The sequence below is a fragment of the Aureimonas sp. N4 genome (assembly GCF_001463925.1).
Taxonomy (GTDB): domain Bacteria; phylum Pseudomonadota; class Alphaproteobacteria; order Rhizobiales; family Rhizobiaceae; genus Aureimonas; species Aureimonas ureilytica_A.
Genome location: NZ_BBWS01000022.1, coordinates 1 through 54,279, shown reverse-complemented (window position 1 = coordinate 54,279; position 54,279 = coordinate 1). Strand labels below are relative to the sequence as shown.

General features: G+C 64.1%; 60 protein-coding genes (1 of these 60 only partly in view). 28 read left to right on the top strand and 32 right to left on the bottom strand.

Annotation, left to right across the window (positions count from 1 at the left end):
- Positions 1–673 carry the 5' portion of a DUF1176 domain-containing protein gene (locus tag AUL28_RS07175; protein WP_244493439.1) on the bottom strand. It extends 341 nt beyond the left edge of the window, so the window shows 673 of its 1,014 coding nt (coding positions 1–673); its start codon is at positions 671–673; its stop codon lies beyond the left edge, outside the window.
- A gap of 302 nt (positions 674–975) precedes the next feature.
- Here AUL28_RS07175 and AUL28_RS07170 point away from each other — a divergent pair, with 302 nt between their 5' ends.
- Together AUL28_RS07170 and AUL28_RS22580 are read left to right on the top strand one after the other, a co-directional pair.
- Positions 976–1,371, top strand: a complete 396-nt coding sequence (locus tag AUL28_RS07170; RefSeq protein ID WP_062219247.1) for an acyl-CoA thioesterase — start codon at positions 976–978, stop codon at positions 1,369–1,371.
- A 186-nt stretch (positions 1,372–1,557) separates the two neighbouring features.
- Positions 1,558–1,818 (top strand): hypothetical protein, encoded by a 261-nt coding sequence (locus tag AUL28_RS22580; RefSeq protein ID WP_156419919.1) that lies wholly within the window; start codon positions 1,558–1,560, stop codon positions 1,816–1,818.
- Positions 1,819–2,038: 220 nt separating this feature from the next.
- On the opposite strand, the gene AUL28_RS07165 is transcribed toward AUL28_RS22580, so the two are convergent.
- The 3 genes from AUL28_RS07165 to AUL28_RS07155 form a co-directional block, all read right to left on the bottom strand.
- On the bottom strand, positions 2,039–2,692 hold the full coding sequence (locus AUL28_RS07165; RefSeq protein ID WP_058602285.1) for a hypothetical protein: 654 nt from the start codon (positions 2,690–2,692) through the stop codon (positions 2,039–2,041).
- Positions 2,693–2,807: 115 nt separating this feature from the next.
- Positions 2,808–3,059, bottom strand: a complete 252-nt coding sequence (locus AUL28_RS07160) for a DUF2164 domain-containing protein (RefSeq protein WP_062231245.1) — start codon at positions 3,057–3,059, stop codon at positions 2,808–2,810.
- Between the two features lie 140 nt (positions 3,060–3,199).
- A complete protein-coding gene (locus tag AUL28_RS07155) occupies positions 3,200–4,465 on the bottom strand; it encodes an extensin-like domain-containing protein (RefSeq protein ID WP_244493436.1) in 1,266 nt (421 codons plus the stop codon).
- Between the two features lie 209 nt (positions 4,466–4,674).
- Between AUL28_RS07155 and uvrB the strand changes: the two genes are divergently transcribed.
- On the top strand, positions 4,675–7,665 hold the full coding sequence (uvrB, locus tag AUL28_RS07150; protein ID WP_082640314.1) for an excinuclease ABC subunit UvrB: 2,991 nt from the start codon (positions 4,675–4,677) through the stop codon (positions 7,663–7,665).
- Between the two features lie 7 nt (positions 7,666–7,672).
- Here uvrB and AUL28_RS22575 read toward each other — a convergent pair whose 3' ends face one another.
- From AUL28_RS22575 to AUL28_RS22565, 6 genes are all read right to left on the bottom strand, one after another.
- On the bottom strand, positions 7,673–8,347 hold the full coding sequence (locus AUL28_RS22575; protein WP_156419918.1) for a uracil-DNA glycosylase: 675 nt from the start codon (positions 8,345–8,347) through the stop codon (positions 7,673–7,675).
- Positions 8,337–8,939 carry a hypothetical protein gene (locus AUL28_RS22570; RefSeq protein WP_156419917.1) on the bottom strand — a complete coding sequence of 201 codons (603 nt, stop codon included), beginning with the start codon at positions 8,937–8,939 and terminating at the stop codon, positions 8,337–8,339. Before AUL28_RS22570 ends, AUL28_RS22575 begins: the two co-directional genes overlap by 11 nt.
- Positions 8,940–9,349: 410 nt before the next feature.
- Entirely contained in the window at positions 9,350–10,183 is an 834-nt protein-coding gene (locus tag AUL28_RS22030; RefSeq protein WP_082640313.1) for a nucleoside triphosphate pyrophosphohydrolase family protein, read from the bottom strand.
- A gap of 83 nt (positions 10,184–10,266) precedes the next feature.
- Positions 10,267–10,596: a hypothetical protein gene (locus AUL28_RS07145; RefSeq protein WP_156419916.1), complete on the bottom strand. Its 330-nt coding sequence runs from the start codon at positions 10,594–10,596 to the stop codon at positions 10,267–10,269.
- 149 nt (positions 10,597–10,745) lie between these two features.
- Entirely contained in the window at positions 10,746–11,066 is a 321-nt protein-coding gene (locus tag AUL28_RS07140) for a hypothetical protein (protein WP_058636838.1), read from the bottom strand.
- Positions 11,067–11,239: 173 nt separating this feature from the next.
- A complete protein-coding gene (locus AUL28_RS22565) occupies positions 11,240–11,377 on the bottom strand; it encodes a hypothetical protein (protein ID WP_156419915.1) in 138 nt (45 codons plus the stop codon).
- 566 nt (positions 11,378–11,943) lie between these two features.
- Here AUL28_RS22565 and AUL28_RS07135 point away from each other — a divergent pair.
- The 4 genes from AUL28_RS07135 to AUL28_RS07120 all read left to right on the top strand — a co-directional run bounded on the left by AUL28_RS07135 (position 11,944) and on the right by AUL28_RS07120 (position 14,713).
- The gene (locus tag AUL28_RS07135) at positions 11,944–12,573 is read left to right on the top strand and encodes a hypothetical protein (RefSeq protein WP_062231242.1); all 630 of its coding nucleotides are present in this window, start codon (positions 11,944–11,946) and stop codon (positions 12,571–12,573) included.
- A 57-nt stretch (positions 12,574–12,630) separates the two neighbouring features.
- Positions 12,631–13,173: a sigma-70 family RNA polymerase sigma factor gene (locus tag AUL28_RS07130; RefSeq protein WP_062231240.1), complete on the top strand. Its 543-nt coding sequence runs from the start codon at positions 12,631–12,633 to the stop codon at positions 13,171–13,173.
- Complete coding sequence (locus AUL28_RS07125) at positions 13,163–13,933, top strand: anti-sigma factor family protein (RefSeq protein WP_062231238.1); 771 nt, start codon at positions 13,163–13,165, stop codon at positions 13,931–13,933. The genes AUL28_RS07130 and AUL28_RS07125 overlap by 11 nt, the downstream gene beginning before the upstream one ends.
- Before the next feature lie 63 nt (positions 13,934–13,996).
- A complete protein-coding gene (locus AUL28_RS07120; protein WP_062231236.1) occupies positions 13,997–14,713 on the top strand; it encodes a Bax inhibitor-1/YccA family protein in 717 nt (238 codons plus the stop codon).
- A 63-nt stretch (positions 14,714–14,776) separates the two neighbouring features.
- Here the strand turns inward: AUL28_RS07120 and AUL28_RS07115 are convergent, their stop codons facing one another.
- From AUL28_RS07115 to AUL28_RS07090, 6 genes are all read right to left on the bottom strand, one after another.
- Positions 14,777–15,433, bottom strand: a complete 657-nt coding sequence (locus AUL28_RS07115; protein ID WP_062231234.1) for a methionine ABC transporter permease — start codon at positions 15,431–15,433, stop codon at positions 14,777–14,779.
- Positions 15,414–16,490, bottom strand: a complete 1,077-nt coding sequence (locus AUL28_RS07110) for a methionine ABC transporter ATP-binding protein (protein ID WP_062231232.1) — start codon at positions 16,488–16,490, stop codon at positions 15,414–15,416. The genes AUL28_RS07115 and AUL28_RS07110 overlap by 20 nt, the downstream gene beginning before the upstream one ends.
- 108 nt (positions 16,491–16,598) lie before the next feature.
- Positions 16,599–17,441 (bottom strand): MetQ/NlpA family ABC transporter substrate-binding protein, encoded by an 843-nt coding sequence (locus tag AUL28_RS07105; protein ID WP_062219370.1) that lies wholly within the window; start codon positions 17,439–17,441, stop codon positions 16,599–16,601.
- A gap of 183 nt (positions 17,442–17,624) precedes the next feature.
- Positions 17,625–17,933 (bottom strand): hypothetical protein, encoded by a 309-nt coding sequence (locus tag AUL28_RS07100; protein WP_062219268.1) that lies wholly within the window; start codon positions 17,931–17,933, stop codon positions 17,625–17,627.
- A 76-nt stretch (positions 17,934–18,009) separates the two neighbouring features.
- Positions 18,010–18,372, bottom strand: coding sequence for a hypothetical protein (locus tag AUL28_RS07095; RefSeq protein ID WP_058602274.1), 363 nt, complete (start codon positions 18,370–18,372; stop codon positions 18,010–18,012).
- A 130-nt stretch (positions 18,373–18,502) separates the two neighbouring features.
- Entirely contained in the window at positions 18,503–18,862 is a 360-nt protein-coding gene (locus AUL28_RS07090) for a hypothetical protein (RefSeq protein ID WP_062231230.1), read from the bottom strand.
- Between the two features lie 511 nt (positions 18,863–19,373).
- Between AUL28_RS07090 and AUL28_RS07085 the strand changes: the two genes are divergently transcribed.
- Positions 19,374–19,589 carry a cold-shock protein gene (locus AUL28_RS07085; protein WP_058602272.1) on the top strand — a complete coding sequence of 72 codons (216 nt, stop codon included), beginning with the start codon at positions 19,374–19,376 and terminating at the stop codon, positions 19,587–19,589.
- A gap of 381 nt (positions 19,590–19,970) precedes the next feature.
- On the top strand, positions 19,971–20,828 hold the full coding sequence (locus AUL28_RS07080) for a hypothetical protein (protein ID WP_062231228.1): 858 nt from the start codon (positions 19,971–19,973) through the stop codon (positions 20,826–20,828).
- Between the two features lie 33 nt (positions 20,829–20,861).
- On the opposite strand, the gene AUL28_RS07075 is transcribed toward AUL28_RS07080, so the two are convergent.
- Positions 20,862–21,503, bottom strand: coding sequence for an MBL fold metallo-hydrolase (locus AUL28_RS07075; protein ID WP_062231227.1), 642 nt, complete (start codon positions 21,501–21,503; stop codon positions 20,862–20,864).
- 212 nt (positions 21,504–21,715) lie between these two features.
- On the opposite strand from AUL28_RS07075, the gene AUL28_RS07070 reads away from it, so the two are divergent.
- The 3 genes from AUL28_RS07070 to AUL28_RS07060 are packed head-to-tail and all read left to right on the top strand — an operon-like array spanning position 21,716 to position 24,420.
- Positions 21,716–22,252 carry a MarR family winged helix-turn-helix transcriptional regulator gene (locus AUL28_RS07070; protein WP_062231226.1) on the top strand — a complete coding sequence of 179 codons (537 nt, stop codon included), beginning with the start codon at positions 21,716–21,718 and terminating at the stop codon, positions 22,250–22,252.
- A 10-nt stretch (positions 22,253–22,262) separates the two neighbouring features.
- Positions 22,263–22,976 (top strand): response regulator, encoded by a 714-nt coding sequence (locus tag AUL28_RS07065; protein ID WP_082640311.1) that lies wholly within the window; start codon positions 22,263–22,265, stop codon positions 22,974–22,976.
- 25 nt (positions 22,977–23,001) lie between these two features.
- Positions 23,002–24,420 (top strand): ATP-binding protein, encoded by a 1,419-nt coding sequence (locus tag AUL28_RS07060; RefSeq protein WP_244493435.1) that lies wholly within the window; start codon positions 23,002–23,004, stop codon positions 24,418–24,420.
- A gap of 18 nt (positions 24,421–24,438) precedes the next feature.
- Here the strand turns inward: AUL28_RS07060 and AUL28_RS07055 are convergent, their stop codons facing one another.
- The 4 genes from AUL28_RS07055 to AUL28_RS07040 all read right to left on the bottom strand — a co-directional run bounded on the left by AUL28_RS07055 (position 24,439) and on the right by AUL28_RS07040 (position 26,874).
- Entirely contained in the window at positions 24,439–24,798 is a 360-nt protein-coding gene (locus AUL28_RS07055) for a tRNA-binding protein (protein WP_062231224.1), read from the bottom strand.
- The gene (gene proC / locus AUL28_RS07050; protein ID WP_062231222.1) at positions 24,795–25,619 is read right to left on the bottom strand and encodes a pyrroline-5-carboxylate reductase; all 825 of its coding nucleotides are present in this window, start codon (positions 25,617–25,619) and stop codon (positions 24,795–24,797) included. The genes AUL28_RS07055 and proC overlap by 4 nt, the downstream gene beginning before the upstream one ends.
- The gene (locus tag AUL28_RS07045) at positions 25,620–26,120 is read right to left on the bottom strand and encodes a YbjN domain-containing protein (RefSeq protein WP_062231304.1); all 501 of its coding nucleotides are present in this window, start codon (positions 26,118–26,120) and stop codon (positions 25,620–25,622) included.
- Positions 26,121–26,586: 466 nt separating this feature from the next.
- Entirely contained in the window at positions 26,587–26,874 is a 288-nt protein-coding gene (locus AUL28_RS07040) for an accessory factor UbiK family protein (protein ID WP_058602265.1), read from the bottom strand.
- A 146-nt stretch (positions 26,875–27,020) separates the two neighbouring features.
- Here AUL28_RS07040 and lgt point away from each other — a divergent pair, with 146 nt between their 5' ends.
- From lgt to AUL28_RS07015, 5 genes are all read left to right on the top strand, one after another.
- Positions 27,021–27,890 carry a prolipoprotein diacylglyceryl transferase gene (gene lgt, locus AUL28_RS07035; protein WP_062231220.1) on the top strand — a complete coding sequence of 290 codons (870 nt, stop codon included), beginning with the start codon at positions 27,021–27,023 and terminating at the stop codon, positions 27,888–27,890.
- Positions 27,887–28,975 carry a class I SAM-dependent methyltransferase gene (locus AUL28_RS07030; RefSeq protein ID WP_062231219.1) on the top strand — a complete coding sequence of 363 codons (1,089 nt, stop codon included), beginning with the start codon at positions 27,887–27,889 and terminating at the stop codon, positions 28,973–28,975. Before lgt ends, AUL28_RS07030 begins: the two co-directional genes overlap by 4 nt.
- 47 nt (positions 28,976–29,022) lie before the next feature.
- Positions 29,023–29,823, top strand: a complete 801-nt coding sequence (gene pgeF / locus AUL28_RS07025) for a peptidoglycan editing factor PgeF (protein ID WP_062231302.1) — start codon at positions 29,023–29,025, stop codon at positions 29,821–29,823.
- 29 nt (positions 29,824–29,852) lie between these two features.
- A complete protein-coding gene (locus AUL28_RS07020; protein ID WP_062231217.1) occupies positions 29,853–31,004 on the top strand; it encodes a M24 family metallopeptidase in 1,152 nt (383 codons plus the stop codon).
- 172 nt (positions 31,005–31,176) lie between these two features.
- The gene (locus AUL28_RS07015; RefSeq protein WP_058602261.1) at positions 31,177–32,109 is read left to right on the top strand and encodes a ribose-phosphate pyrophosphokinase; all 933 of its coding nucleotides are present in this window, start codon (positions 31,177–31,179) and stop codon (positions 32,107–32,109) included.
- A 65-nt stretch (positions 32,110–32,174) separates the two neighbouring features.
- On the opposite strand, the gene AUL28_RS07010 is transcribed toward AUL28_RS07015, so the two are convergent.
- Positions 32,175–32,876 (bottom strand): HAD family hydrolase, encoded by a 702-nt coding sequence (locus AUL28_RS07010; RefSeq protein WP_062231215.1) that lies wholly within the window; start codon positions 32,874–32,876, stop codon positions 32,175–32,177.
- 233 nt (positions 32,877–33,109) lie between these two features.
- Between AUL28_RS07010 and AUL28_RS07005 the strand changes: the two genes are divergently transcribed.
- The 5 genes from AUL28_RS07005 (at position 33,110) to AUL28_RS06985 (ending at position 36,886) form a co-directional block, all read left to right on the top strand.
- Positions 33,110–33,730 carry a 50S ribosomal protein L25/general stress protein Ctc gene (locus AUL28_RS07005; protein ID WP_058602259.1) on the top strand — a complete coding sequence of 207 codons (621 nt, stop codon included), beginning with the start codon at positions 33,110–33,112 and terminating at the stop codon, positions 33,728–33,730.
- A 94-nt stretch (positions 33,731–33,824) separates the two neighbouring features.
- The gene (gene pth / locus AUL28_RS07000) at positions 33,825–34,553 is read left to right on the top strand and encodes an aminoacyl-tRNA hydrolase (RefSeq protein WP_062231213.1); all 729 of its coding nucleotides are present in this window, start codon (positions 33,825–33,827) and stop codon (positions 34,551–34,553) included.
- A 74-nt stretch (positions 34,554–34,627) separates the two neighbouring features.
- Positions 34,628–35,731, top strand: coding sequence for a redox-regulated ATPase YchF (ychF, locus tag AUL28_RS06995; RefSeq protein ID WP_058602257.1), 1,104 nt, complete (start codon positions 34,628–34,630; stop codon positions 35,729–35,731).
- 262 nt (positions 35,732–35,993) lie between these two features.
- Positions 35,994–36,473, top strand: coding sequence for a MaoC family dehydratase (locus AUL28_RS06990; RefSeq protein WP_062231211.1), 480 nt, complete (start codon positions 35,994–35,996; stop codon positions 36,471–36,473).
- The gene (locus tag AUL28_RS06985) at positions 36,470–36,886 is read left to right on the top strand and encodes a hypothetical protein (protein ID WP_062231209.1); all 417 of its coding nucleotides are present in this window, start codon (positions 36,470–36,472) and stop codon (positions 36,884–36,886) included. The genes AUL28_RS06990 and AUL28_RS06985 overlap by 4 nt, the downstream gene beginning before the upstream one ends.
- Positions 36,887–36,889: 3 nt before the next feature.
- Here AUL28_RS06985 and AUL28_RS06980 read toward each other — a convergent pair whose 3' ends face one another.
- The 6 genes from AUL28_RS06980 to AUL28_RS06955 all read right to left on the bottom strand — a co-directional run bounded on the left by AUL28_RS06980 (position 36,890) and on the right by AUL28_RS06955 (position 45,665).
- The gene (locus tag AUL28_RS06980) at positions 36,890–38,704 is read right to left on the bottom strand and encodes a GGDEF domain-containing protein (protein WP_062231208.1); all 1,815 of its coding nucleotides are present in this window, start codon (positions 38,702–38,704) and stop codon (positions 36,890–36,892) included.
- A 138-nt stretch (positions 38,705–38,842) separates the two neighbouring features.
- Complete coding sequence (locus AUL28_RS06975; RefSeq protein WP_062231300.1) at positions 38,843–39,790, bottom strand: cytochrome c1; 948 nt, start codon at positions 39,788–39,790, stop codon at positions 38,843–38,845.
- A gap of 20 nt (positions 39,791–39,810) precedes the next feature.
- Positions 39,811–41,109, bottom strand: a complete 1,299-nt coding sequence (locus tag AUL28_RS06970) for a cytochrome b (protein WP_062219299.1) — start codon at positions 41,107–41,109, stop codon at positions 39,811–39,813.
- 17 nt (positions 41,110–41,126) lie between these two features.
- Entirely contained in the window at positions 41,127–41,690 is a 564-nt protein-coding gene (gene petA, locus AUL28_RS06965; protein WP_062231206.1) for a ubiquinol-cytochrome c reductase iron-sulfur subunit, read from the bottom strand.
- 196 nt (positions 41,691–41,886) lie between these two features.
- Positions 41,887–43,770, bottom strand: coding sequence for an ABC transporter ATP-binding protein (locus AUL28_RS06960; RefSeq protein ID WP_062231204.1), 1,884 nt, complete (start codon positions 43,768–43,770; stop codon positions 41,887–41,889).
- Positions 43,767–45,665, bottom strand: coding sequence for an ABC transporter ATP-binding protein (locus tag AUL28_RS06955; protein WP_062231298.1), 1,899 nt, complete (start codon positions 45,663–45,665; stop codon positions 43,767–43,769). The genes AUL28_RS06960 and AUL28_RS06955 overlap by 4 nt, the downstream gene beginning before the upstream one ends.
- Before the next feature lie 155 nt (positions 45,666–45,820).
- Between AUL28_RS06955 and AUL28_RS06950 the strand changes: the two genes are divergently transcribed.
- Complete coding sequence (locus tag AUL28_RS06950) at positions 45,821–46,279, top strand: tRNA (cytidine(34)-2'-O)-methyltransferase (RefSeq protein WP_062231202.1); 459 nt, start codon at positions 45,821–45,823, stop codon at positions 46,277–46,279.
- A gap of 3 nt (positions 46,280–46,282) precedes the next feature.
- Here AUL28_RS06950 and AUL28_RS06945 read toward each other — a convergent pair whose 3' ends face one another.
- Entirely contained in the window at positions 46,283–46,540 is a 258-nt protein-coding gene (locus AUL28_RS06945) for a hypothetical protein (RefSeq protein ID WP_058602302.1), read from the bottom strand.
- Positions 46,541–46,761: 221 nt separating this feature from the next.
- Between AUL28_RS06945 and hemF the strand changes: the two genes are divergently transcribed.
- Positions 46,762–47,670: an oxygen-dependent coproporphyrinogen oxidase gene (hemF, locus tag AUL28_RS06940; protein WP_062219304.1), complete on the top strand. Its 909-nt coding sequence runs from the start codon at positions 46,762–46,764 to the stop codon at positions 47,668–47,670.
- A 314-nt stretch (positions 47,671–47,984) separates the two neighbouring features.
- The gene (locus AUL28_RS22025) at positions 47,985–48,161 is read left to right on the top strand and encodes a DUF1059 domain-containing protein (RefSeq protein ID WP_082640309.1); all 177 of its coding nucleotides are present in this window, start codon (positions 47,985–47,987) and stop codon (positions 48,159–48,161) included.
- A 53-nt stretch (positions 48,162–48,214) separates the two neighbouring features.
- Here AUL28_RS22025 and AUL28_RS06935 read toward each other — a convergent pair whose 3' ends face one another.
- The 3 genes from AUL28_RS06935 to AUL28_RS06925 are packed head-to-tail and all read right to left on the bottom strand — an operon-like array spanning position 48,215 to position 50,650.
- Positions 48,215–49,465, bottom strand: coding sequence for a CCA tRNA nucleotidyltransferase (locus tag AUL28_RS06935; protein WP_062231200.1), 1,251 nt, complete (start codon positions 49,463–49,465; stop codon positions 48,215–48,217).
- Entirely contained in the window at positions 49,462–50,094 is a 633-nt protein-coding gene (locus tag AUL28_RS06930; protein ID WP_062231198.1) for a CoA pyrophosphatase, read from the bottom strand. The genes AUL28_RS06935 and AUL28_RS06930 overlap by 4 nt, the downstream gene beginning before the upstream one ends.
- Complete coding sequence (locus tag AUL28_RS06925) at positions 50,087–50,650, bottom strand: DUF1285 domain-containing protein (protein ID WP_062231297.1); 564 nt, start codon at positions 50,648–50,650, stop codon at positions 50,087–50,089. Before AUL28_RS06925 ends, AUL28_RS06930 begins: the two co-directional genes overlap by 8 nt.
- A gap of 200 nt (positions 50,651–50,850) precedes the next feature.
- Between AUL28_RS06925 and AUL28_RS06920 the strand changes: the two genes are divergently transcribed.
- The 3 genes from AUL28_RS06920 to AUL28_RS06910 form a co-directional block, all read left to right on the top strand.
- Positions 50,851–51,861 carry an AAA family ATPase gene (locus AUL28_RS06920; protein WP_058601829.1) on the top strand — a complete coding sequence of 337 codons (1,011 nt, stop codon included), beginning with the start codon at positions 50,851–50,853 and terminating at the stop codon, positions 51,859–51,861.
- A gap of 4 nt (positions 51,862–51,865) precedes the next feature.
- Positions 51,866–52,780, top strand: coding sequence for a DUF58 domain-containing protein (locus tag AUL28_RS06915; protein ID WP_062231196.1), 915 nt, complete (start codon positions 51,866–51,868; stop codon positions 52,778–52,780).
- A partial coding sequence (locus AUL28_RS06910; RefSeq protein WP_192843414.1) for a BatA domain-containing protein occupies positions 52,780–54,279 on the top strand: 1,500 nt, incomplete at its 3' end. The genes AUL28_RS06915 and AUL28_RS06910, both read left to right, overlap by 1 nt.

Below are 54,279 nucleotides of genomic sequence, written 5' to 3'. Positions count from 1 at the left end.
GACGCGCCTGATCGCCCATCGGCACGGAGAAACCCAGAATCGATGGCGGAAAGCCGTTGAAGTCCGAGCACTGCCCCGGGCCTTCGCTCCAAAGCCTGCGCACGCTGGCCGGCAGCGCGGCCGCATCGGTGATATCGCTCGCCAACAGGCTGGGCTTGGTCGGCGCCTTATCGCCCTTGTCGATCAGAGCATTGGGGGTGCCGGTCCGTTGCTGATCCTCGTCCATCTTGCGCAGGGCCGCCACCAGCCCGGACAGCGAGAATGTCGTGCTCTGCGTCTTGCCTGCCGGCGTCAGGCTGATCTCGACAGTCGAGGCGCGCTTGAGATCGGCCAGAAGATCACCGAGATCGGCGCTGACGGCTTGGCCTTCCTTGTCGGCATGAAAGGCGCTCGCCGGCAGCTCCCGGCTCGCGCCATCGTCGAAGCGCAGCGTTACCGGGCCGGACAACGGAGCGGCCTCGCGCAACCCGATCGCAAGCTTCGGCACGTCCGCCGCGCCGGGTCCCCGCCGAATCCCCAGGGCGATGAGCGGGGCGTTCCCTTTCGAAAAGGTGGAAGCGTCGCAGTCGAGTCCTGACGTGCAGGTCAACGACCAGTCGCGATAGATGCCGCCCGTGGCGGCCAGCGCTCCGGTCACAGCAAGCCCAGTCAAGGCGATGGCCATTCGTGTCACACGCAATTTCCGTCCTCCCATTCGCCCGCCCACAAGGCCCTGTCTGTCCCGCAAGCCTTTGGCGATCTCGCGACCATTCTCGCCGACGGGCGAAGACTGCTTCGACGGGGTTCACCGGCTAGGGCCGGTGCGGAAGATAGTCGATCCCGCCCGGACATCTCAACGTATGCGCGCTATTTCCCCAGCCGATCGTACCGTATTTTGGCATGGACCACCCGGCAGGCGTTCACATCGCGGGATCGCGCTTGCGCCGCCGGGTCGTCTCGCGCACACCTGCGGCAGGTTCAATTCGAGGCGCCAGCATGATCGAAGACGAAGAGCATCCGAGCGGCGAACTCACGGTGCGCATTCTGGCCATGCCGGCCGACCGCAATGCCGCCGGCGATATTTTCGGCGGCTGGGTGATGTCGCAGATGGATCTGGCCGCCGGCATTCGAGGGGCCGAGCGCGCGCAGGGGCGGGTCGCCACGGTTGCCGTCGAAACGCTGGCATTCCGCCGCCCTGTGAAGGTGGGGGACACGCTCTGCGTTTATTCTTCCATCGAGAAGGTCGGGCGCACATCGATCCGCTTGAAGATCGAGGCTTGGGCGCGCCGCTACCTCACCTCCGAACGCGTGAAGGTGACGGAGGGCGTCTTCGTCATGGTGGCGCTGGATGAAGAGGGCAGGCCGACGCCCGTTCCGGTTTCGGACGACTGAAGGCCTTCTACCCGCCGCAAAACGCGCCACGGTCGCGCTTCACTTCGGCAACGGATCCGGCATCGAACCGGAGACGGCGGCATCGTCACGCTGCCCTATCGAAGGTGCCAGCGCGGCGCCGTCGGTCGCTCAATGAGGGAATCAAGATCGATGCTCAGCAATCGCATCTTCGGAAGGCTACTCCTGATGATCGCCATTTCGTCTGTCGGCGCGTTGGCAATCGAAGCCAGGGCGCAGGAAGCTGGCGAAAAGATTCCGGTGCCAGCCGAAACACAGACCAGCAAGAGTGATGACCCAAAGGGTTCACTGAAAACGAGCAAGGCCCCTACGAAACAATGCGGCAAATCCGGGACTGACGGGCGTGATGGTCAGGACGGAAAAGGGGTTAGCGGAGGAAAAGGTGGCAAGGGCGGCAAGGGCGGCTCTGGCTCCTGCGATGATCTATAAGGAAGCGGGGGATCGTGCCCCTCACCTCCGATGAGCGTGAGATAGGCAGACGCGCCACTCGAACCTGTCGCGGCCGTGTTTCAGAGGCCTCGCTCGTTGTGAGGTTTCCGCCTTCTATCGAAACGCTGCCTCCGCCGGCCTCACCGTCCTTCCGGTGTCAGACCCGGATCAATCCATGGAGCCGGGCGATCATCTCGCCCGGCCCCTATCCTACGATGTCTCAGTTCGCCGGCGGCGGCGGTGTCGCGCCGGCCGGAGCCGGACGATCGCCAGCTGGCGGCGGCGGAGGCGGTGCGTCGCCGTTCACGAGGCTGGGCGGCGGAGGCGGAACGCGGGTGCCGGCATCCTCGACCTTCTTGGTGAAGGCGTCGAGGATGGGCTTTGCGGCCGCCATGCAGTCCGCCAGATCCTCGTCGCCACAGGTCACGCGAAGCGTCTGGCCTGGGCCCATATTGATTTCGAAGCCGGCGCGGGCGGGCATGGGCGGGCCATGACGGCCGTCCGGGCCACCGCGTTCGCCGCGCGGACCCTTTTCACGATCGCGGTCCCGGTCGCGCTTCTCCCGATCCTTGTCCTTGCCCTTGTGGTCGCGATCCTTGTCGTCCCGATCCCGGTAGAGATCGCGCATGTCGCGATCGCGGTCGCCCGCCTCGTCATCACCGTCATTGGTCCGCGCCCAACGATCGCCATGGCGCATGTCGCGTGAGCGGTCGATGTCGCTCCGGTCGCGATAGGGGGGCAGGTCGTCGTCCGGGCGCACGTCCCGTTCGTATCGTCCGCCGCGATCCTCGCGGTCGGGGCCGTCTTCCTGCGCGTGCGCCAGAGGCGACGCGGCCGCAAGAAGCACGGCGGCCAATGTCAAGGGTTTCAGCATGGCTGGTTCCTTATCTCCGTGCGGATCGGGTTCCGCGCGCCCTCAACGCGTGATGGGCCAAAGCGTTGCTGCGCTCCGACATCAGCTGACTCCGATTGTCGTGAAGACCGCCCATTCAGCGCCGCCCGGTCGGCTGCTCCAGGCCGAAAATTTCGTCGCTCACGTCGTCGATTTTCCTACGCACCAGCGCCTGTGCATCGTGCAGCCCGGCATTGTAGAAGTACCCGCCCATCTTCTCGGCGAAAAACCGCATCAGCATCTCCGCCGGAATGGCACCGATCGATTGGTCCAGTTCCTCGCGAAAATAGTTCTGAATGTCGGCGACGATCGCCCTGGTCTCGTCGCGATTGAACTGGATTGGCTTCATACTGGGTCCTCCCAAGAGTTCAGCGACAGCTCATACGCCGAGCCGCCCAATCCTGGACCGGGGCGCTGAAGCCATTTTGCCCAGCCTCGACGGACAGTCGCATATCAACCCGCATGGGCCGCCGTGCTTGCGGCTCGCACTCACTTGCAGATGGGCCGCAGCCGCGCCTTCACGTCGAGATGAAGGTGGTCGGCATGGGCGCGGTTATATCCCGGCCCCAGAACCGTGCCGAAATAGCGGCAGCTGCCCTGGCGGATCGCGGCTTGAAACGCCTTCTCGCGGAACGAGAACATGCCCTTGCGGCTGACGCGCATGGTGGAGCCGTCGCTGAAGCGGAAGCCGCCGACATCCAGCGCATTGCCGCTGGCATGTTCCGAGATCGTGCGCGAACCCGCAATGCGCGAGCAGCGGTAGGACGACATGTTGATCAGTGCCGTGGGCTTTTTCCAGAGCTTCCAGCGCGCGGCGGACTTCACATCCTTGTCGAGCCAGCGGGCCACGCGCAGCGCCGCCTCGCAATTCATCGTCGCGGCCGGCGTCATGGCGATGCCTTTGACCGCCTCGGTGACGCGCACCGGATTGGGAATGCCGCAGGACCGGCTCGTCTCGATCGGCGAAACGTCGGTGAAGCGCACGCCGAGCTTGCGCAGCTCGCGCCGGCACATGGCCTCGTCGCCGGCGAGTGGTCGGTATCCGGGGGGCGTTTCGCGCTCCAACGCACCGCGTGGCGGGCGTACGATCGAGGGTGGCGGGACACGCGCCGAAAGTGAGGCATAGGAGGGCAGCGGCGTTCGCGCCATTGGCGGCTTGCGGGCGGGTGAAGGGCTCGCCTCCGGCTCGTCCTCGATCTCGGGCGGCTCGGCCTCGGTCAGCCCTTCCCACGGGTCGAACTCCGCCTCGGGCCGGGCGCCGTAGGAGCCGCCAATGCCCGGCATCGCATCGGGAAGCGACGCTTCTTCGATCATGCGGCGGATCAGATCCTCGCGGGTGCTCGCGGGGCTGACGAGGCTGGTGGAGGCATCGCGCACGGGATAGGTGCGGCCGTAATCGCCGGGGCCGCGCTCATGCTCCGGCACGGGCTCGGCGGCCGGCTCGGCGGGCTCGGGCGCGGCGGCCACCGGCGGCGGAGCAGGATCGGCCGAGCGGGCCGGCCGTTTGCGCGGCGGCGGATCGCCGAAGGCGGGACTGGGAACATATCCGCCCTCGGCCGGCGCGGCACCGCCCCAGACGAGGCGGCCGCCCGTGCGCGCATCGCGCGCCGTCGGCATGTCTGTAGGCTCTGGCGCGGAAACCGGCGGCATAGGAAAACCGGAGTCGAGCGCCTCGGCCAGATCATCGGCGCTCGCCGTCGCATACACGGCAACGGCGAGCGTGACGATGCGCCAACCCGTCTTACGCAGAACCATCGGGGCGGCCTTTACATCCTCCGCGAAACTCGAGCGGACAGGAGCAGGATGGGTTAATTTGGTAAGCGAATGATGAACGCGGAATCGCGAATGCGTGAGATTCCGAACCACCCTTTTGTCGCACCCCGTCTCAAACGCCCGCCGGAGCGTTCCGCGGCGATGGTTCGTTCCCCCTTTATTCTGCCGCAGCGCGAGGCCATATTCGCCCCATGCCCGATCCCAAGAAGCCCCGCCGCTCCCCCATTCTCGACTATGCCGACGCGTCGGAGCGCCTGCATCCGGGCTTCGGCGAAAGCCCGCAGCCCGAGCTGACCGGCACGCCCCTCTCCGGCCCCCTGTCCGGCTGGGCGGACGAGATCGCGCAGAACTTGGAGGAAGAGGCGCAGCGCAAGGCTGCGCAGAAGCCGGCCAAGGCGAAGAAGCCCTCCGCCCCCGTTGATGCCCCGAAGACCAAGCCGTCCAAGGTGGGCGCGTCCAAGACCGCGCGCGGCACCTCCATGGGCGTCGCGGCGACGCCCGCCGAGCGCGCGCGCGCGGGGCTCAACCCCGTGGCCGGCCTCGACGTCAGCCTGGAGGACGCCGCCGCCCTGCCCGAAAGCGGCGTGACGGCCACCGTTCAGGCGCTGCAGGACCTCATCACCTCGGGCAACCCGCTGCACAAGAATGGCGAGCTGTGGATTCCCCACCGCCCCGCCCGCCCGCAGAAGTCGGAGGGCGGCCACGCCTTCCGCATCGCCTCCGACTACACGCCAGCCGGCGACCAGCCGACCGCGATCGCCGACCTCGTGTCGGGCGTGTCGGACGGCGACATGACGCAGGTGCTCCTTGGCGTCACCGGCTCGGGCAAGACCTTCACGGTGGCCAACGTCATCGAAAAGACGCAGCGCCCCGCCCTGATCCTCGCGCCCAACAAGACGCTGGCGGCCCAGCTCTATGGCGAGTTCAAGAACTTCTTCCCGGACAACGCGGTCGAGTATTTCGTTTCCTACTACGACTATTATCAGCCGGAAGCCTACGTCCCGCGCTCCGACACGTTCATCGAGAAGGAATCCTCGATCAACGAGCAGATCGACCGGATGCGCCACGCCGCCACCCGCGCGCTTTTGGAGCGCGACGACGTGATCATCGTCGCCTCGGTCTCCTGCATCTACGGTATCGGCTCGGTCGAAACCTACACGGCGATGACCTTCCAGATGTCGATCGGGGACCGGCTGGACCAGCGCCAGCTTCTCGCCGATCTCGTCGCCCAGCAATACAAGCGCCGCGACATGGATTTCACGCGCGGCTCCTTCCGCGTGCGGGGCGACACGATCGAGATCTTCCCGGCCCACCTGGAGGATCGCGCCTGGCGCATCTCGCTCTTCGGGGACGAGATCGAGGCGATCCACGAGTTCGATCCGCTGACGGGCTCCAAGACCGACGATCTCAAGTCGGTGAAGATCTACGCCAATTCGCACTATGTGACGCCGCGCCCGACGCTGCAGCAGGCCGTGAAGTCGATCAAGGAGGAGTTGCGCCTTCGCCTGATCGAGCTGAACAAGGCCGGCCGCCTTCTGGAGGCGCAGCGGCTGGAGCAGCGCGTCACCTTCGACATCGAGATGATCGAGGCCACCGGCGCCTGCAACGGCATCGAGAACTATTCGCGCTATCTCACCGGCCGCCAGCCCGGCCACCCGCCGCCGACCCTGTTCGAATACCTGCCCGACAACGCGCTCGTCTTCATCGACGAAAGCCATGTCACCATTCCGCAGATCGGCGCGATGTACCGGGGCGACTTTCGCCGCAAGGCGACGCTGGCCGAATACGGCTTCCGCCTGCCCTCCTGCATGGACAATCGCCCGCTCCGCTTCGAGGAGTGGAACGCCATGCGCCCGCCCACCGTCGCCGTGTCGGCCACGCCCGGCTCGTGGGAGCTGGAGCAGTCCGGCGGCGTCTTCGCCGAGCAGGTCATCCGCCCGACCGGCCTCACCGATCCCCCGATCGACATTCGCCCCGCCCGCTCGCAGGTGGACGATCTCCTGGGCGAAATCCGCGAGGTCACCGCCAACGGCTACCGCGTGCTCTGCACCGTGCTCACCAAGCGCATGGCCGAGGACCTCACCGAATATCTGCACGAGCAGGGCATCCGCGTGCGCTACATGCACTCGGACATCGACACGCTGGAGCGCATCGAGATCATCCGCGATCTGCGCCTCGGCGCGTTCGACGTTCTGGTCGGCATCAACCTCCTGCGCGAGGGTCTCGACATTCCCGAATGCGGTCTCGTGGCCATTCTGGATGCGGACAAGGAAGGCTTCCTGCGCTCGGAAACCTCGCTGATCCAGACGATCGGCCGCGCCGCGCGCAACGTGGACGGCCGCGTCATCCTCTATGCCGACCGCACCACCGGCTCGATGGAGCGCGCCATCGCCGAGACCAACCGCCGCCGCGACAAGCAGGAGGCCTATAACCGCGAGCACGGCATCACGCCGGAATCGGTCAAGGCCAAGATCGCGGACATTCTGGACAGCTATTACGAGAAGGATTCCGTGCGCGTCGGCGCCGGGCCCACCACCAAGGAGGGCGCGCTGGTCGGCAACAATCTCAAGAGCCATCTGGAGCATCTGGAAAAGGAGATGCGCGTTGCTGCCGCCGATCTCGACTTCGAGAAGGCCGCGCGCCTGCGCGACGAGATCAAGCGCCTTCAGGCCACCGAGCTGGCCGTGGCGGACGATCCCATGGCCCGCGAGGTGGACACGGCGCTCTATGGCGGCGGCGAGCCCTCACGCGGCAAGCGCCCCGCGCGCGGCAAGGGCGGCAACCACCAGAACCCGCGCTTCGGCCCGAACGGCGAGCCCCTCGCCGCGCGCATCAAGGGGGACCATGAGAGCGTGAAGGCCCTCCGGCCGAAGGAAGCCGACGACACCCGTGCGGACGAGAGCCATTCCTATTTCCAGCGCCCGACGCTGGACGACATGGGACCGGGCACCGACACGCCGACGCCCAACCGCTCGCTCTTCCGCAAGAACTCGCTGGACGAGATGACGGTCGGCCGCACGGAAAAGCCCAAGCACGACGGCCCCCTCCCCGCGCGCCCGAGCGCCGGCGAGGACGCCAAACCGATCCGCCGGGAGAAGATCGGCGTGGGGAGTTATGAGGATGCGGGGGATGACAAGCGGCGCAAGCGCCGGCCGGGGAAAACGGGAAGGCCGGGGCGGTAGCTACTAATTAGTCCAAATGAAAAGATAATTGTTTTACAGGCTTGGCTGGAGCAGGATAGATATTTTTCATTTGCTCAAGAAAACTATTCTTCCCTCCAAAACTGGGATGCCGCACCGCTTTAATATCCTGGCCTATTGCTGCCATCGATCTCTTCGCGTCAGCTCCGATTGCCACCACATATCTTATACTTACAAGTCTAGTTAGGCGAAGGAGGAGTTCGCAGCCAATCTGCGCCTCCCGAAGAGTATGGGATCTATTAGAAAAAGGACAACCTGAATTATGAGGATGAAAAGGAAAAACATTCCAAGTTAATATTGGTACGCTACAATTTTCCATGGCCTGTGCAACGGATGTTGCCGTTTGTTCTTTTACCGGCTTGCCTGTTGTAGCGCGAGATAAAAGCCCGATCCCGAGCTTTGAAGCATAAGCGTCCATTTGAAGTTCATCGAGTAGAGCTATTCCAGTCCGACGCCCACCTTTATGCCCCAAATCTCTCCCAACCCAGAGATCAACAACTGGAGCTGAAGCACAACGCTCCAGGATCAACCTTAAATTTTCTTTTCGTACCTCAAACGCATTTGGGAGATCGTAAACCTTGCACCTGTCAGCATAAGGATTGAAGCAATTATCAAGCTTGACTACTTCTAGAGATTTCAAGAAACCATCTATTTCATTTGCCATGAAGCCACCCTCCTGGCACTGCTCTTAAGCCAGTAGGTAGATCATTTAACAACCAAGCCTCCAATTTCAGTTCAAGGCTTCTGTTTAAGGCTCTCCGGTGACCCCGGCCTTTCGGCACCACTTCCGAAAGGCCCGCAGGCACCTCGATAGCTGAATGACCATAGTATCCAAATAATTTAGCAGTTAAAACTTGGTCTGTACTACCAGTATCTCGTTTTAAATTTTTCTCATTAGTGCGACCATCCTCGTAACTATGAAAAGACGGCTCCTGCCGAACCACACCAGCGGCATCACGCCAATAAATATTATCACCATAAAACTTTATCAGACTGCCATTTACGACTGGCTTTTTAACTTGATAGGCAGGATCAGACCAGTATTTTTCAAATTTAAGCTTCCCATCAACACGCATCCAGTAAATCAGTTTTCCTTTTACGCCGGACTTCGCTGCGCCAAAGCCCATAACGAAATCACCTTCTTTAATACATCTACGTATTACGGGCTTACAATTAGCTAGCGTACATACGCCATAAAACGGATTAGGCGAAAATCCCATGTCATGGTCGATTACATATCGGTAAAAAGAAACCATCACCGCCCCCTTTAATTGCTACAATTATGTCTCTTCCTTTTTGACGAGGCAGCAGGCTTTCCCTCAGAATCCTGCTGTATTCCATCGTCCCCTTCTAGAGCGCCGAGCAAGTCCCCTGCTCCAAGAAGTAGTTTAGCCATACAGAACATCTCGGCCACCGCACTGATTTTCGACATCTTCTCCAAATATACGCATACGATTCTCAAATGTGCGTCCGCAGCGTTCAGGGCCCTTTCTTCTTCAAGTGGGCTGGAAGTTTCGCGAACGATTATCACCACTGCGCTAGCATCGTTCGGTAAAACTGCATCCGGATTGGGCCACGATCGAACGCTGCGATCGGGCAAATGGGCCTGAATCAAATCGATCTCCGATTGCTTGATTGTTTCATTTACAATATATACTGTCATTTTCTACCTATAACTGAGAGTTGAAGCACTAATATCTATCTCTATAATTCCTTGCTGATTTCTTGAGAGGAACTCGAATGCTTGAGAACCATCAGATATAGCATTACGCCACGCTGATGCGTTGCATGCTTTAACCTCGAAATTTGATGTCATTTCCTTCAGGAAGGAAACTAGTTTTAATGGCACAGCTTGGTGAGATCGGAAAAAACCGGTTTTTAAACCCTGAGTGAAAACCATCGCCGCGACAGCTTCTTCTACTGCGCAAGCGCGTGCTCCGTCTTCGTTCTCATCAATAGCTTTGTTTGATTTTCGCTTCCGCCTCAAAAGGCGACGAATATTTGGAGACCAATGTAAGTGAGCTAAAAATGCCAAGTGATAGGCGTCGTGAAACTTGTAATTATCCTCAATATGGGAGTTATCCGATAAAGAGTCGCCAAGCGGCGCTCCTTCATAAATCATCCCAACTCGACCATTATCGTCGATTTTGAATTCGACGACCATATGATCGGGGAACCGCTCATTCACGGGGTACTCTTCGTCAAACGAAGGAGCCTCGGACGCCCCGAAGAAATCTCTCGTTTTTTGGAGATTTTTTTGGGCAGCATCCTGCAGGTCGATTTGATTCAACGTTGCAAATGAAGACAAATACCAAAGTATATCACCTATCTCTTCTTCAATTTCACTCCTTATGATCTTCTCGTCAATTTTGTCGCGAAGTTTTTTCTTATATATAGAATGAAGACTTCCAACCTCTCCGATCAACCCAAAAAGGGTTACGATAGGTCTCTTCGTTGAGTCAGTCTCTGAGGCATTTTTTTGATATTCCCGAATCTGCATAGTGTATGCCTCGCCATTAACCGCGATTCGCAAACACTACACAACTTGCAGGAGCAGTCAAACAACCTCAATAGGCCGGTTGGTTACCACCCATCCCAGTACCGATCCCGATCCCGGCGGCGCTCTTGCCGCTCCCACCGCCGCCGATCCTCCCGCTCCCAGCGCCGCTCCGCCCGTTCGCGGCGCTCATAACGCGGCTGCGGAGCCTGATAGCGGTAGCCCTGCCGGCGCACCTCGTCGGAGCTTTGCAGGCCGCGCGCGCGGTTGAGCTGGATCTGCGCGTTCACCTGATCCTGCAAGCGCTGCTCCGTTGCGTTGCGCGGCGGGCCGGAGGGCAGCATCAGCTCTTGCGCCAGGGCCGGGGCGCTCGCGAACCCGAGCATGGCGAGGGACAGGAGAATGCTCTTCTTCATCGGACCCATTCCTGAACGTGGCTTCGGAGCGCGAAACGCCCCGGCTTGCGAAGGGTTGCGGCAGAGGCGGGATCGAAGGAAAGGCGGACTGCGCCGCCCTTCCCATCTCCCGCAGGCGTCACGCTCTCAACCGGGCGTGAGCGGCCGGCTTAGCGGTAATAGCCGTCGCGATTGGCGCGGCGGATCGCGTGGTTGGCGCGGTCCTGCATCCGCTTGATCTTGTGCGCCGAGCGCGGGTCGATCCGTCCATTGTTGTAATAGCGGGCGCGGCGCTCGACGCGCTCGATGCGGCGCTGCTGGCGCTCCAGGCGCGCGGCCTCGCGCGGGCTGATGCGGCCGTGGCGATAGCCGCGCTCGATGCGCTCCTGCTGGCGATACTGGCGGGCGTCGGAATGATAGCTCTGCGCGCTGGCGGGCACGGCGGTCGCGACGAGCAATCCGGCGATCGCGACGATGAGGGACTTCTTCATAGGTACGTTCCTCCAACTGAACTGACCCGATGAAAGCCCCTCCCGCCTGAATGGTTCCTGAACCGGATATTCAGCCGGGATGATGGTTAAGCTGAGCCCACCCGAACGGGCGGTCGGCTGGCCCCGCCGGATGCGGGCGGGGCCGAGGGCGACGTCAGCCCGAAAGGGGCCGCTCAGCGCGGCGGGGCGTTCAGGTCGCTCGTGGCCTTTTCGCGCCAGCTGTCGCCGGGGGTGATCGGCTTGTTGATTTCCGCGCAGCCGGCGAGAAGCACGAGGCCGAGAACGGCGCAGAGGGGTTTGATGAGGGACAAATCGGAACTCCGTGAGAGGAACGCTCCCGCGAATGCAGGGCTCTTGCGGCGGGGGCAAGGCGAATCAATCCCCCATCTCTCCCCGTCCCCGGAAAGCGCGGCACTCTGGCCCTCACCTGCGGCTCGCGAAGGAGCGCGAATGATCACCGGGATCGTTCGGGGGCTGTGGGGCGGTGTCCGCGGTGCGTTGCCTTCCGGAGGCGGCGCGGCTCGGACGGTTCTGGCATGCCGGGCGGCCTCTCACAACGAAGGGGTTCGCAATCAGCGGCGCCCTGTTCCGGCGACAGCCCTCCCTCGGGATGACCGAGGCGCGGGCCGAGGAGCAGCGCAAGCGCGGCCCGGAAAGCGGACGGGGCGTTGGCAGCGCCTCGTGGGCCGGACAACACCGCGCGGGACGCCGGAAGCGGACCATATAAATACTACAAAGGAGGTTCGCCTCCGGCGTCCCGCCCGCCCTTCACCATGAAGGGCCTTTTGCTCTCCCCCGGCCGTCACAGGCGCGGGCCGTTTCCGCGCGCGCCCTATATGAAGGCTGACACGACCAGTCAGCCAAAGAGGGGTTCGGCATGAGCGACGAGACGGCACTCAAGGACATCGCGGAGCGCAACGGCTTTTCGGAAGGCGCGGCGCGCGCCATGGCGGACGCCATACGCTCCGGCGGCGGCACGATGGCGCAGTTTTCCCATCCCGAGCTCGGCGGCATGGGCCAGTGGTCGCGCGGCGGCATGTTGATGATCTCGGCCATGAACGACCACGATCTGAAGGCCCGCGTCGGCCGTCTCGCCGAAGAGATTGCGGCGGGTGGCTCCTCGGCCGGCGGCGGCGGTGGCAAGCCGGAAGGCGCGGCAAATTTCACCAGCCCCTGGGCGCAGGCGGACAGTCTCAACGACAACCGCGCGCCGGGCGATGCCACGGAGAGCGCGCCGCGTCGGGCCTCCAACGGCAATGCGGGCCAGTGGTGGCCGGGCGATCTCGGCTCCCCCTCCTCCTCCGGCGCGCAGAACGGCGTGCGCTACGCCGCCTTCCCCGCTTCGCGCCGCCTCGCCATCGAGGAAGGCGGCAAGGTCTCGCTCTACGACACGGGCGATCACCAGATTTCGGGCGTCTCGCAGAGTCAGAGCGGCGGCGGAGCGGGCAGCCTGCGCTTCACCAGCCAGAAGGGCGATGTGGACCTTCAAAGCCTCACGCGTGTGTGATCGAAAAAAGCGCGGGGGTGCGGGATGGATTTCCGCGCCCCTCCGTATACCCGGGTGATGACGACGAAATCTTCGCCCCCGGATGTCCTTGGCCAGCTCGGCGCCCTACGCCGCTACGCGCTGACGCTCACGCGCAATCGTGACGACGCCGAGGATCTGGTTCACGACACGCTGGTGCGGGCCATCGAGCGCCAGCACCAGTTCCGCCCCGGCCTCGCGCTGCGGCCCTGGCTTCTCACGATCCTGCACAACGGGTTCGTGGACCGCCTGCGCGCCCGCCGCGCCGAGTCCCGCCGCGACGCCGAGATCTCCTATGCAGGCTCGGCCGAGCTCGGCCCGTCGCAGGATCACGCACTGCGCCTCTCCGAAGTGCGCCGCGCCTTCCTGACCCTGCCCGAGGAACAGCGCGCCGCGCTCCATCTCGTCTCGATCGAGGGCCTCTCTTACGAGGACGCGAGCGCCTCGCTCGGTATCCCCGTCGGCACGCTGGTCTCGCGCGTCTCCCGCGCCCGTGCCCGTCTGCGCGAGATGGAGAACGGCGTACCGGCCGAGAGCAACGTCGTTCCTTTCAAGTCCGCGGGAGGTTCCGATGGCCGTTGATCCCATCCTCGAGGCCGATCTCGTCGCCTATGTGGACGACCGCCTGCCCCCGCTGCGCCGCATCGAGGTCGAGGCCTGGCTCGCGACCCGCCCCGACGACGCGGCCCGCATCATGGCGGACCTACGCCTGCGCGACGAGTTGCGCCTTGCCGTCATCGCGCCGGATGCGCCGGGCAGCCGCGAGCTGGCCGACCTTGCCCGCCGGCTCCAGGGCGGCCTCGGCCGTCGGCGCAAGCTGGACGTCTTGCGCCGCGTCGCCGCCATCGGCGTCTTCGTGGCGCTCGGCTGGCTGGCGCATGAGGGCACCGGGCCGCTCGCCGTGCGCCAGAGCGTTGCCTCCTCCGCGCCGCCGAGCTTCGTGAATGAGGCGCTGGCCGCCCATCGCACCAGCGTCCTGCGCTCGGACATGGCCTCGCAGGTCGAGACGCCGCGCTACGACCCGGCCGAAATCAGCGCCGCGACCGCTATCACCATGCCGGACGCGCCGCGCGGCTGGACGGTGCGCGACGTGCAGGTCTTCCCCTCGCCCACCGGGCCCAGCGTCGAAATCGCGCTGGCCGATCGCTCGGGCGAGGCGCTGTCGCTCTACGGCATCCGCCCCGGCACGTTCGAGGTGACGAAGCCGCAGACCGCCGTATCCGGCCCCCTCGCTGCCGCCTTCTGGCAGCAGGGGCCTGTCGCCTACGCGCTGGTCGGCCCTGCCGGCGAGCGTGACGAGTTGAGCGATGCCGCCGAGCGGCTCGCTCGCAGCCTCTACTGAGCCCGACGCCCCTCCCGGCGAAACGGCTCAGACCTCTCACTCGCGTTTCATGGAGTTACACCGATGAACACACCGCATTATGGCTGGGGCACGCAGGCCGCGCCTGCCTCCGGCGCCTTGTTCGACGAGGGTCTGCGCCAGCATATGCTGCGCGTCTTCAACTATATGGGCCTCGGCCTCGTGGTCACGGGCCTTGTCGCCTTCGTCGTCGGCAACACGCCGGCCCTCTACGTGCCGATCTTCAACTCGCCCCTGAAATGGGTGGTGATGCTGGCCCCGCTGGGCTTCGTTCTGTTCTTCTCGTTCCGCATTCATGCCATGTCGGCGGGCGCCGCACAGATGACCTTCTGGGCCTTCTGCGCCGTGATGGGCCTGTCGCTGTCCTCCGTGTTCCTCGTGTTCACGGGCGCCAGCATCGCCAACACCTTCTTCATCTCGGCCGCCATGTTCGGCGCGACGAGCCTCTACGGCTACACGACGAAGCGTGACCTGACCAAGATGGGCTCGCTCCTGATGATGGGCCTGATCGGCGTCATCATCGCTTCGATCGCCAACTACTTCATCGGCTCCTCGGCGCTTCAGTTCGCCGTGTCGGTGATCGGCATCATCGTCTTCGTCGGCCTGACCGCCTGGGACACGCAGACGATCAAGGAGCAGTATGCCGAGAACTTCTCGGCGGAGTCGCAGCAGAAGATGGCTGTGTTCGGAGCGCTGTCGCTCTACCTGAACTTCGTCAACATCTTCCAGCTTCTCCTGAACTTCACCGGCGAGCGCGAGTAATCACCGCTCACCCCACTAGAAAAGAGGCCGCCGCGATCCCCTTCGCGGCGGCCTTTCTCGTTGTCACTTGCGATGGTCGAGCCGAGCCACCAGCCTGTCGCCGCCCCATTGCAGCAGGCAGACCAGGACGATCAGGATCGCGACGACCGCGACCATGACGCTCGTTTCGAAGCGCTGGTAGCCGTAGCGGATCGCGAGATCGCCCAAGCCGCCCGCGCCGATGGCGCCCGCCACGGCCGTCGCGCCGATCAGCGTCACCAGCGTCACGACAAAGCCCGACACCAACCCCGGCAGGGCCTCGGGGATCAACACCTCGCGCACGATCGTCCAGCGCCCCGCCCCCATGGCGCGCGCCGCTTCCACCAAGTTCGGATCGACCTCGCGCAAGGAGACCTCCGCGATCCGCGCGTAATAGGGAATGGCAGCGACGGAGAGCGGCACGATGGCCGCCCATGTGCCGATCGAGGTGCCGACGACGAGGCGCGTGAAGGGGATCAGCGCCACCAGAAGGATGATGAAGGGCACGGAGCGGAAGGCGTTCACGACGCCGCCCAGAATGCGATTCAGCCAGAGGTTCTGCAGGATCGCGCCCCGATCGGTCAGAACGAGAAGCAGACCGATCGGGAGACCGAAAACCAGCGAGGCGAGGCCCGAGGCTCCGGTCATCAGCAAGGTCTCCCATGTGGAGCGCCAGAGAAGATCATACAGCGCGGCGGACATAGCCGAGGCACTCCGTCTTGAGGGTTCGGGCGGCGAGGAAATCCATGACGGCCTTCAGGTCGTCAGGTCCGCTTTGCTCGACGCCGATGAAGAGACGACCGACCGGACGGCCCTGGATTTCGTCCACATGACCACCGACGATGCGGGCAGGCCTGCCAAAGGCACGCGTGAAATCCGAGATCACCGGATCGTCTGCACGCTCCCCACCGAAGTCGAGGCGCAGAACGGCCTCGCCGGGCGGCTCAGATGAGAGGGTGGAGAGGATGCGCTGTGGCAGTTCGGGCGTGATGGATTGGAGAAGGCCGCGCGTCACCGGCGAAGCCGGCTCAGCGAAAACCTGCCAGACAGGCCCCTCTTCCGCGACGGCGCCGCCTTCCAGAACCACGACACGGTTCGCGATGCGGCGCACGACTTCCATCTCATGCGTGATCAGAACGATGGTGAGGCCGAGCCGCTGGTTGATGTCGCCAAGAAGCGCCAGGATCTGCTCGGTCGTTTCCGGATCGAGCGCCGAGGTCGCCTCGTCGGACAGAAGCAGAGCCGGGTCGGCTGCGAGGGCGCGCGCGATGCCGACCCGCTGCTTCTGCCCGCCCGACATGTGCGCCGGGAAGCGATCGCCGCGACCGCCGAGCCCTACGAGATCGAGCAGCTCGGCAACGCGCCGCGTGCGCTCGGCCCGCCCTACACCGGCGATTTTGAGCGGCAGGGCGATATTCTCGGCGGCCGTGCGATTGGCCAGAAGGTTGAAGTGCTGGAAGACCATGCCGACGCGGCGGCGCAGCGGCTGAAGCTCACGCTCGCTGAGGCGCTCGATCGAACGCCCCTCGACCTCCACTCGGCCTTCATCCGGCTGTTCCAGCCCGTTGATGCAACGGATCAACGTCGATTTGCCGGCGCCCGAGCGGCCGATAATGCCGAGGATTTCGCCCTTTTGAACGGACAGGTCGATCCCTCGCAGAGCTTGATGGGAACCGAAACGTTTGGAAACACCCGCCAACCGAAGGATGGGGGTCGTCCTATCCGGGCTGGGCGAGGAGCCAAGAGGTGAGATTGTCATGGCGATGCGATCACAGGCCTTTTCGAAACGAGAAGCGGGCGGCGGTTGCCCGGCAGGGCAGCCACCGCCCGTTCAAAACGGGTGGATTCGTTCAGGACGGGCTTGAGATCACCAAGCCGGCAGGGTCGTTCCCTTGTACCATGTGGCCAGAGCCTGCTTCACCGCGTCGGTCTGATAGGCGCTGACGAGCGTCTTGACCCAAGGCGCGTCCTTGTCCTGCTCGCGGACGGCGATGAAGTTGCGGTAGGGATTGTTTTCCAGAGGCTCCTGCGCAATGCGCTCCTTCTGGGGATCGATACCGCTCTTCAGTGCCCAATCCGTGTTGACGACGCCAGCGTCGAGATCGTCGATCGAGCGCCCCACGATCCCGGCATCCAGCTCGCGAATCTGGATGGTCTTCGGGTTGCTTTCGACATCGATCGCGGTTGCAAGAATGCCCGCGCCATCGCGCAGCTTGATCAACCCCTGAGCTTGGAGAAGGTTCAGCGCGCGGCCGGCGTTCGACGGGTCGTTGGGAATGCCGATCGAAGCCCCTTCGGGCAGGTCGGCAACACTCTTGTGCTTGCGGGAGTAGAGGCCGATCGGCTGGATCAGCGTGTAGCCGACCGGCACGATCTTGTAGCCGTGCTGCTGCACCTGCGCGTTGAGATAGGGCTGATGCTGGAAGGCGTTGGCCTGGATCTCACCATTCGCCAGTGCCTCATTCGGCTGCACGTAATCCGAGAACACCACGCGTTCGACGTCGAGGTCGTTCTTTGCCGCTTCCGCAGCTACGACCTTCCAGACCTCTTCATCCTCGCCCGCCATGATGCCGACCTTCACGGTTTCCGCGGCCTTGGCCTCGGAGCCCAACATGGCGCCGCCACCGATCATGACGGCAGACAAGGTCAAGAGGCTCAGGACGGAGCGACGAGTCGCGGCAAGGGGCGAAAAGGCGACAGGAAAACGCATCGGAACTTTCTTCATCGGCTTTGGAACACGATCTCCAGCGGGTTTGACACTGGACGTCGGACAATTGAAAGGATGCCCTGCGATCTTTCCAACAACCATCGCCTATTTTCTGTGCCCTTTGCGCAAAAAAAGACCTGCCGCTCTCCGAGCAGCTTCGCGGATCGGGACGAGTGCAGGCGACCGTTACTCGGGGTCTTGGCCCGGAACGATCCCTCCCGATGCCGTTGAAGCTTCGACCGTCGCGGTTCGGCCATTCACGAGCGGAACGCTCGACGGCTTTCCCCGCGCATCGCCGAGCCCGAACAGGAACGGAATGCCATTGTTCTCCACAAGCGGCACGACGCGACCATCGGGCCTCACATAATGGCCGACCACCTGTTCGCGCTCGCGCGGCGAAAGCTGGAGCGTTTCTTCCGATGCGGCCGCGCTATCCACCACTGCCACAACGCTGAGGATCGCCAGTCCGGCGAACCAGAACCGAGAATGTTTCATGATATATGCCTTTCCTGGGCTGGGGTCCGACGCCGCGCACGCTGGCGCGCGGCTGTAAGGCGTCAGCTTCGAGACATCAGCGCACCGGTGCGCCGGGTGACGCGAGCGGAATGCCCGAACTGTCGTTCGTATCCGGGATGGCTCCGGGGATGCGGGTCAGCGTATTGCCAGCGGTTCCCGATGCGTCCGGGGCCATGACGCCATAGGCGCCGACACCATTGGCAAGGCCGCCCGGTCCACGCGGCAAATCCCGCTCCGCGCTGCCGCCATCGAGGCCGACACCCGGTAGTCCGGGCGCTTCCCGCGCGACGCTGCGGCCGGCTTCGACCTGCACCACGCCTCCATTGCGGGGAATGGGCGCGGAATCCTGTGCAGCCGCAGGCAAGGCCATGGCAACGGTCCATAGACCCAGAGCTACGATCCCGATGGGACGATTCATGATCTGATCCTTCGAAAAACATATGCGAGGAAACGGTCGCCGTCGGCCTGCCGTTCCTGCGAGAGAGACGAAAGCCAAAAGAAAAGGCCGTCCCGAAAGACGGCCTCCCCATCCGCGAATTGACGTGAGATCAGTTCGGGCTCTGACCCGGAACGAGGCCGTTCGATGGGGTGCTTTCCTGAGCCGCTGCGGCCGCATTCGGGTCCATGCCTTGGGTCTGGATTTCGCTCGGGTCACGATCGACCGAGCCGGTGGACATCGTGTCCGAGCCCTGCGGCGCCATAGCTCCATCCGACATGGTGCCGGTGGACGGGGCAGCCGATGTGTTACCCGTCGTGGCGGCGCGGCCCATCTGATCCGGCGTTGTCTGCGAGGCCTGCGGCATCACCGGCGCTGCGGAGGTGGACGCGCCATCGGTGGACGACTGTGCAAGAACGGGGAAGGCCGCGATCGCGGCAAACCCGGTGGCGATGAGAATGGTCTTCATCATGGGAAACTTCCTTCTGATCTCTGTTCGGCTTGCGAACGTTCGAGAGAGGAAGGCCTCCCGCATCGATAAGTTCCCCATATCAAGAAGGGCGACTTCACGCTTCCCGGAAAGCAACGTGAACGCTCTTTCGAGAAACGATTCATGCAAGCTTCGCGCGTCTATTCCCCAAACCGCTTCTTCGGCCTCTTATCTGTCTGGAGTAAAACTCGATGACAAATCAGAAGTTTGCGCGGATTTTTTACCGAGCGGTTCAAATCTCCATTTGTCAGATGACGTACAGGACAAGAGGCGTCGAAAAACTTTTGCTTGCAAAGTCTAGAAACTCGTTTCACAAAGTTCGTGTTCGGGCAAATTCGCGAACTCGGGTAATGGACGAATTGCGTATCGGAGGCGCATCCTCCGGGTGGTCCGCGAAAGCGGGTCGCGATGTATCGGTTCCTTTTCCTCGCATCAAGACTTGCCTGCAATACAGATCAGGGAAACCTGAAAAGCATAAGGAAAAAGGTTCCACATGTCACAGACCGGTACAGTCAAGTTCTTCAATACCGAAAAGGGTTTCGGTTTCATCAAGCCTGACAATGGCGGCGCCGATATCTTCGTCCATATCTCGGCTGTTCAGGCCTCCGGCCTTCCCGGCCTCGTGGAAAACCAGAAAGTGTCTTACGACACCGAGCCGGACAAGCGCGGCAAGGGCCCGAAGGCTGTGAACCTCGAGATGGCGGGCTGACACCCGAACAAGACGCCGCCTCGGCGAGCGTTCCACAGTTTCAGCGGCTCGTTTGACCTCGTCAAACGGGCCGCCTTTCGTTTGACGCCGAACCATTTTCCGCCCCGTGAACTCGAGATCGCTCTGCGGCTCCGGCGCGAAGGACGGTTCACCGTGGACGTCGATCGTGACAAGGATCACATCGCCGTCGCTCAACGGTTCACGGCGGCAGCGTCCAACACCATGCGGTGCCCCTGCCCGATCTGCGCCACCGGTCGACAGGCCGGCTCTTCCACCCCATACCGGCCATAGACGCCACCGCCCCGTTCCAGATCGGAACGGCTTTCCTGGCACGCGCCTTGCTGTATCCTTGTTAACGAATCGTTAACACGAGATCAGCACATGCGGCTCCAGCACCTCCTGTTTTCCATGGCCATGGCCGTGTCGGCAGCGCCCTCGGCGATGGCGGGCCAAGCCGTGGGTTCGGTCGGCTCCATTTCGGACGGCGTTGAACTGGCGCGCTATCCCGGACTTCACGATCCCCATGGCGGCTACGGCTCGTATAGCGGCCGCCGTCACCATGGCTCGGTGTCGCGTCTGGAGGATGGTGGCTGGCCGGGATCGGAGGGCGCGCCGTATGGAACCTCCGGAACCGGGGGCGGCAGCATTTCGGTGATCCAGATCAATCGCGCCTTGGACGAGAAGCAGATCGCGCCGAGCTTCCATACCCTGCCCGGCGCACATGCGCCGAAGATCATCGATGTGGAAACGGCTCGCCTCGACCGGCGACCCTACGGCCCGGACGGGCTGGACATCGTGTATTCCGGCACCACGAAGATCATTCGCATCAGCCCGGATTTTCGCCGCGCGTCACCTGAAAAGGACGATGTGCAACTCGGCCGCGCGCCGGGTTCGGTGGAGTTCGCCAAGCTCAGCCCGGCCGAACAGGCCGTCACCGTCTACCCGGACCCGGACGTGCCGGTGGACAAGCCCGAGCCCGCTCGTCCGCAGGCCCAGATGCCGGACGCCATGCGCGTTCCCGTGCCCACGCCCGCTCCGGAGGGTGGACGGGTAGCGCAACGTGCCGCGCCCACCGCCACGCCTGCTACGCCCGCCAAAGCCTCGTCCGGCTTCGAGCCCTGGACGGAGGACTGGCTGCGCGACTGCGTGTCTCGCTATCCGAACTTCGATGCTTCGCTCGGCACCTATACGGACGAAACCGGTCGCCGACGCTTCTGCACGGGCGACGCCGCAAACTGACGAGGCTCCGTTTCAAAACGGAACAACGCGGTCTCAGACCAGGAACGGATTGCTTCGGCGCTCGGTGCCGAGGCGGCTTCCCGGACCGTGTCCGCAGATGAAGCCGACATCATCTCCGAGCGGCAGAACCTTTTCGCGGATCGAGCGCAGAAGCGTGGCGTGATCACCGCCCGGAAGATCGGTCCGCCCGATCGAGCCCGCGAACAGAACGTCGCCCGCATGAAGAAAGCGGGCGGCGCGGTTGAAGAAGACGACATGGCCCGGCGAATGGCCTGGCGTATGCAGGACTTCGAAGAGGTGCGAGCCGATGGCCAGCGTTTCGCCCTCGCTGAGCCAGCGGTCGGGCACGGCGTTGCGCACGCCCCCCGAAAGCCCGAACATGCGCGCCTGATCCTCGAGCCGGAAGAGAAGCGGCTGGTCGTCACGATGCGGGCCGATGATGTCGACGCCGGTTGCATCCTTTAGGTCCATCGCGCCGCCGGCATGGTCGATATGACCGTGAGTGATCCAAATCGCCTCCAGCGAGACCCCCAGACGATCCAGCGCCGCGAGAATATCGGGCACGTCGCCGCCGGGATCGACCACCACGCCGCGCTTCTCACTCTCATCGAAGAGGATGCAGCAATTCTGCTGGAAGGGCGTGACAGGAACGATCTCGATCGACAGGCGGCTCATGGCAATCCTCCGGCATTCGCGGCTTCTTGGGCCTAACATGGAGCGGCGGGCGGGGACAAACGAGCGGCGGCCATATCGGTGGCATGTTTCAAAACGGTACACCTCCCCCGTTCCTTTGGCCTGCCATGCGAGCTCTCGGCGACAGGCTGTTCCAAGGGAATGGCAGGGTGTAACAATGGACCAACACGACGTCATGGTTGCTGACTGAATCGATGGATGCCGCATTGCCCGAAACTCTCCGGCCAGAGAGCCCTCGCATCGTGGAAGAGCCCTTGCCGACGCGCGGCGAGCTGGACTTTCGCCTGATCGAGTTGTTCTTCTTCGCCTATCGCGAATTCACGGCCGATGCGGATTCCATTCTGGAGCGCTACGGATTCGGACGGGCGCATCACCGCATCCTGCATTTCGTCAATCGCGCGCCTGGCATGACGGTGGCCGATCTTCTGGACCTTCTGCAGATCACCAAGCAGTCGCTGTCGCGCGTGTTGCGCCAGTTGATCGACGAGGAATTCGTCGTCCAGGTGCAGGGAAGCGACGATCGAAGGCAGCGGCGGCTCTATCCGACGGAAAAAGGCCGCACTCTGACGCTGGAACTGTCGCGCGCGCAGGTTCGCCGGATCGACGCGGCGTTTCGCGAGGCGGCGGTGGACGATCCGGGCCGAGTGAATGATTTCCTTCTGGAAATGAGCAACGACCGGAAGGCGACGCGCGACTGGTTTACGCGACAGGGCATCGGAAAGGAGACATGAGGCCGTGACATTGTCCGAAAGCGTGGCGCGCCACGCGGCTCTCGATGACGACGCGCCGCATCTTCTCGTGGTGGATGACGACCGGCGCATCCGCAGTCTCCTGTCGCGGTTCCTCAGCGAGCGCGGTTTTCGCGTGTCGGTCGCAGCCGACGCCGCCGAGGCGCGGCGCATCCTGACCGGGCTCGACTTCGACCTGATGATCGTGGACGTGATGATGCCCGGCGAAAGTGGGCTGGACCTCACGCGTTCGCTCTCGGCTATCAGAGACATTCCGATCCTGATGCTGACGGCGCGCTCGGAAACGGACGACCGCATTCTGGGGCTGGAAGCGGGCGCGGAGGATTATCTGTCCAAGCCCTTCGACCCGCGCGAACTGCTGCTGCGCGTCAACAACATCCTCAAGCGCGGCAACACGCAGCCGATCCAGAAGGTGGAGCATGTGCGCTTCGGACCCTTCAGCTTCTCCCTGTCGCGCCGCGAGCTGAAGCGCGGCGCCGAGATCATCCGCCTGACGGAGCGTGAACAGGACATCATGGTTCAGTTCGCCCAGAAAGCCGGCGACACGATCCACCGTCAGGACCTGCTCGGCGGTGAGGCCGATGTCGGGGAGCGGACGGTGGACGTGCAGATCAACCGGCTGCGCCGCAAGATCGAGAGCGATCCCGCCAATCCGCTCTGGCTCCAAACCGTGCGCGGCATCGGATACCGGCTGAACGTCGATTGACCCAGGCAACAGGAGCTTCGGCGCGATGACGCTGTTCGAGCGCTGGCGCACGGAGCGGTGGCCCTCCCTGCCCGGCCTGAGCTTTTTGAAGAAGCCCCGCATCTGGCGCGGACCCTTTCGGCACGTGCCGCGCTTCGTCTCGCGCCGCACGCCCAAGGGCCTTTATGCGCGCTCGCTGATCATCATCATCGCACCCATGGTGCTGCTGCAATCCGTCCTGGCCTTCGTCTTCATGGAGCGGCACTGGCAGACGGTGACGCAGCGCCTATCCACCGCCGTGGTGCAGGACATCGCGGCGATCATCGATATTATCGATCAATACCCGCAAGACCCGGAATTTCTGACCATCAACCGGATCGCTCGGGAAAGGCTGGGATTGAACGTCCTCGTCCTGCCGCCCGAGCCCCTGCCCCCACCGGCGCCCAAGCCCTTCTTCAATATTCTCGACAGCATTCTGTCGGAGGAGCTGACGCGCCAGATCGGGCGTCCCTTCTGGATCGACTCCGTGGGCGAGTCGCGCATCCTCGAAATCCGCATTCAGCTGCCGCATCATCTCCTGCGCGTCTTCGCGCCGCGAAACTCGGCCTATGCGTCGAACACTCATATCTTCCTGGTCTGGATGGTCGGGACGTCGGCGGTGCTTCTGCTGATCGCCATTCTGTTCCTCCGCAACCAGATCCGGCCCATTCAGAAGCTGGCTCAGGCCGCCGAGGGGTTCGGGCGCGGGCTTCCGATGCCCGAGAATTTTCGAGTGCGAGGCGCGTCGGAAGTGCGCCGCGCCTCGGTCGCCTTCATCCAGATGCGAGACCGGATCGAGCGTCAGATCGAGCAGCGCACGCAGATGCTCAACGGCGTCAGCCACGACCTTCGCACCGTTCTCACCCGCTTCCGGCTTCAGCTCGCCTTGCTCGATGAAAACGAGGACCGGCAAGAACTCGAGCAGGACGTCGACGAGATGGGTCGAATGCTCGAAGGCTATCTCGCCTTTGCCAAGGGAGAAGCGGGCGAGGATGTGGGCGAACTCGACCTGGAGCGGCTTTTCGCGCGTTTCGAAAGCGAAGCTGCGCTGAAGGAGCGCTTGATCGAAACCGACATCCTGGGCGATCCGCTGATCACCGTTCGGCCGGACTCGTTCACTCGCCTCATCGGCAATCTCGTGGCCAATGCCATGCGGCATGGAACGCGGGTGCGTCTGACCGCCCGGCATGACGACCGCTGGCTGACGATCTCCGTCGAGGATGACGGGCCGGGCATTCCGGCCGATCGGCGCGAGGACGTGTTCAAACCCTTCGTTCGGCTGGACGAGGCGCGCAATATCGACGCGGGCGGCACGGGCCTTGGCCTCGCGATCGCCCGAGACATCGCCCGCAGCCACGGCGGCGACATCCTCTTGTCCGAATCCACACTGGGCGGACTCAAAGCCATGGTGCGCCTTCCCGTCTGACGGGATGGCGCGCCCTGATCAGAAAAGACGGCCGCCGTTCGGCACGGGATGGCTGAGGGCGGCGAGCACGACATGTCCGTCCGCATCGGGGAAACCCAGCGTCAGCACTTCGGAACGCATTGGCCCGATCTGACGGGGCGGGAAGTTGACGACCGCCATGACCTGACGCCCGACCAACTCGTCCGGGCTATGGCGTACCGTGATCTGCGCCGACGACTTCTTCTGCCCGATCTCGGGTCCGAAATCGATCAGGAGGCGGAAAGCAGGCTTGCGAGCCTCGGGAAAGGGCTCGGCCGAGACGATCGTCCCGACGCGAATATCCACCTTCTCGAAATCGCCGTAGGTGATGGATGCGGAGGGCGTGCTGGCGTCACTCATCCCTGCGCCAACTCTTCGGCGCGCGTTTTCGCGGCGGCGACGGCGCGCGTGAGAAGCGGACCGAACCCATCGTCGGCCATCAGAACTTTCAAGGCCGCCTCCGTGGTGCCCTTGGGCGAGGTCACGTTGCGGCGAAGCTGGGCCGGCTCGTCCGTAGAGCGGATCATCAGCTCGCCTGCCCCGGCCACGGTATGGCGCGCGAGGCGCATCGCGAGCGAGGGTTCGAGACCGGCCGCAACGCCCGCTTCCGCCAAAGCTTCGGCCAGCAGGAAGACATAGGCCGGCCCGCTGCCGGACACGGCCGTCACCATGTCGATCTCGGCTTCGCCAGGCAGCCATTCCACCGGGCCGCTGGCGGAGAGAAGTCGGTCGGCCAGAGCGCGCTTGCTCTCGTCCACGCGAGCATTGGCAAAGGCGCCCGTGATGCCCCGACCGATCAGCGCGGGCGTATTGGGCATGGCACGAACCACGGGATGTGCGCCGAGCAGGCCTTCGATGGAGGCGACGGTGCGACCGGCCGCCACCGAAATCAGCAGCGTTTCCGTGCCGACAGCCGCGCCCAGCTGAGAGGCCGCCTCGTCCAGCATCTGAGGTTTGACGGCGAGGACGATCACATCCTGCACCTCGTCCGGCGCGGAGGTTCGATGGTGGACACCCGCTTCGAAGAGTTCCGCCAAAGCGTCGTTCGGGCGAGGATCGACCACAGTGACGCTGGCGGGGTCGAGCCCGGCCGCGATCCAACCGCGCAGCATCGCGCCGCCCATATTGCCGCCGCCAAGCAGCGTCAGCCGCCCTGCCGAAAAACCACTCGTCTGACTCATTCAGGCATTACCCACTGTATCGAACACTGCGCAGGCTAGGGCACCTTCGGCATCGCGGTCCGCCCAGAGCACGAACTGGAAGGCCTGATAATAGCGCTCGCACGCCTGCAAGGCGGCGGCGAGAAGCCGCTCGGCCTGCTGGCCCGTCGGCTGCGCGCCGCCCGGCAGAAGCATGGTGTGGCGGAACATGACCGCGCCTTCGGACGGCCAGAGATCGAAATGGCCGAGCAATTGCTGCTCGTTGATCTTGGCGAGAAGACGCAGCACCTCGCCCTCGCGGCGGGCCGGCACCTTCATAGAAAATGCACAACCAAGGTGTAGGACTTCCGCGTCCTCCATCCACGAGAAGGATACGGCGTAGTCCGACCAGACGCCCGCGACGGAGACTTCGATCTCATTGTCGCAGGGGCGCTCGAAGGCCCATTCGCGCAGCGCCGCGACATGCTCGATCACGTCCACCGGATTGGTGTGACGTCTCGGTTCCCATTCCGCGAGTTGCATTTCATTCCCCACAAGCCGCACCCGATGCGGGATCGGCAGGCGCCGCACGCGACCCGCCCTCCGCAAGACGCGTTCCTCGCACGCCCCGCTTCCGCATTCCGGCCGATCCGCCGCCGCGGCGAATCAACCTTATGAATCAGTGTATAGAGCGGGATTCCGGATGCCAGACGGCAGCGGGCATTTTAATCGTTTTCAAACGCCTTTCCCCATCCCTCGCCAGACGGCGTGAAGCGTAAGCGACTCCCCGAAAAGCACTTTCCGATTCGCAAGCTGGCAGAGGGTTCGTTCAACAAATCTGTGCAAAGCCTGTGGATAAAATTCGAGAGGCTTTCCCCTTGGTTTTCACGAGACGGAAACAGGCTGCGCGCGACCGGAGGGCACGTGGGGAATGCCCCATGCGGCAACAAAAAAGGCGACCCGGATCGCCTCCGAATCGCCTCGCTCAAACTCGAACGGAGGGTCGCGCTTACATCGCGTCCGGCACGTCCGCCGGCTTCACGCCGCCGCCAAGCTTGGCTTCGAGATCGGCGATGCGCTTCTTCAGCGCCTCGTTCTCCATGCGCGCCTTGGCCGCCATTTCGCGCACGACCTCGAACTCCTCGCGCTGCACGAGGTCCATCTGGTTGATGAAGCGCTCACCCTGGGTGCGGAACACCGTCTCCATCTCGCGCCGCACGCCCTGGGCCGCGCCCGCAGCGTCCGTCATCATGCGGGCGAACTCGTCCAACATGCGGTTCGGTCCTCGGTTGGTCATGGCTGGCTCCGATGGCTGCAACTCACCTTGAGGTAGGCGGTCGGGCCGCGCTTGGCAATGGAGCCGGCATGGGTTGACCGTGACGGCACACCGTCGCACATCCTCCCCGCGCGTGCCCTGTCATGCAGCTTTGAGGATACCGCCCTATGCTGAGCCAAGCCGCCTTTGGCGTCCTGACCTATCCCGCGATCGATCCCGTCTTTCTTCAGATCGGGCCGATCGCGCTGCGCTGGTATGGGCTCGCCTATGTCGCGGGCATCCTGTGCGGCTGGATGTACGGCCGATATCTCGTTTCGACGCCGCGCCTCTGGCCGAATGGCGTCTCTCCTATCACCAAGACGCAGATCGACGACTTCATCGTGTGGATCACGATCGGCATCGTCGCCGGCGGGCGTCTCGGCTCGATCTTCTTCTATGATTTCGCGCGCATCGCGGAAGACCCGCTCTCGGCCTTCCGCATCTGGGAGGGCGGCATGTCCTTCCATGGCGGGTTGATCGGCGTGACGATCGCCATGCTCCTCTTCTGCCGCACGCAGAAAGTGCCCTTTTTCTCTCTCGTCGATGTGGTTGCGGCCTCGGTGCCCTTCGGTCTGTTTTTCGGGCGCATCGCCAATTTCATCAATGGCGAGTTGTGGGGCGCACCGACGGATGTGGCCTGGGCCATGGTGTTTCCGCACGCCGGGCCGGAACCGCGCCATCCCAGCCAACTCTATGAAGCGGCGTTGGAGGGCATCGTGCTTTTCCTCGCGCTGCGCTTCGTGACACACGGACTGAAGGGCCTCGGCCGCCCGCGCCTGACGGCGGGCGTCTTCATCTTCCTGTATGGCTGCGCGCGCATCTTCGTGGAATTCTTCCGAATGCCGGACGTACAGCTCGGCTATCTCCTGGGAACGAGCTGGGTGACCATGGGCATGATCCTGTCGATCCCCATGCTGCTCGTCGGAATCTGGGCCGTTCTCACCGCCAAGCCGCGCGCCTATGAGCCGCGCGGCGACGCCGAACCGAGCCGCGTTTGACGCCGCTCGACCGGCGCATTCGCGAGGAGATCGCAGCGAGCGGGCCGATGCGGCTCGACCGGTTCTGGAACATCGCGCTGTTCGACCGCGAGCATGGCTATTACGCGACGCGCGACCCGTTCGGCGCGGGCGGCGATTTTGTGACCGCGCCCGAGGTCAGCCAGATGTTCGGCGAATTGATCGGCGCATGGCTCGTTGCCGCATGGCGGGAACTCGGACGCCCCTCGCCCTTCGTGCTCTGCGAGGTCGGACCGGGGCGCGGAACGCTGCTTCACGACATGCTGCGCAGCATCCGCCAGATCGACCCCGATATGCTGCGGGCGGCGCGGGTGCGGATCGTGGAAACCAGCGATCGTCTGGCCGCGCTGCAGATCGAGCGTGTGTCGCGCTTCGACCTGCCGATCGCGCGGCATCGCCGGATCCAAGAGCTGGATCGCCTGCCGCTGCTTCTCGTCGGGAACGAGCTTCTGGATGCGATCGCCATTCGTCAGCTCCGTTTTACAGATGGCGCATGGCGCGAGCGGGAAATCGGTTTGGCGGATGGCGCTTTGGTCGTGTGTGACGGCGCAGCGCTGCGGGCCGTGCCCGCGTCGCTAGCCGCCCTCGGGCGGCCCGAAGAAGGCGCAGTGTTCGAGTTTTCGCCCGAACGCGACGGCTTTATCGGCACCCTCGCCGGGCATATCGCGAGCCAAAACGGCGCGGCGCTGCTGATCGATTACGGCCACGTCGCGACTGGTTTCGGCGATACGCTTCAGGCTTTGCGCCGCCACCGCTTCGCTTCCTCGTTGGAGGCGGTGGGCGAAGCCGACATCACCAGCCATGTGGATTTCGAGCGTGTGCTGGCGCTTGGATCTGCGCTTGGGGTTGCCCATGTGGGCGCGATGACGCAAGGGGCCTTTCTTCTGGCGCTCGGCCTTTTGGAGCGCGCGGGCGCGCTGGGGTCCACCATGGACGAGGCAGGGCAGCGCGAATTGACGGCGGCCGTGCATCGGCTGGCGGGCAACGGGCCGGGTGATATGGGCGATCTGTTCAAGGTCGCGGCGCTCTCCAGCGCCCCCCTCTCCCTCCCTCCTTTTCGCATTTGAGGAGAGTTTGATTGACTCCCACGTCCCCCTCGCCCACCATCTCCGACATGTCCGGTCGCACCACCTCCTCAGCCGCCCTGCGGCCCGACGACGTTCTTCAGGCGGACGCGTTCTCGCGCTGCCAAGTCCATCATGCCTTCTTCACACGCTCGGGCGGCGTCTCCAAGGGCATCTATCGCGGCTTGAATGTCGGGGTCGGCTCGAACGACGATCCTGACGCCGTGCAGGAGAATCGCCAGAAAGCCGCCGCGTTTCTGGGCTTGGCCGATGGCGTGATCGCGACGCCCTGGCAGGTTCATTCGCCCGATGTGGCAGTCGTGACGGAACCGTTCGGCACCGAGCGGCCGAAGGCCGACGCCGTGGTAACGAATGTCGCCGGATTACCGATTGGGGTCGTGACGGCTGACTGTGGGCCTGTGCTTTTCGCGGACGCGGAAGCCGGCGTGATCGGGGCGGCCCATGCGGGCTGGCGCGGTGCTCTCGGCGGTGTTCTGGATCGCACGCTGGAGGCGATGGAAGGGCTCGGCGCGCGGCGCGATCGGATCATCGCCGTGTTGGGACCGACCATCACGCAGCCGAACTACGAGGTCGACGCCTCGATGATGGCTCCCTTCCTGGAAGAAGACCCTGCCAGCGAGCGCTTCTTCGCGCCGGGCCGAACGGCAGACAAGCGCCAGTTCGATCTCCCCGGATATATCGTCGCGCGGCTGACGCACCTTGGCGCGCAAGCGTCCTTCGTCGGTGCCTGCACCTATGCCGACGAGAACCGCTTCTTCTCGTTTCGCCGCACCACCCATCGCGGCGAGCCGGACTATGGTCGCCAGCTCTCGGCCATCACCCTCGCCTGACCCGCTCCCTCAGCCCTTGAGCGAGATCCATGCTGCATTTTTCGCCTGACGAATTCGCAAACCGCCGCGCCCGCCTCCAGGCCGAGATGGCGGAGCGCAAGCTCGACGCGCTGCTCTTGTTCGCACAGGACTCGATGTATTGGCTGACAGGCTATGACACCTTCGGCTTCTGCTTCTTTCAGTGCCTCGTCGTGAAGGCCGATGGCGAGATGCGCCTTCTCACGCGCTCCGCCGATCTGCGGCAGGCGCGTCAGACCTCCAATATCGAGACGATCGTGCTCTGGCGCGATCGCGGCGGCGCGAACCCGGCGATCGAGCTTCGCGATATCATGGACGATATGGGCCTGCTCGGCGCGCGGATCGGCGTCGAATGGGCGACCCATGGCCTGACCGCCGCGAATGGCCGCCTGGTCGAGGAAAAACTCGCCTCCTTCGGCACGCTGACCGAGGCGTCGGACCTCGTGCCTGCCCTGCGCCTGATCAAGAGCGACGCCGAGATTGCTCTGATCCGCGACGCCGCGCGCATGGGCGACGACGCGTTCGAAGAGATGCTGCCGCTGGTGCGCGAGGGCGCGGACGAATCCGCCCTGCTCCATGCGCTGCAAGGCTCCATTCTCCGTGCCGGCGGCGACTATCCCGCCAATCCCTTCGTTCTCGGCTCGGGCGAGGATGCGCTTCTGTGCCGCTATCGCTCTGGTCGCCGCACGCTCGGTGCGCAGGACCAGTTGACCGTGGAATGGTCGGGCGTTCGGGCCCATTACCATGCGCCCGCGATGCGCACCGTGATCGTCGGCCGTCCGCTGATCCGGCATGAGGAATTGTGGACCGCAGCACGGGAAGGCCTCAGCGCCGTGGAAGAGGCGATGCGGCCCGGCCAGAGTTTCGGGGATGTGTTCGACGCTCACGCCCGCGTCATGGAAGAGCACGATCTCGTGCGTCACCGGCTATTGGCCTGCGGCTACTCTGTCGGCGCGCGCTTCGCGCCCTCCTGGATGGAGCCGCAGATGTTCGTCGCCGGCAATGCCGAGCCCATCCGGCCGGGCATGACGCTGTTCGCCCATATGATCATCATGGAGCCGGACAGCGGAACGGCCATGTCGCTCGGGCAGACCTATCTGACGACCGACGGCGCGCCCGAGACCCTGTCTCGCCTCCCGCTGGACCTCGCCTTCACGGCGTAAGCGTCAGAACCTTGGATTTCGAGGCGTTTGCCATAGGCTTTTCTTTTGCGTGCTCGAAGCTTGAATCTTTCCATGATCTTGCTAAGAGCGCCCTTATACAGGCGGCGTTCCTGCCGCCATCGACCGCGCCCTGCGGCTCGAAGCGACCCCTCATGAACGGGTGCGGGACACGATGAAATTATTTGTGGGCAACTCCAATCGCAGCCTCGCCGAGTCCATCGGCAAGTATCTGGAGCTGCCTCTCGGCCTCGCATCCGTCAAGCGCTTCGCCGACCAGGAAATCTTCGTCGAAATTCAGGAAAACGTGCGTGGCGAGGACTGTTTCGTCATTCAGTCCACGTCCTACCCCGCCAACGATCACCTGATGGAATTGCTCATCATGATCGACGCGCTGCGCCGGGCCTCGGCGCGTCGCATCACGGCGGTTCTGCCCTATTTCGGCTACGCACGGCAGGACCGAAAGGCGGGCGGGCGCACCCCGATCTCGGCCAAGCTCGTGGCCAATCTGATCACCGAAGCCGGTGCCGACCGCGTCATGACGATGGATCTCCATGCCGGGCAGATCCAGGGCTTCTTCGACATCCCGACCGACAATCTCTTCGCCGTGCCGCTGCTGGCGCGCGACATCAAGGAACATCTGGAGACGGACCATGTGATGGTCGTGTCGCCCGATGTCGGCGGCGTCGTGCGCGCCCGGGCGCTGGCCAAGCGCCTCGACGCGCCGCTCGCCATTGTGGACAAGCGCCGCGAGAAGCCCGGCGAGTCCGAGGTCATGAACATCATCGGTGACGTGAAGGGGCGTCACTGCATCCTGATCGACGACATCATCGATTCCGGCGGCACGCTCTGCAACGCGGCCGACGCCTTGATGGCGGCCGGCGCCAAGGGCGTCCGTGCCTATATCACGCATGGCGTTCTCTCGGGCGGCGCGGTGGCCCGCATCGCGGCGTCCAGCATCGAGGAACTCGTGATCACGGACTCGATCGAGCCCACCAAGGCGATCCGCGAAGCCCGCAACATCCGCGTCGTCACGATCGCAACCCTGCTCGGCGAGGCCATCTCGCGCACCACGACGGAACAGTCCGTCTCCTCGCTCTTCGACTGACGTCTCGCCGCCGAAGCGACACAGCTTCGGCATCGCGCGAAGGCCTGAGGGAGGGCTGAAAACCGTCAGCCCTCAATTGTTTCGATGAGGGCGGGCAGATCGGCCAGCCCCTCGATCCGCCGAAAGCGGGGCGCCTCCAGCGGCGCTTCGGCATGTTCGTATTCCCAGGTCAGCTCATGGGGCACGTGAACGCCCCAAGCGCCCGCCGCGAGCGCGGGCAGAACATCCGAGCGCAGTGAATTGCCGACCATCATGGCGCGCGCCGGGCCATCGCCATGCCGGGCGAAGACCTTGGCATAGGTCGCCTCGTTTTTGTCGGACACGATCTCGACGGCTTGGAAAAGCTCGCCGAGCCCCGACGCTGCCAGCTTTCGCTCCTGGTCGAACAGGTCGCCCTTGGTGATCAGAACGAGCCGATACCGCCCGGCCAGACGCTCCAGCGTCTCCGCAGCCTCTGCGAGGGGCTCCACGGGGTGGCGCGCCATCTCGCGCCCGAAAGTCAGAATGTCGCGAACAAGTCTCGCAGGGGCGTCGTTGTCGGTCAACTCCAGAGCGGTCTCGATCATCGAAAGGGTGAAACCCTTGATGCCGAAACCATAGAATTGGAGATTGCGCTTTTCGGTCTCCAGCAATCGGGCGCGAATGCTCGGCAGATCGCCGTGCTCGGCCAGCAGAGCGGCGAAGCGCTCCTCGGTCAGCCGGAAGAACGTCTCGTTCTGCCAGAGCGTATCGTCCGCGTCGAAGCCGATCGTGGTGAGATGAGTCATGGAAAGCGAGGCCGAAGAGATTGAGACGAGAAGCGTAGCCGCGCGCCTCCTCCCTCGCAAGACGCCCCGTTCTTGCGAAACCGGCCGCCCCGCGCTATAGGCACGGCGTCCGCGCGGACACCCTTGGAGGCAGCGCGGACGAAAAGCGGCCTGCCACGGCCGCTTTTCGTCGTTTCGGTCCGCAATGGCGGATACCGCCTCGACAACCTCTGAACAAACCAAAGGAACTCATCATGAGCGAGAGCTACACGGTCAAGGCCGAGCTGCGCGAGAAGGTCGGCAAGGGGGCCGCCAGGTATCTGCGCCGGAACAACATGGTTCCTGCCGTCATCTATGGCGACAAGCAGGACGCCCTCCCCATCGCGGTCCCCTACAAGGAGACCTTCCTCAAGCTGCACGCTGGCGGCTTCCTGACGACGGTCATCACGATCGACGTCGGTGGCAAGCAGATCAAGGTGCTGCCGAAGGACTACCAACTCGACGTCGTCAAGGACACGCTGACCCACGTCGACTACCTGCGCGTTTCCGACCGCACGCTGGTCACGGTCCGCATCCCCGTCCATTTCGAGAACGAAGACGCGGCGCCGGGCATCAAGGCCAAGAACGGCACGCTGAACGTCGTCCATCACGACATCGAAGTGCACTGCCCGGCCGAGGCGATCCCGGAAGGCTTCACGCTCGACGCGTCGAAGCTCGACATGGGTGACGCGCTCCATGCGTCGGATCTCAAGCTGCCCAAGGGCGTTTCGCTCTCCACCGACGAAGACTTCGTGATCGCCACGATCGTTCCTCCGATGAGCGAAGAAGCGGACGAAGCCGAAGCCGGCGAAGCGGAAGACACCGAAGAGAAGTAAGCCGTTTCGGCTTGCCATACGGCGCGGGCGGGACACTTCTCGCCCGCGCCGTCCGCTTGAACGCGCAAAGTCAAGGCGCGAGGGATCCCGCACTATGCTGTTGATGGTCGGATTGGGCAATCCTGGCCCGCAATACGAGGGAAACCGGCACAATATCGGTTTCATGGCGGTGGACGAGATCGCGAGAGCCTTCTCCTTCGGCCCCTGGACCAAGAAGTTTCACGGTGAGATCGCGGAAGGCATGATCGACGGCCGGAAGGTCATCCTGCTCAAGCCCCTCACCTTCATGAATGACAGCGGACGCTCCGTGCAGGCCGCCGCCAGCTTCTACAAGATCGCGCCCGCCGAGATCGTGGTGTTCCACGACGAGCTGGACCTGCCGCCCGGCAAGGTGCGCGTGAAGCTCGGTGGCGGACATGGCGGTCATAACGGCCTTCGCTCGATCGACGCGCTTCTCGGCAAGGAGTATCGCCGCGCGCGTCTCGGCATCGGCCATCCCGGCTCGAAGGAGCGGGTCAATCCGCATGTGCTCGGTGACTTCGCCAAAGTCGACCGCGAATGGCTGGAGCCGCTTCTCTCCGACATCGCGCGCCACGTCGGCGCTCTCGCCAAGGGCGAGGATGCGGTTTTCATGAACAAGCTCGCCTTGGCGACGGGTGGGTCGCAGGAGCCGGCCGGCGCGAAGGGCGCTGCACCCGTCAAGCCCGCAGTCCCCGTCAAAGGCCAGAGCCATATCCGGCAGGCCCGCCAAGGCGGCAAGCCCAGCCTCCCCGCGAGCGGCCCGATGGCGGGCATGTTGAAGAAGCTCTTCGGCGGGGACTGACAGTTTCGTAACGCAAATGCCCGCCCTCGCGGCGCGGCGATGGGCGCTGAATGCGCCCTTATCCAGGAGTGAGCATGGGCTTTCGCTGCGGCATCGTGGGTCTTCCGAACGTCGGCAAATCGACCCTCTTCAACGCCTTGACCAAGACCGCCGCCGCGCAGGCGGCCAATTATCCGTTCTGCACGATCGAGCCGAACACGGGCGATGTCGGCGTGCCCGACAAGCGCATGAGCGCCATCGCCAAGATCGGCAAGTCCGCACAGATCATTCCGACCCGCATCACCTTCGTCGATATCGCCGGCCTCGTGCGCGGCGCATCGAAGGGCGAAGGGCTCGGCAATCAGTTCCTCGCCAATATCCGCGAGGTGGACGCCATCGTCCACGTACTGCGCTGCTTCGAAGACGACGACATCACGCATGTCGAGGGCCGCATCAATCCGGTGGCCGACGCGGAGACGGTCGAGACCGAGCTGATGCTGTCGGACCTCGAAAGCCTGGAGCGCCGCATCGTCGGCGTGCGCAAGAAGGCGCAGGGCAAGGACAAGGAAGCCATGGCGCAGGTGCCGATCATGGAGGCCGTGCTCGCGCGCCTTCAGAACGGCGAGCCGGCGCGCGTTCTCCTGGCGAGCTTCGATGCCGAGGAAAGGCGCGAGTTGCGCAACCTCAACCTTCTGACCTCCAAGCCCGTTCTCTATGTCTGCAACGTGGCGGAAGCGGATGCGGCGACCGGCAACGAATATAGTCGCGCCGTGGATGAGATGGCGAAGAAGCAGGGCGCGCGCGCCGTGGTGATCTCGGCCGCGATCGAGGCGGAGATCGCCCAGCTCGGCGAAGACGAGGTCAGCGAATATCTGGAGGCCATGGGCCTGACGGAGCCCGGCCTCGACCGCCTGATTTCCGAAGGCTACGCGCTTCTCGACCTCATCACCTATTTCACGGTGGGGCCAAAGGAGACGCGCGCCTGGACGGTGAAGCGCGGCGCGAAAGCGCCAGCAGCGGCCGGCGTGATCCATACCGACTTCGAGAAGGGCTTCATTCGCGCCCAGACGATCGGCTACGACGACTTCGTGACGCTGGGCGGAGAAGTGGCCGCCAAGGAAGCCGGCAAAGCCCGCGACGAAGGCAAGGAATATGTCGTGCAGGACGGCGACATCATGATGTTCAAGTTCAACGTCTAATCGGGGCCGGTCTGCTCCCGTAGCGTTTCCGACCGAGGCAGCATCGCCTTGGCGTTCGACAACTCGGTGGCCCTAGGCTCGCTGTGACCTGTCCCACTTTTTTAAGAAGGCCGCGCCGTTTGGTGCGGCCTTTTGTGTTCGGGGTCGGCCGACCGGTGCTGGGTCGGGAGTGTAAACTGAACGTCAAAGAGACATGGCGACCGCCGCTCGCAACACATGATAAGAAAGTGCCGAGCGGCAGGGAGGGAGATCCTGCTGCATCATGGATGGGGAGGCCGCCAAAGTGCGCCATTACGAAGACTTCACGCCCGGCACGATATTTGCGCTCGGCCCCTACCCTGTGGAGCGCGAGGCGGTGCTCGCTTTCGCCGAAGCCTTCGATCCCCAACCCTTTCATCTCGACGAGGAAGTCGCCGCCCGTTCGCTTCTCGGCGGCCTGTCCGCGTCGGGCTGGCATAGCGCGGCGATGATGATGCGCATGATGTGCGACAGTTTCCTCCTGGACAGTACCTCGCAGGGCTCGCCGGGCATTTCAGAACTCAAATGGATCCGGCCCGTGCGCCCCGGATATATTCTGGTCGGCGAAGCGCAAGTGCTGGAGGCTCGCCGCTCTTCCACGCGGCCCGATCTCGGCATCTGCCGGATGCGCAACACGCTGCGGGAACAGAGTACGGGCGAGACGCTGCTGACCTGCGACTACGCCGTGATGCTGAAGGCCGCCGGGGCCGAAAGCGCCGGATGAGCGCGTTCGAGGCCATGGATATCGGGCGTGTCGATGATCTCGGGCGTGCTCGGTTCGACGGTGCGGAGGTCGCAGCCTTCTCAGCCGAGTTCGATCCGCTGACTCGTCCTCCCACCGTATCGCCACTGCATATCTGCGCGGCCTTCATGCGCTTGAATGTCGAGTTCCATCGACGCCAAGCCGCAGTCGGCGAGGCGTCGGTGTTCGGCCCCTCCCCCGGCGTCTCTGATATGATCTGGCACCGCCCCGTTCAGGCAGGGGAAACGCTCACCTATTTCCAGACGATACTCGACAAGCGCTCGGCCTCCCGCAGGCCGGGCTGGGGCATCGTGACCACCCGGATCGAAGCTCACGACGAGGCCGGAAAACTCGTCTTCGAGATGCGGGCTCGCGTTTATCTTCGGACCGACTGACGATCACCCACCGGACCGCCGCTTGGCATTCAGCGGATTGATGGTCGATGTTCTCGGCGCTCGGTCCGACCAAGTCGAAACGATGCGGTTGGTGATCCGCACGCGGTTTCGGCCAGCTTGTTTAGCGGCATAGAGGGCCTCGTCCGAATATTGATGGAGGCTGTTCCAGTCCAATTCGTCGCGCGTGGAGAAGGCGATTCCGAAGCTGGCGGTCACGCGAATGGGCTTCAGCCCGTCGCCGATCGCCACATCCGTCGCCTCGATACGGGCGCGCAGGCGTTCGGTCAGCATCTGCGTTTCGAACAGTTCGCCGTGCCAGAGAAGCACCACGAACTCTTCTCCCCCATAGCGTCCGACCAAACCGTTCAGACCGACTTCCGTGTCCAGAACGCGCGAGATGGCTTGGAGCACGAGATCCCCGCTCTTGTGGCCGAACGTGTCGTTGACCGCTTTGAAATGGTCGATATCCAAGGTCACGAGGGCGAGTTTCGTGCTCTGTGCCAAATGAGATGGAGGCCCGCTCTGACGCGCCGCATCGAAGCCCCGGCGGTTCAAAAGTCCCGTCAGCTCGTCCGTCACCGATAGGAGCCGGAGGCGCTCGGACAAGGCGGCGCGCTGCGTATCGGCCACGATCCTCTCCCGCTCGCGTTCCCGCAGGGTTTGGAGCGCTTGAAACAGGCTCTGCACCTGGGGCACGGACCCCGTATAGGGTTTCGTCTCGACCTCGCGCCGCTCGCTCACCGCGAGAATCTGATCGCGAAAGTCGAGAAGCGGGCGCAGGATCTGCCGGAGCGCGCTCCAGACCAGAAGCGGCAGGCCGAGGAGGATCAGGAGCGTCATCGCAAAACTCATGATCATGCGGACAAGCGCCTCTTGGTCGTGCGCCTTCGCCTTCTCGACCATTTTGGCGAGGTAGACGTCACGAAGTTCGGCGATCGAGTCGGCCGTGCCCTGATAGACTTCAAGAATTTGGGCGGCGGAGGGCGTGGCCTTCCAAACCCTGTAGGAGTTCAACTCGACCTGTCTCGTCAGATACGGCAGCCCGCGATTGAGATAGTCTCCCTGAATTCGGGCAATGAGCTGGCCGATATCGGCTTCATCGCGAGAAAATCCCAACTGGGGCTCACCAACGTCCCAGAGCGAGCGAATGCGCTGCGTGATGCGCTGCGCCTGCATCTGCGCATCGGTGGACAGGATCGCGCCGGTCGCAAGATAGGGCACCACTTCTGAAGGGAGCCTCAGCGCCGACTCGTACATCGATGCAAGCAGCCAGACCACCCCGACCTTGCCGCCGAGGTTGGGATCGGCCTTTTCGACGCGCCGGCACACAGCGACGATCATTGGCGCGATCGTTTCGGAGATGGACGACATGCCCCGAACGATCGAGACCTGAAGTCCGACCGGCCGTGCCGTCAGCGGCATAGACAAGAGCGAGTCCACCCGCGCGCGCTCGGCTTTCAAACGCATCCGCAGAAAATTGAAGTTGAGCTGCTGGTCGAGCCCAGTCGCCTTCGCTCGGTGTTCGAAACGGAGCAGCGCAGCGTCTGAATGCGCCCTCGACGTCGCGATGAGATCTGTCGCAAGACCATCCGTATTACGCGTGATCGACAACGCGGTTTCCAGAGGTCGTCGCTCTTCGGCGATCGCCACGGCCGCATCGAAGGCAAGGGAGAAGGTGGCCAGTTCCTCCAGACTCGCGTTCGCGCGTGCCCTCTGCTCGAAAGCCCCGGTCAGAGTCATGGCTCCGAGCGCGGTCGATGCCAGAACCAACGCCAGCATCCCCGCACGGAACAATTGGAGCGCATTGGGGCGGCGCATCAAAACCCTCCGAACGAACGATCGTCAGTTTGCAGAAGATCGGTAAACGAAGGGTAGAGACGAGCACCTTCCGTTGCGGATGCCCAATAAAAAAGGGGGCAAAGACGCCCCCTTCTTCGAAATGCCTCTGCGGCAGGATCAGTGCGGCGTTGCAGCCCAGATCCGCTTTTTGACAAGATACAACATCACCGCGAAACCGATCAGGAAGATCATGACCACGAAACCGGTCGCCTTACGGGCTACGAGATGGGGCTCGGCGGCCCACATCAGGAAGGCCGCGACGTCGCGGGCATATTGATCGACCGTCTGCGGCGCGCCGTCGTCGAAAGTAACCTGCCCGTCCGTCAGCGGCTGCGCCATGGCGAGGGCGGGACCCGAGATGAAGTACGGGTTGTAATGCGTGCCGGGCGCGATGGTGGTGTGTTCCGGAGGCGTTTGCCCATAACCGGTCAGAAGGCCATGGATGTAGTCCGGCCCCCCTTCGGCATATTGGGTGAAGATGTCGAAGACGAAATAGGGGAAGCCACGTTCGACAGCGCGCGCCTTGGCGATCAGCGACAGGTCGGGTGGATGAGCACCGCCCAGCGCCGCTGCCGCCGCTTCAGGGTTGGGGAAAGGCGCCGGCAAGCGGTCGGCGGGAATGCCCGGCCGCTGGAACATTTCGCCCTGCGCGTTCGGTGCCGGGTCCGTAACTTGATACTCGGCAGCCAGCGCGCGGATCTGCGCATCCGAATACCCCAACGCCGTGAGGTTGCGGAACGACACAAGGTTCATGGAATGGCAGGCCGAGCAGACCTCCTTGTAGATCTTGAGGCCACGCTGAAGCTGACCGAGATCCCAATGGCCGAGCGGACCCGCGAAACTCCAGCTCATATGCGGGGGTTTCTTGAGGGGATAATGCGGGGTTGCGTGTTCGGCACCTGCCGAACCTGCCTCGGCCGCCTCCGCACCGCGCCCGGATTCGGGAGCGGCACCCGGCGCCTTGCCCGCTTCGGCAGCGGGAGCAGGCTCCTGCGCCAGACTGACGATCGGCATGCTGGCGGTCAGCAGCAGAGCTGCGAGGAGCGCTGACAGACGTCTCTTCATGTTCGAACTCTCCCGCGCCATCAGCCTTTGGTTTCCGGTGTCGCCGTCGCGCCCGCAGGCACGGAACGGCCGCCGCCATGCTTGGCGAGAACGGCTTCGGTGATCGAGTTCGGCAGCTTGTGCGGCTTCTCGATCAGCCCGAGAACCGGGAGAACGATCAGGAAGTGCGAGAAATAGTAGATCGTGCCGATCAGCGCGAGCGTCGGATAGATGCCCTCTGCCGGACGCGACCCGAGCCAGCCCAGGATCACGGCGTTCACCGCGAAGATCCAGAAAAAGATCTTATAGATAGGCCGGTAGTTCGTCGACTTCACGCGGCTCGTGTCCAGCCAGGGCAGGAAGAGAAGGATGATGATCGAGGCGAACATCACCAGAACGCCGCCGAGCTTGGAGTCGATCGGGCCGATATTGAAGGTGATGGCGCGCAGCATCGCATAGAACGGCAGAAAGTACCATTCCGGCACGATATGGGCCGGCGTCTGCATCGGGTTGGCCGGAATGTAGTTGTCCGGATGGCCCAGATAGTTCGGCATATAGAAGACGAAGTAGCAGAACACCGCGAGGAACACGACCATCGCGAGACCGTCCTTGATGGTCGCATGAGGCGTGAAGGGCACTGTGTCCTTGGACGACTTGATTTCGACGCCGGTCGGGTTGGTCTGCCCGGTTACATGCAGCGCCCAGATATGCAGGATCACGAGGCCCGCGATCATGAAGGGCAGAAGGTAATGCAGCGCGAAGAATCGGTTCAGCGTCGCGTTATCGACCGCGAAGCCGCCCAGAAGCAGCGTTTGGATCGCGTGGCCGACGCCCGGAAAGGCCGTGAAGAAGCCGGTGATCACCGTGGCGCCCCAGAAGGACATCTGGCCCCAGGGGAGAACGTAGCCCATGAAGGCGGTCGCCATCATGAGAAGGAAGATGATGACGCCGAGAATCCAGAGGACTTCGCGCGGGGCCTTGTAGGAGCCGTAATAGAGACCACGGAAGATATGCAGATAAACGGCGATGAAGAAGAAAGACGCGCCATTGGCATGCATATAGCGCAGGAGCCAGCCCCAGTTGACGTCGCGCATGATGCTCTCGACGGACTGGAATGCGATGGCGGAATTGGCGGCGTAATGCATGGCCAGCACGACGCCGGTCAGAATCTGAAGGCCGAGGAACAGCGCCAGGATGCCGCCGAACGTATAGGCGTAGTTCAGGTTGCGCGGCACCGGGAAGGCCACGAAGGAATCATAGAGAAGCCGCGGCAGCGGGAGGCGCGCATCGAGCCAGCGCATCACGCCGCTCGACGGCACATAGGACGAATGACCGCTCATGATCGGTTCTCTCTCCCTTAGCCGATACGAATCTTGGTGGGTGTCGTGAACTGGTAAAGCGGGATAGCCATATTCTCCGGGGCCGGGCCCTTACGAATGCGGCCCGCCGTGTCGTAATGCGACCCATGGCAGGGGCAGAACCAACCGTCGAAATCGCCCGACTGCCCGTTCGGCACGCAGCCGAGATGTGTGCAGACGCCGATCATCACCAGCCACTTCTCCTGACCGATCGCCGCGCGGTTGGGATCGGTCGCCGGCGCATCGGGCGGAATATTGGCGTTGCGCGCGATCGGATCCTTCAGATCGGCGAGCGGAACGCCCTTGGCCTCATCGATCTCCTTCGTCGTGCGCTGGCGAATGAAGATCGGCTTGCCGCGCCACTTGGCGGTGATCGACTGCCCTTCGGCCACCTGCGTCACGTCCACATCCACCTGCGCCAAGGCCAGCGCGGCGGCATCGGGATTCATCTGATCGATAAACGGCCAGACCGCCGCCACCGCTCCCACGGCGCCCGCTGCCCCTGTGGCAATGAAGAGAAAATCCCGTCGAGTGGGTTCGCTGCTGCTATGGTCGACGCTCACGGGCCCCTCCCCCTCCTTGAAGACCCGAGGGTTTGAACCCTGGAGCCGAGTTTCAGAGCCGGAAAGCCCCCCATAAGCCATTCCGGCAAACTCGGGTCCGCAGACCCGTTTTGCGCCAAATTTTTATGCGGCGGTTTGGAACTTGTCCAGACTGTGACGGCAACACAAGCCACTCTGTCGCGACCCGGGAAAGCTTTTATTCCGCCGCTTCCTCGCCGAGGAACCCGCCGGACTGCCGGCGCCAGAGCGACGCATACAATCCGCCCCTGCGGATCAGCTCGGAATGCGTGCCTTCTTCCACGATTCGCCCGGCATCGATCACCACGAGGCGGTCGAGACTGGCGATGGTGGAAAGGCGATGGGCGATGGCGATCACCGTCTTTCCCTCCATCATCGCTGCGAGATTGTCCTGAATGGCGGCCTCGACCTCCGAATCCAGCGCCGAGGTCGCCTCGTCCAGAACGAGGATCGGCGCGTCCTTTAGAAACACGCGGGCGATCGCGATACGCTGGCGCTGGCCACCGGACAGCTTGACGCCGCGCTCGCCGACATAGGCGTCCATGCCGTTGCGCCCGCTGGGATCGCGCACGGTCTGGATGAAATCCAGCGCGTCGGCGCGCCGGGCCGCAGCCTCGATCTCGGCCTCGCTGGCGTCCGGGCGGCCATAGGCGATGTTGTCGCGAATCGAGCGGTGGAACAGGGACGTGTCCTGTGTGACGACGCCGATCGCCCCGCGCAGCGACGCCTGCGCAACATCGGATATCGTCTGGCCGTCCACGAGAATGCGCCCGCCCTCCACGTCATAGAGCCGCAGCAGGAGGTTGACGAGTGTGGTCTTGCCCGCCCCCGAGCGCCCGACGAGCCCGACCTTCTCGCCGGGACGGATCGAAAGGTTGAACCCCTGGATGACGCCGCCGCCCTTGCCGTAATGAAAGGTGACATCGCGAAACTCCACCGCGCCGCCCGAAGGGCGAAGGTCCGGCGCGTCGGGTTTGTCGGTCAGTTTCGGCTGGAGCGACACCGTGGCGACGGCATCCTGGATCGTGCCGTAATTGCGCACGAGGCCGTTGATGTTGAACATCATCCAGCCGCTCATCTGATTGAGCCGCAGGACAAGCCCGAGAGCGGTCGCGACATCGCCGGCGGAGGCGCCGCCGACCGTCCAGGAATGGACGACGATGGCGCCGATGGCCGTCATCATCGCGCCATTCAGAATGGCCACCGCCGTGCGCACGGCCGTTACCGCCCGCGTCATGGCGCGAACGGCTTCCACGAAGCGGCGGAACCCGTCGAGCACGAAGGCATCTTGCCGGCGCGACGTGTCGAAGAGTTTCACGGCCAGGATGTTGGTGAAACTATCGACGATGCGGCCGGACATGACCGAGCGCGCATCGGCGGTTTCGCGCCCCGCCTTGCGCAGGCGCGGCAGAAGGTGGAACACGATCCAGCCATAGCCGAGCGACCAGACCGCCAGCACCGCGCCCATCCAGACATCCATGGCGCCCAGAATCGCGACCGCGAGAATGGCGAAGGTGATGAAACTCCAGAAGGTCTGGAGCGTGGTCACGATGAAATCGCCCGTGGCCTCGCCGACCTGTTGAACCTTCTGCGAGATGCGCCCGGCGAAATCGTTCTGGAAGAAGGTGTAGGACTGGTCCATCAGCCGGCGATAGGCCTGCCAGCGAATGCGATTGTAGAGCGAGGGCGTGACGATCTGCTGTTCCAGAACGGCCGCCGCGAAGAGAATCACCGTGCGCAGGACCAGCGTCAGAAAGGCCAATCCCGCGAGCAGCGCCCAATGGTCGGCCAGAAGCGTCGCCGGTGAGGACGAGCCGAGCGCGTCCACCACCCAGCCAACGGCCGCATAGAGCAAGGCATCGACACCGCCCGTCAGGCCGCCCGTGATAAGCAACGCGATGAAGGGGCCTTTGGCCTCGCGGGCGAAATGCCAGATGAAAGCGTTGGTGCTTGAAGGGAGCGGCCGCAGCGTCCCGACGCGCCGCGCGCCCTCGCTCTTCCCGCCTTCGTCGTCATAGGGGTCGATCACGCGCTCGAAGCGCTCCAGCAAACGCTCCATCATTCGGCGGCTCGCTTGGCGCCGATGCGGCCGGGCCGGGCGTCCGTATCGTCATCGCCTGCGTCGAGGAATCCGCCGACCTGCCGGCGCCAGAGCGACGCATAGAGGCCGCCACGCTCCAGAAGCTCGGCATGGGACCCTTCCTCCACGATTTGCCCCTTGTCGAGCACGACGAGACGATCGAGCGCGGCGATGGTGGACAGGCGGTGGGCGACGGCGATGACGGTCTTGCCCTCCATCAAGCGATAGAGATTTTCCGCGATCGCCGCTTCCACTTCGGAATCCAGCGCCGAGGTCGCCTCGTCCAGAAGCAGGATCGGCGCGTCCTTCAGCATGACGCGGGCAATCGCAATGCGCTGGCGCTGCCCGCCCGACAGCTTGACGCCGCGCTCGCCAACTTCCGCGTCGAGGCCCCGCCGGCCTTCGCTGTCGGCCAGCGCCGCGATGAATTGCGACGCTTCGGCGCGATCGATGGCACGGCTGAGATCATCCGACGAGGCGTCCGGTCGGCCGTAGAGGATATTCTCGCCGATCGTGCGATGGAGAAGCGAGGTGTCCTGCGTGACGACGCCGATCTGCGACCGCAGCGAATTCTGCGTGACCTGAGAAATGTCCTGGCCGTCGATCAGGATGCGCCCGCTCTCTACGTCGTAGAAGCGTAGGAGCAAGTTCAGAAGCGTGGACTTACCCGCGCCCGAACGTCCGACCAGACCGATCTTCTCGCCGGGGCGGATGGTCAGCGAGAAGTCGCGCAGCACCGGTCCGGCCGCACGGTGCGACACGGCCGAACCATAGGAGAAGCCGACAGCCTCGAAGCGGACCTCGCCCTTCGAGACGTTCAACGGCTGAGCTTTCGGCGCATCGATCAGCGCGATCGGCTGGGTGAAGGTCGCGATGCCGTCGCGGATCGTGCCGATATTCTCGAAGAGTTCCGAGACCTCCCACATGATCCATTGGCTCATGCCGTTGAGACGCAGGACGAGGCCGATACCGACCGCGATCGCGCCGACCGTCAGGAGATTGTCGATCCAGAGCGCGATGCCGACCGCGCCGACCGAGAAAAGAAGCAGCGAGTTGAGGAAATAGAGCGTCGAAAAGAAGAGGTTGATGAGCCGCGCCTGCCCATGAACCGTGTGAAGGAACTCCTCCATCGAGCGCCGGGCGTGCACCGCCTCGCGCTCCGTATGGGCGAAAAGCTTAACCGTGCCGATATTGGAATAGGCGTCCACGACGCGGCCCGTCATCGCCGCGCGCGCGCCGGCCTGTTCCGAGGCCACGCGCATCAGGCGCGGGATGAAGTAGCGCAGCAGCAGGACATAGAAGAAGAGCCAAGCGACAAAGGGGAGCACGAGCCGCCAGTCCGCCGCCGCGATCATGAAGAGGATGCCGCTGAAATAGACCGTGACGTAGAGCATCACGCCGATCGACTTCATCACCGTTTCGCGCACGGCCAGCGCGGTCTGCATCAGCTTGGTGGAAATGCGGCCGGCGAACTCATCCTGAAAGAAGCCGAGCGACTGGTTGAGCAGCCAGTTGTGGACGCTCCAGCGAAAGCGCATCGGGAAATTGGCGAAGATCGCCTGAAACGAAATGAGCGAGGACGCGAAGGTCAAAAGCGGCAGCGCCAGAAGAACGACCGCGCCAATCAGCGCCAGCCGCCAGCCCTCGCTCTGAAGAAAGGTCTCGCGCGGCGTGGAGGACAGCCAGTCCACGATCTGCCCGAGGAAACCGAAGAGCGAGACTTCAATGGCCGAAACCAGCGCCGTGCCGATGGCATAAAGCAGCAGCAGCGGCCAGACCGGCCGGGCATAGTGCCAGATGAAGCCGAACAGGCTCGACGGCGGACTGGTCCGCTCCGAGGGAAAGGCGTCCACGAGGCGTTCGAAATAGGAAAACATGAGACCGATCCGATGCTGCCATACGCTCGCCCTCCCCTCGCGAAAGGGACGGGACAGGACGAAGAGGCTCATATAGGCAGGCTCGTCGCGCTTTCATGACAAAACTCAAGGTCGGGCTGCGATGCCACGCCGGACCATAGGACGACGGAGCCAGAATGCCCCTATCCCTTGCTCTTTATCAGCCCGACATCGCCGGCAACACCGGAACCTTGCTGCGCCTCGGCGCCTGCCTCGGGATCGATGTGGAGGTGATTGAGCCGGCCGGCTTCGATCTATCGGATCGCAACCTCAAGCGCGCGGGCATGGATTATCTCGAGATGGCGCGGCTGGTGCGGCATATGGATTTTGACGCGTTCGAGCGGGCTCGGCGCCAGGCCGGGCGACGGATGGTGCTGATGACCACGCGCGGCGCGACGGATTACCGCGACGTCGCCTTCGGCCTCGACGACGTGCTGCTCTTCGGGCGAGAAAGCGCAGGCGTGCCGGATCGGGTGCACGATCTCGCCGATATCAGAGCCGTCATTCCGATGCAGCCCGGCGCGCGCTCGCTGAACCTTGCCGTCAGCGCCGCCATGGTGGTTGGCGAAGCGATGCGGCAGCTTCGCGTCTCGTAAGCGTCAGTCCGCGGTCGGCAGGCGTCGCATGGTGAATTCCACCCGGTCCCCCGGCAGGAGACGCCAGCTTTCGACCTGCGTCCAATAGGCGGCCTTGGGAAACCGATCAAACCATTCGCGCGCCTTGCAGCGTGCTTCGTCGCGCGGCAGCGTGTAGGTTTCGCGCAGAAACGGATCGACCGCCGAGCCGCCACGCGGCGAGCGCTCGCGGCGCAACTGACGCCGGAGCCCGTCGAGCGGTGGCTTGGGATAGGTCTGCAAGGTCAAGGCCGGTCTCGATCCCAGTATATCCTTGCCTACCATATGGTGACGGCGAGCGAATTGGCGAGTCCGTTGCTGCCTTTGTGCGACAGCCCCTGTGTAAAACTCGAACGCTCTTCATGACAGGGCTTGTCCCGGCTTTTCCGCGCGGAAACTTGCTGCTAGGCCGAAACGAGATTCGCGGGGGCTGAGCCCGCTGAGGCATAGGAAAGACCAGCAGGATGGATCGTCCCGAACTGCCCCAAGGCCTTCCCGCAGGGATCGACGAAAAGAAGGACATGGCGAAAGTCTGGTTCGAGGCGCTTCGCGATCGAATCTGCCAGAGCTTCGAACAGCTCGAAGACGAGTTCGGCGAGGAAACCGGCCTTTCGGCCGGACGCTTCGAGCGCACGCCCTGGAGCCGGGACAATGATGGCGGCGGCGGTGTCATGTCGATGATGCATGGCCGCGTGTTCGAAAAGGTCGGCGTCCACACCTCGACCGTCTTCGGCGAATTGTCGGAAGATTTCTCCAAGCAGATCCCCGGCGCTTCGGGCGATCGCAGCTTCTGGGCCTCCGGCATTTCGCTGATCGCCCATATGCGCAATCCCAATGTGCCGGCCGTTCACATGAACACGCGCATGGTCGTCACCACGAGCCAGTGGTTCGGTGGCGGAGCGGACCTGACGCCGACGCTCGATCGGCGGCGCACGGCCGAAGACCCGGACACCCAGGCTTTCCACAAGGCGCTGAAATTCGTCTGCGACCGGCATTCAGATGTCGCCGATCACACTCGCTTCAAGGAATGGTGCGACGAGTATTTCTTTCTGCCCCATCGCAATGAAGCGCGCGGCGTCGGCGGTATTTTCTACGATTGGCTGCATTCGCCCGACGAAAAGGGTGGTTGGGATGCGGATTTCGCCTTCACCAAGGATGTGGGCAAGGCCTTCCTCGTGATCTATCCGCATCTCATTCGGCAGAACGTCGTCAAGCCCTATACCGAGGCCGACCGCGACGAGCAGCTAGTGCGGCGCGGGCGCTATGTCGAGTACAACCTGCTTTATGACCGCGGGACGCTGTTCGGCCTGCGGACGGGTGGCAACGTGAACTCCATTCTCTCCTCGCTGCCACCGTTGGTGAAGTGGCCCTAATCCCCTGTTTCGTGGGATTTGCTTGGAATGACAACAAACGTTTACGTCTGAACTTGTCTGATGATTGGATTTTACAGGGGCACACTTGGAGCCCTACAACAAAAAATTCTGAAAAAGCCCCGAGCTTTGGTGAGGCTGACCCTTCACAAGTCTTTTCTAAATGTTAACATACCTTATCCCACATAACCGTGGGTAGTGCGTACGGCTTTGGAGAGAGCGTGTGCATCACCCGACTCCAGAAACCGTATTGACGATCATCACGCGCGACCCTTCCGCCGGTCCCGCCTGATCATTCGCGATTAGGGAGGCTATCCATGTTCGAACTCAATTGTTCCGGTGTCATTCCAGGCTGCAGCCGCGTAATCCGGGCGGATTCGCAGGCTGAAGTCATTCGCCGCGCCGTCGAACAAGCCAAACAGCTTGGCGTGCCGCAGATCACCCCGCGCATGATGGACGCGTTCCGCGACGGCACGCACGAAACCGCGCACTGACCATCCTGTCCGACGTCATGGGGCGGGCCGCATGCGGCCCGCTTTTTCGTGTCTTACGACCGGTCGCTATCCGTCATCGCCAGCAGCGCCTCACGCTTCAAGGTGAAACCGCTTTCCGCCCAACGCCGCTTCAGCGCCTCCAGCTGGCGGCCCATGTCCGGACCGGGCGCGATGCCCTGCAGCGACAGATCGTGACCCGAGACCGGAAACTCCGGCGGCGCAAAGCGCTCAGCCTCGTGAAGCCGGGTCGAGAGACGCGCCAACGCCTGAAGCGCCGCTGCGTCGCTCCCCGCCTTGCCGCGCAGCACGGCGAGCTTCAGCCGAAGCCGGTCCACGATCGCGCCTCGGTTCCCAAAGAGAAGCCTGACGCGGAACGCGCCATCCGACTCGTCCTCCTTGGGCTCATCCGTCAGCGCCCAGGCCGTCAGCCGGTCGCGGTCCACATTCGATAGGCGGAGCCGCTTGGCGAGCGCGGCCATGCGCTCCGGGTCCGGCGGCACGATCGCCTCCAGCCGGCGCAGCGCGTCGGGGTCCCAGCCGAGCGCGCGCTCGGTCTCGCCCAACGACGGCATGGCGTCGATGCCCCATTTCTCGCTTTCCGGCAGCACGCGGGTGAGAACGCCGGTCTGGCGCATCCAGAGCAGCGCACGGCCGGGATCGGGCGCTGCGAAAAGCTTGCGGAGTTCCGCCCAGACGCGCTCGGCCGAGAGCTGGTCCAGCCCATCCTTCAGCCGTGTCGCGGCGCGAAGGCCGTCCGCGTCCGGCCGCCCCTCGCCATACCAGGCGAAGAAGCGGAAGAAGCGCAGGATGCGCAGATAATCCTCCTCGATACGCTGCGCCGCCTCGCCGATGAAGCGCAGCGTCCTCGTTTCGATATCGGCGACACCGCCGACGAGATCCACCACTTCACCGTCGGCACGCGCATAAAGCGCGTTCATCGTGAAGTCGCGTCGCTCGGCATCGGCGCGCCAGTCCTTGCCGAAGCGCACCTTGGCGTGGCGTCCATCGGTTTCGACATCCTGGCGCAGCGTCGTCACCTCGAAGGGGCGGCCGTTCATCACGGCCGTCACCGTCCCGTGCTCGATTCCGGTCGGCACCGGTTTGAAGCCGGCGGCCTCGACGCGGCGCACGGTCTCTGCCGGTTCGCTGGTGGTGGCGATGTCGATATCGGTGATCGCACGGCCCATCAGATGGTTGCGCACCGCGCCGCCAACGACCCGTGCTTCATCGCCCTCCACCGACAGACAGGCCAGGAGGCGTTGCAGGGTCTCGTCGCGAAGCCAATCGGCGTCGATGCGTGTCATGATCTGTACAGTCTTTCGTAGAGCGTGCGCAGAATGCCCGCCGTTATGCCCCAGATGAGCCGATCCCCGAAGGATATCGAATAGAAGGATCTGGTATGCCCACCCCATTCCCGGCTGTCACGCCGATGGTTGGCCTCGTTCATCAGAAAGGCGAGCGGTACCTCGAAAATATCCGCGACTTCGCTGGGCTCCGGGCGCAGGGAAAAGCCGGGACGCACAATGGCGACGATTGGGGTGATGCGAAACCCCGTCGTGGTGCGATAGCGCGGCAGACGACCGAGCGTTTCGACGAAGCGCTCTTCCAGCGCGATTTCCTCGCGCGCCTCGCGCAGCGCCGCCGCCTCGACGCTTTTGTCCTCCGGGTCCACCGATCCGCCGGGAAAGGCGATCTGGCCGGAATGTTTGCGAAGCCCGGTGGCGCGCGTGGTGAGGATCACGCTCGCCCCTTCGGGCCGATCCACGATCGGCACGAGGACGGCCGCCTCGCGCGCGGCCGCTCGCTCCACCAATTGCTCCAGATCGGGATTGAGAATGTGGTCGCCGCTGTCATGCTCCAGATCGCTCGCGCCACGCGCCAAGACACGGCGGCGCACATCCTCGGCGCTCCAGTCGGTCAGGGTCTCACGCATGGTCGCTCGCATCCGGCAAGTCGAAGAAGCTCCCGCCCGATCGGATGCCGAGCCGCCCGTCCCGCTCCTCGGCAAGGCCGGCGAGGTCATAGGCGAGCGGGCGCGTCAGCCGCGCTTCGAGACCGCCGCGCACGAGGAGATAGGGGCGAAAACCCTCCGCATCTGCGGCAAAGCGCAAGGGATGCTCCGGCCCGGCTTCCACGAGATCGCCCACATTGGTGCGAAAGCTCAGGATCGGCACGCCGTCGCGCATTCCCGCACTCATTTCCACCGCGAGAAAAGGCGCGTCCTCGACCGTGATCCCCAGCTTTTCGACCGGCGTGACGAGACAAAAGCGCCCATCGGGTTCGCGCCGCAGGATGGTCGAAAACAAGCGAACCAAAGCTTCGCGATGAATGGGTTGACCCTCGTGAATCCAATGGCCTTCGCGATCGATGCGCAAATCCATCGCGCCGCAATCGGGCGGATTCCAGAGTTCCACGGGCGGCGCGCCCTGCCCGGCCCGCTCGGCGCGAGACGCCAAGGCCTCCAGGCTGATCTCGGTTGCTTGCGACATGCTGTCCCCTGTCCTATGCCGCGACGGAACGCGGGCCATCCGGCCCATCACTTCGCTGGCACCGGTCTTATTTTGGTCGGGCTTCATCGTCACGAAATAGTTGCGCGCCCGGCGCTTGCCAACGCACCATCGCGCCACTCCTTTTCTATAAGGAGCGGCACTCAGGCCCGGGTGACGAGCGAAAAAGGACTCCCGCCATCATGACGATCCTCGCACCGGACAGCGCCGCTCTCGACCCGCAAGCCATGGTCGAGCAGGCCGAGGCGGCTCTGGCCGACATCGCGCGTGCGCGCGAAGCCGTGGGCCGCGTGATCTTCGGCCAGGAAAGCGTGGTGGAGCAGACGCTGACGGCGATCCTGGCGGGCGGCCATGCGCTGCTGGTGGGCGTGCCGGGTCTCGCCAAGACCAAGCTCGTGGAAACGCTCGGAACCGTGCTCGGGCTCGACGCGCGCCGCGTGCAGTTCACGCCCGACCTCATGCCCTCCGACATCGTCGGCACCGAAGTCATGGATCAGGACGAGACGGGCCGTCGCTCCTTCCGCTTCGTGCGCGGCCCGGTCTTCGCGCAGCTTCTGATGGCTGATGAGATCAACCGCGCCAGCCCGCGCACGCAGTCCGCCCTGCTTCAGGCCATGCAGGAATATCACGTGACCGTCGCGGGCGAGCGGCACGATCTGCCGGCGCCTTTCCATGTTCTGGCGACGCAGAACCCGCTGGAGCAGGAAGGCACCTATCCCCTGCCCGAAGCGCAGCTCGACCGGTTCCTGTGCCAGATCGACGTGCACTACCCCTCGCTCGACGCCGAGCGGCGCATTCTCATGGCGACGACGGGCGTTTCCGAAGAGCGCGCGAGCCCCGTCATGACGGCTGAGCGGCTGCGCGAAATCCAAGGCTTGGTGCGCCGGATGCCGGTGCCCGACACGGTGGTGGACGCGATCCTGTCGCTCGTGCGTTCCGCGCGCCCCGGCCATGGCTCGGCCGAGGCGGACGCGCATATCGCTTGGGGTCCCGGCCCGCGCGCCTCGCAATCTCTGATGACCTGCGTCCGCGCCCGCGCGCTTTATGAAGGGCGTCTCGCCCCTTCGATCGACGATGTGCGGGCGCTGGCCGAACCCATCCTCCAGCACCGCATGGCCTTGAACTTCGCGGCTCGTGCCGAAGGCGTCGGCGTTCGTGATGTCGTGAAGGCGCTCGTGCGCGGGCTGAACTGACACCATGGTCGCGATCGGTCAGATCACCGAGACCACGCGCGGCGGCGAAGCGCTTTTGCGCGCGCGCCAGCGCGCCGCTCTGCTGCCCGACCTTCTGGTCGAGGCGCGGCGCGTCGTCGCCACGGTGACAAGCGGGTGGCACGGACGGCGGCGGCGCGGCGCGGGGGAGAATTTCTGGCAGTTCCGCCCTTTCGTGGATGGCGAGCCCGTGTCGCGGATCGATTGGCGGCGTTCGGCGCGCGACGACAATGTCTATCTTCGCGACCGCGAATGGGAAGCGGCGCAGACCGTCTGGCTCTGGGCCGACCCTTCGCCGTCCATGCTCTACCGCTCGCAAGGCGCGATCGTGTCGAAGGAAAGCCGCGCGCTGGTTCTGGTGCTGGCGCTGGCCGAGTTGCTGTCGCGTTCGGGCGAGCGCATCGGCTTTCCCGACGTGCTCGACCCGATCTCCGCGCGCAACGCCGCCGAGCGGATCGCGGGCGCCCTCGCCACGGGCCGGCCTGCGTCCGGCTTTCCCTCCGGCGACCGGTTCAAGCGTTTCAGCGAATTGGTTCTCGTCAGCGACTTTCTCGACCCGATGGACGCGCTGATCGCGCGGATCGACCATCTGTCCCGGCGCGGCGTGCGCGGGCATCTCGTGCAGATCGCCGATCCCGCCGAAGTCGCCTTCCCCTATAGCGGGCGCACGGAGTTCCGCGATCCCGAAACCGGGGCCAAGCTCACGGCCGGGCGGGCGGAAACGCTGCGCGAGGAATACCGCACCCTGTTCGACGCCCGCCGGGCGCATCTTGCAGACCATTGCCGCCATATCGGCTGGAGCCACGTCTTTCATTTGACCGATCGCCTCGCCTCCGAGCCGCTGCTCGCCCTTCATGGCCGCCTGAGCGGCCAGTTCCAGCCTGCCGGGCAACGCGCCTGATGGGGGGACTGTCGCTGTCCTTCGGTGCGCCGCTGGTTCTGGCCGGGCTTCTAGCGCTGCCCTTGATCTGGTGGCTCCTGCGCCTGACGCCCCCACGTCCGCAGACGGAAACCTTCCCGCCGTTGCGCATTCTGGAGCGCGTCGTCAGGCGCGAGGAAACGCCCTCGAAAAGCCCATGGTGGCTGACGCTTCTGCGCTTGCTTCTCACCGCCGCCGTCATTCTGGCGCTCGCCGCCCCGATCCTGAACCCGCGTGAAAGCGCGCTGACGGGCAACGGCCCGGTGGTTGTCTTTCTCGACAATGGCTGGGCAAGCGCGCGCGATTGGACCGCGCGGCGCGGCGCGGCCGAAGCGCTGATCCGGGAAGCGGGCGAAAGCGGTCGTCCGGTTTCGCTGGTGTTGACGGCCGACGGCAATGCCAACGATCCCGCGCCGGTGGAAGCGGCGACAGCCTTGGAGCGGCTGGCAGCCGCCGAGCCGCGTTCGATCTCGGTTGATCGCGCGGCCGCTGCCAAGCGTCTGGCCGGCGTGCTTTCGGGGCAAAGCGGGATCAGTCTCGCGCTCTTGACCGATGGGCTCGATGGAGCCGGCACGGCCGAGGCGACACAAGCGCTGCGCGCGCTCGGTCCTGTTCAATCGCTCGTCTATCGCCCAGTTCTCAACGATCTCTTCGCTCTGACGGCCGCCGACAATGCCACCGAGGCGCTGAAGGTCTCGGGCGTTCGACCGACCAACCAAGCCAGCGCGCCGGCGGAGATCACGCTGCGCGCGCTGGATGCGCAGGAGCGCGAGATCGGCCGCGCCCCGCTTGCCTTCGCCGCCGGCTCGACGGCCGGCGAAGCGCGGTTCGAGGTGCCGGTGGAACTGCGCAACGACATTGCGCGGATCGAGCGCGACGGCGCGCTGGACGCGGCCTCCGTACGGCTGGTGGATGACAGTTTTCAGCGGCGCAAGGTCGGGCTCGTGTCCGGCGAAGCGGCCGATCTGGCGCAGCCCCTCCTTTCGCCGCTCTACTACATCACGCGCGCGCTGGAGCCCTATGCCGATCTAATCCGACCCGAGAGCGCCGACCTTGCGACCGCCGTTCCGGCGCTGGTGAAACAGAACCCGTCGATCATCGTGCTCGCCGATATCGGCGTCCTGCCGCAGGCAGCGCGGGAGGCGCTGACGGGGTTCGTCGACAAGGGCGGCATTCTCCTGCGCTTTGCGGGCCCTCGTCTCGCCGCCTCGACGACCGAGGACGATCTCGTTCCCGTGCGCCTGCGCGGCGGCGAACGGCAGCTCGGCGGCGCGTTGTCCTGGTCCGAACCGCAGAAGCTCGCGCCCATTCCGGCGGAAAGCCCTCTGGCGGGCATCGCCATTCCCGACGACGTGACCGTGTCACGCCAGATCCTGGCTGAGCCCTCGGCCGATCTGCCCGCGCGCACCTGGGCAAGTCTGGCCGATGGAACGCCGCTCATCACGGCCGCCCGGCGTGGCGGGGGCAGCATCGTGCTGGTC

Bases quoted from the DNA above. Each gene is read 5' to 3' on its own strand.
- AUL28_RS07060 (WP_244493435.1), top strand. From the start codon at position 23,002: ATGACGCTGTTCGAGCGCTGGCGCACGGAGCGGTGGCCCTCCCTGCCC.
- AUL28_RS06975 (WP_062231300.1), bottom strand. From the start codon at position 39,790: ATGAAGAGACGTCTGTCAGCGCTCCTCGCAGCTCTGCTGCTGACCGCC.
- AUL28_RS07165 (WP_058602285.1), bottom strand. From the start codon at position 2,692: ATGCTGAAACCCTTGACATTGGCCGCCGTGCTTCTTGCGGCCGCGTCG.
- AUL28_RS07005 (WP_058602259.1), top strand. From the start codon at position 33,110: ATGAGCGAGAGCTACACGGTCAAGGCCGAGCTGCGCGAGAAGGTCGGC.
- AUL28_RS06990 (WP_062231211.1), top strand. From the start codon at position 35,994: ATGGATGGGGAGGCCGCCAAAGTGCGCCATTACGAAGACTTCACGCCC.
- AUL28_RS06970 (WP_062219299.1), bottom strand. From the start codon at position 41,109: ATGAGCGGTCATTCGTCCTATGTGCCGTCGAGCGGCGTGATGCGCTGG.
- AUL28_RS07110 (WP_062231232.1), bottom strand. From the start codon at position 16,490: ATGACAATCTCACCTCTTGGCTCCTCGCCCAGCCCGGATAGGACGACC.
- AUL28_RS06980 (WP_062231208.1), bottom strand. From the start codon at position 38,704: ATGCGCCGCCCCAATGCGCTCCAATTGTTCCGTGCGGGGATGCTGGCG.
- AUL28_RS07170 (WP_062219247.1), top strand. From the start codon at position 976: ATGATCGAAGACGAAGAGCATCCGAGCGGCGAACTCACGGTGCGCATT.
- ychF (WP_058602257.1), top strand. From the start codon at position 34,628: ATGGGCTTTCGCTGCGGCATCGTGGGTCTTCCGAACGTCGGCAAATCG.
- AUL28_RS07010 (WP_062231215.1), bottom strand. From the start codon at position 32,876: ATGACTCATCTCACCACGATCGGCTTCGACGCGGACGATACGCTCTGG.
- AUL28_RS07120 (WP_062231236.1), top strand. From the start codon at position 13,997: ATGAACACACCGCATTATGGCTGGGGCACGCAGGCCGCGCCTGCCTCC.
- AUL28_RS06985 (WP_062231209.1), top strand. From the start codon at position 36,470: ATGAGCGCGTTCGAGGCCATGGATATCGGGCGTGTCGATGATCTCGGG.
- AUL28_RS07020 (WP_062231217.1), top strand. From the start codon at position 29,853: ATGCTGCATTTTTCGCCTGACGAATTCGCAAACCGCCGCGCCCGCCTC.
- pgeF (WP_062231302.1), top strand. From the start codon at position 29,023: ATGTCCGGTCGCACCACCTCCTCAGCCGCCCTGCGGCCCGACGACGTT.
- AUL28_RS22575 (WP_156419918.1), bottom strand. From the start codon at position 8,347: ATGGCAAATGAAATAGATGGTTTCTTGAAATCTCTAGAAGTAGTCAAG.
- AUL28_RS07125 (WP_062231238.1), top strand. From the start codon at position 13,163: ATGGCCGTTGATCCCATCCTCGAGGCCGATCTCGTCGCCTATGTGGAC.
- AUL28_RS06960 (WP_062231204.1), bottom strand. From the start codon at position 43,770: ATGATGGAGCGTTTGCTGGAGCGCTTCGAGCGCGTGATCGACCCCTAT.
- AUL28_RS07085 (WP_058602272.1), top strand. From the start codon at position 19,374: ATGTCACAGACCGGTACAGTCAAGTTCTTCAATACCGAAAAGGGTTTC.
- AUL28_RS07105 (WP_062219370.1), bottom strand. From the start codon at position 17,441: ATGCGTTTTCCTGTCGCCTTTTCGCCCCTTGCCGCGACTCGTCGCTCC.
- AUL28_RS07070 (WP_062231226.1), top strand. From the start codon at position 21,716: ATGGATGCCGCATTGCCCGAAACTCTCCGGCCAGAGAGCCCTCGCATC.
- lgt (WP_062231220.1), top strand. From the start codon at position 27,021: ATGCTGAGCCAAGCCGCCTTTGGCGTCCTGACCTATCCCGCGATCGAT.
- AUL28_RS07080 (WP_062231228.1), top strand. From the start codon at position 19,971: ATGCGGCTCCAGCACCTCCTGTTTTCCATGGCCATGGCCGTGTCGGCA.
- AUL28_RS22025 (WP_082640309.1), top strand. From the start codon at position 47,985: ATGTTCGAACTCAATTGTTCCGGTGTCATTCCAGGCTGCAGCCGCGTA.
- AUL28_RS07130 (WP_062231240.1), top strand. From the start codon at position 12,631: ATGACGACGAAATCTTCGCCCCCGGATGTCCTTGGCCAGCTCGGCGCC.
- AUL28_RS07145 (WP_156419916.1), bottom strand. From the start codon at position 10,596: ATGAAGAAGAGCATTCTCCTGTCCCTCGCCATGCTCGGGTTCGCGAGC.
- AUL28_RS06930 (WP_062231198.1), bottom strand. From the start codon at position 50,094: ATGCGTGAGACCCTGACCGACTGGAGCGCCGAGGATGTGCGCCGCCGT.
- AUL28_RS06955 (WP_062231298.1), bottom strand. From the start codon at position 45,665: ATGTTTTCCTATTTCGAACGCCTCGTGGACGCCTTTCCCTCGGAGCGG.
- uvrB (WP_082640314.1), top strand. From the start codon at position 4,675: ATGCCCGATCCCAAGAAGCCCCGCCGCTCCCCCATTCTCGACTATGCC.
- AUL28_RS07015 (WP_058602261.1), top strand. From the start codon at position 31,177: ATGAAATTATTTGTGGGCAACTCCAATCGCAGCCTCGCCGAGTCCATC.
- AUL28_RS22580 (WP_156419919.1), top strand. From the start codon at position 1,558: ATGATCGCCATTTCGTCTGTCGGCGCGTTGGCAATCGAAGCCAGGGCG.
- AUL28_RS07055 (WP_062231224.1), bottom strand. From the start codon at position 24,798: ATGAGTGACGCCAGCACGCCCTCCGCATCCATCACCTACGGCGATTTC.
- hemF (WP_062219304.1), top strand. From the start codon at position 46,762: ATGGATCGTCCCGAACTGCCCCAAGGCCTTCCCGCAGGGATCGACGAA.
- AUL28_RS07155 (WP_244493436.1), bottom strand. From the start codon at position 4,465: ATGGTTCTGCGTAAGACGGGTTGGCGCATCGTCACGCTCGCCGTTGCC.
- AUL28_RS07095 (WP_058602274.1), bottom strand. From the start codon at position 18,372: ATGAATCGTCCCATCGGGATCGTAGCTCTGGGTCTATGGACCGTTGCC.
- AUL28_RS07090 (WP_062231230.1), bottom strand. From the start codon at position 18,862: ATGATGAAGACCATTCTCATCGCCACCGGGTTTGCCGCGATCGCGGCC.
- AUL28_RS06935 (WP_062231200.1), bottom strand. From the start codon at position 49,465: ATGACACGCATCGACGCCGATTGGCTTCGCGACGAGACCCTGCAACGC.
- AUL28_RS06950 (WP_062231202.1), top strand. From the start codon at position 45,821: ATGCCCCTATCCCTTGCTCTTTATCAGCCCGACATCGCCGGCAACACC.
- proC (WP_062231222.1), bottom strand. From the start codon at position 25,619: ATGAGTCAGACGAGTGGTTTTTCGGCAGGGCGGCTGACGCTGCTTGGC.
- AUL28_RS07100 (WP_062219268.1), bottom strand. From the start codon at position 17,933: ATGAAACATTCTCGGTTCTGGTTCGCCGGACTGGCGATCCTCAGCGTT.
- AUL28_RS06920 (WP_058601829.1), top strand. From the start codon at position 50,851: ATGACGATCCTCGCACCGGACAGCGCCGCTCTCGACCCGCAAGCCATG.
- AUL28_RS07135 (WP_062231242.1), top strand. From the start codon at position 11,944: ATGAGCGACGAGACGGCACTCAAGGACATCGCGGAGCGCAACGGCTTT.
- AUL28_RS07140 (WP_058636838.1), bottom strand. From the start codon at position 11,066: ATGAAGAAGTCCCTCATCGTCGCGATCGCCGGATTGCTCGTCGCGACC.
- AUL28_RS07040 (WP_058602265.1), bottom strand. From the start codon at position 26,874: ATGACCAACCGAGGACCGAACCGCATGTTGGACGAGTTCGCCCGCATG.
- AUL28_RS22030 (WP_082640313.1), bottom strand. From the start codon at position 10,183: ATGCAGATTCGGGAATATCAAAAAAATGCCTCAGAGACTGACTCAACG.
- AUL28_RS06915 (WP_062231196.1), top strand. From the start codon at position 51,866: ATGGTCGCGATCGGTCAGATCACCGAGACCACGCGCGGCGGCGAAGCG.
- pth (WP_062231213.1), top strand. From the start codon at position 33,825: ATGCTGTTGATGGTCGGATTGGGCAATCCTGGCCCGCAATACGAGGGA.
- AUL28_RS22570 (WP_156419917.1), bottom strand. From the start codon at position 8,939: ATGGTTTCTTTTTACCGATATGTAATCGACCATGACATGGGATTTTCG.
- AUL28_RS07115 (WP_062231234.1), bottom strand. From the start codon at position 15,433: ATGTCCGCCGCGCTGTATGATCTTCTCTGGCGCTCCACATGGGAGACC.
- AUL28_RS07045 (WP_062231304.1), bottom strand. From the start codon at position 26,120: ATGCAACTCGCGGAATGGGAACCGAGACGTCACACCAATCCGGTGGAC.
- AUL28_RS06925 (WP_062231297.1), bottom strand. From the start codon at position 50,650: ATGTCGCAAGCAACCGAGATCAGCCTGGAGGCCTTGGCGTCTCGCGCC.
- AUL28_RS07075 (WP_062231227.1), bottom strand. From the start codon at position 21,503: ATGAGCCGCCTGTCGATCGAGATCGTTCCTGTCACGCCCTTCCAGCAG.
- AUL28_RS07160 (WP_062231245.1), bottom strand. From the start codon at position 3,059: ATGAAGCCAATCCAGTTCAATCGCGACGAGACCAGGGCGATCGTCGCC.